Genomic DNA, 56091 nt, shown 5'->3' on the forward strand with positions numbered 1-56091 from the left:
CATGCTGGTCTCCCGCATCACCGGCCACGGCCGCCCCGCCCACGAGATCTGGCTGCCGCCACTCGACGAGGCCCCGACTTTGGACCAGCTGATCCCGCGCTCGATCATCACGGGCGAGTACTCCGCCGCCGCTACCCTGCGCGCACCGATCGGCATCGTCGACCGGCCGTACGACCAGCGCCGCGACCCGATGATGCTGGACCTCTCGGGTTCGCGCGGCCATGTGGCGATCGTCGGTGGCCCGCAGTCGGGCAAGTCGACGGCACTGCGCTCCCTGGTGATGGCCATGTCGATGACCCACACCGCCGAGCAGGTGCAGTTCTACTGCCTCGACTTCGGTGGTGGCACCCTGTCCAGCCTGGAAGGTCTGCCGCACGTCGGCTCGGTCGCCAACCGGTTGGACCCGGACAAGGTCCGGCGCACGGTCGCCGAGATGAGCACCCTGGTCCGTCAGCGCGAACAGCGCTTCCACCAGCTGGGCATCGAGTCCATGGTGGAGTACCGCCGCCTGCGTGCGATGGACCCCAACAGCAGCCCCGCCGCGGCAGGCGCCCACGCCGACCCCTACGGCGACGCCTTCCTCGTCATCGACGGCTTCGGCACGATCCGCCAGGACTACGAGGCACTCGAGCAGCAGATCACCAACCTTGCCCTGCAAGGACTCTCCTACGGCGTCCACGTCGTCATCGCACTGTCCCGGTGGATGGAAGCGCGCCCAGCCCTGAAGGACCAGATCGCCACGCGCATCGAACTCCGCCTCGGTGACCCGATGGACTCCGACATCGGCCGCAAGTTCGCCTCACTTGTGCCACAGGGCCGTCCGGGTCGCGGTATCACGCCGGATGCTCTGCACATGCTGATGGCACTGCCACGTGTCGACGGCAGCTCCGATCCGCTCGACCTGAGTGTCGGTGTCGCCAACGCGGTCGAACTGATCGCGCAGCGCACTCCTGGTCGCCCCGCGCCCGGCACCCGGACGCTGCCGGACCAGCTGGACCGTGCAGATCTGCTGCGCGCGATGCGCAACTGGCCTGCCGAGCTCGACCGGTCGCGGCCGAACATGCAGGTGCCTATCGGCGTCAACGAGTCGGAGCTGGCACCGGTCATGCTCAACCTGGCCGATACGCCGCACTTCCTGGTCTTCGGTGACAGTGAGTGCGGCAAGACGGCACTGCTCAGGGGAATCGTGCAGGGCATCGTCGAGTCGAATACCCCGGCGCAGGCCAAGGTCATCCTCGGCGACTACCGGCGAACTCTGTTGGGCACCATCGAAACCAATCACCTCGCCGGCTACGCGCCCTCGTCGGAGGTGCTCACACCGTTCATCCAGCAGGTTGTCGGGATCCTGAAGTCCCGGATGCCAGGGGCCAATATCACCCAGCAGGAGCTGCGTGCTCGTTCCTGGTGGACGGGCCCGGAGCTGTATCTGATCATCGACGACTACGACTTGGTGGTCACCACGTCGGGCAACCCGCTCTCGCCGCTGGTCGAGTTCATCCCGCACGCCAAGGACATCGGCTTCCACCTGATCATCGCGCGCCGTTCCGGCGGTGCGTCCCGGGCGCTCTACGAGCCTGTCGTATCTCGGATGCGCGATGTCGGGTGCATCGGTCTCGTGATGAGCGGTAGCCGGGACGAAGGTCAGCTGTTCGGCACCGTGCGCGCCAGCGCGATGCCGCCCGGCCGAGGCACCTTGGTCACGAGGAACGCGATCGATCTGGTGCAGTTGGCATGGTCGCCGGCTTTGTGACCGACATCGACGTCGTGGTCAGCGATGCGCGCATCTTGGCGCGCACCGCTGCCCGGCACGTGGATGTCGTCCCCACGGTGATGCCCGTCCCGGACGGGATCGTGGTCGGCGCGCCGGTCGGACCGACGCAGCCGTCGGTGTCGGCGCTGGCGCTGGCCGACTCGGCGTGGATCGGGTTCGAACCGAACCCGATGCCGACAGCCGCGGCCATGAACGCAGTAGCCGACGAGGTGATCGCCGGCTTGGCTCCGTCCGCATCGGGCGCGACAATCGGTGTCGCACACCCCAGTTCGTGGTCGGCTGTGCGACGGTCGGCCCTCGGGCATTCTTTCGGCAGGTACTCCGGCTCGGTACTCCTCGAGTCGATCGCCGTCCGTGTCGCCAGACTGCGGCAGTCCCTCGCGACCTCGGAACTCGTGGTTGTCGTGGAGATCGAGCCGCTGGATGTCACCGTCAGTGCGGTCGATCGATCCCGAGACCAGATCGTGGTCGCGGCCTGCGAGCACGAACCGACCCTGGGCGCAGGCGAATGGAACGACGTCGCGGTCGAACGCCTGACGGAGATGATCAAACAGGTAGTCGACGGCTCCCGGCCGACATCGGTGCTCATCGTCGGACCGCATGACGAGCCATTGCTGGAGCGCCTGCGTGACTTCGCCGCACAGACGTGGACCACACAGCCCACGCCGCTGGTGCACCCGCTGGCACTGACGGCACTGCTGCTGCCGCAATCCAGTCTCACCGACCAGCGGACGCGCCCGATCCCGGCCGAGAACGCCGAGTGGGTCGGCACCCTGCGCGAGCGCGCCGCCGCCACAGCACCGTCACCCCGTGTCGCAACGGCCAAAATCGTTGCGGCAGTGGCGGTACTGCTAACGGTGATCACGGCCGGTGTCGTCGCAGTGGCGACCACGAGGGGCAGCGGTGCGGATGCGGCCACAGCGGCAGGTTCCACCGCGCCCGCCGACCCGAGCGCACCCGCGACCCGGACGCCCGCGGCATCGACTCCGGCGCAACCATCGACAACCCCGCCTGCCGATGCGCCACGCCGCCACACGATGGGCCGCGTCGCCTTCGACATTCCAGCGGGCTGGCGGACCATCGCCGGCGAGAACCCGGAGCGAGCTGCGCTCGTTCCGCAGACAGCCACCCCCGGCCGAATTACTGTGACGTACAACACTGTTGCAGACCAGGCTGGATATGATGAAGTGCTAAGGGACATCACTGCGCGGATCGCTCGCGCCGAACCAGGCCGGTTCGGTACACCCGAACGCGACGTGGTGTTCGCTGGGCGCCGGGGGATCGGCTACCAAGAGCTTCCTGGCGACGGTTCCGTCGTCAGGTGGTACGTCCTGCTCGACCATGGCGTCCAGACCAACGTCGGTTGCCAGCACGGATCGGGAGGATGGGGGACTGTCAGTACTGCGTGCGAGGAAGTGATGCGATCAGTGTCGATCTCGCAGTAGGTTTCGGAAATTTTCTCCGAAGATGATGGAACCGAACGCACCGATGGTGCGTCCAACCAAGTGAAGGGCTCAGATCGCCAGCAGGGGGGTCTGGTCCACCGTTGACCACGAAGGAGCCAGAAGATGGGTTTTAACGCAACTCCTGAAGAGATCCGGGTTTTCGCCGACAGGATGAAGACGAAGCACGACGATATTCAGGGGATGATTACCCGCGCGGAGGGTCATACCAACGACGTGAACAGCCCGGCGTTCCAGGGTGCTGCGGGCAAGGCGTTCCAGTCGTCGATGCAGGAGTACCTGCAGAACGCCAAGAACCTCAACGAAGCTCTGTACACCGCATCCGACACGGTGGCGTCGATCGCCGGGAAGATCACCGACGCGGAAGTCGACAACGCCGCTCAGATCGTCAAGAGCAGCGATCCGCAACTGAACATGTCCTGATCGTCGAATTCAACTTCGCAAGAATCGAAAGGTTTCGCAATGGCTGACATTGGTGCAATTAGGTACGACTTCGCCGCGATCAACGACGCGGGCTCGGGGCTCCAGACTCAAGCGCAGAGCATCACCACCGCGCTGCAGGATTACGAGAACGAGTTCCAGCGCTTCATCGAGGAGAACTGGTCGGAAGGCGAGGGCTCGACGGCCTTCACGATTATGCAGACGAAGTGGCAGCAGCAGTCGATGGCGCTGAACGCAAGTCTTCAGAAGATTGGTGCGACCACGCTGTCCGGTGCCGATAACATGAAGGCCACCGACGTCGCACTCGCCAGGATGCTCGAGGGCTGATCGTCAGGTTCTTCGAGAGGCGGGTTCGGACGGAAGTTCGAACCCGCCTTCTCTATGTGGGATTCGTGTCAGCCCGCGAGCAGCTTGTATTGAGCCGCCGTCCGTTGATAAGCATCTTGTAGATTAGCGCCGGTAATCCTTGCGACGTATCTATCGACCACAATTCGGCACTGTGGCGTCAAATTGCTGTATGTCTGATCCGCTGTGTCGACTTCATAGCAGACTGCCGTGGGTAGATTTGGAGGCGGATCTGCTGGCTTTAGTCCGGTGAGATCTTGCGCTCCATTGCTGAACGCGGCTGAAAGTCGTTCAGCGGCCTTGTGATCGCGGGCGCGGTAGACTAAGGTGTTGCCGTTCGCTACGTAGTCCACTCCCGCGTCATCGAAGGCGCTCTTGGTCGCTGCGGGAAGTTTGGTGCGCGAAACGACCGCGCGCGCTGGATAAACTACCGAGTCGCCATCGTTTCCTTCCCTGGGGAGTGTTCTGCTCAGCATTCCGTCGACATCGATTGGGAGTGCAGCAATATCATACAATGGAGTTCGCCGATAGCTTGACAACAACTCGATCTGCTTGTCGAAATATTTCTTCGGGACGCTCGAATATGCTAAATAGTCGGCTGGCCGACTCACTGGATCGCTGATTTGCATGTAGATCAAGATGTCGCCCTGCACGAGCCAGGTGCGCAACTTTGCGCCTCCAAGTGGATCCTGAGGCGTGATCTTTGTCAGAGCCTCTGGGTAGCCCGTGATCGAGTAAGGGTCGCCGGGTGTGCGAGTGACAAGGGTTTGCGCCGCCCCCCTGGCGTGATCGGACGTTTCGAATCGGAGAGTATACGTCTCCAGGTAGCTCCCTAGGCTGGGCCAAGGACGCCGTTGTCCAAATGAGCGCCATCCGGCAACTAGTCCTGGTATTTCGCTGGTGAAACTCTTCTCCTTGATTCCGGTGTACTCGAAGAATGGCGGTTCTTCTGGGGTAACGTGCTGCCTGTATCCGAAGATCGATCCGTATGTGTATCGATTGTCGTACTCAAGTGGTATCGGCGTATGGTTGGCGATGTTCAACGATTCCTGAATTGAGCCCGATCGAGAGGTTCGAGTGGCATCAATTGGTCGCGTAGGGTAGTTGCCAGAATCCAGCTTGCTGACGTCGATCGATGGCGTTGAGCCTTCGATATCACCGCAGCCGCCGGTCAGGAGAGCCGCGACTGCTACCAATGTCACGGCGAAGGTTCTTCGCAATTTCGTCACCCGCATTTCTTTAGAATGGCGTACTGGGCGGCGGTTCGTTCCTGCAATGAATGATCGACTTGGGCCGTAGTGTTGGTTGAGGATTCCGTCACGACAGCGACATACCTATCGAAAACTACCGCGCACATGAGGTCATAGTTCCTGCTGGGATCCCTGGGATCCAGGCGCAAGCATTGCGCATCTGCAATACCCGGCGGTGGCGCGAGGGTAACGTCATCCTTTCCCTGTCGGGCCAGGAAGGTTTGCAATAGGAAGGCTGACGCGAGATCCTTCGTCCGATATACCGTACTCGCACGACGGCCGATCAGGTCGACGCCGGTTTCCTCGAATTTTCTACGGGCCTCGACCGGGTTGCGTTCGAAATGCAACATTCCAGAGCTCTGGAAGATTCCGTAGTCTTCTTCTGAGCTGGAGGAATCGCGCGGGTCATGGTCCATAGTGCGCCGCACTATATTCTCGGGATCGAGAGGCTGGTCGAGCACGTCGTCCAAGGGGACAGGGCTCTGCTTATCGATAGACCGAGTTTGCATTTCGAGGGCCTTCTTGGCCGATGCTGTGAGTTGATCGATGCCTTGCGCAGCGTTCTTGACGCTGACCATGACGAGATAAGTACCGTGTGGTCGCCAAGAGTCGATCGATTTGTTGTCGATCGAGGACGATCTCGCAGTGGGGTGCCCGGGAATATCTATGCGGTGCCGTGGCGTGGACGCCATCGCAATCCGGTCGAGCTCGGAAGCTACTTCGGAGCTCTTGCTTTCGGAGATGAATCTGAGGATTGCGATTTCAATCGTTTTGGGGCTGCGCACGCTGCCGTTTGATTGGCCGGCGGCGACGCCCGTTACAAATTCGGGGCTGTCTTTGAAGATCTTCGTCTGTTCGTCATTCAATCCGCCAACGTTGGGAACTGAATCTTGGTCGCCGAAAATATGAGTCTTGCTCGGGACTATCAAATCTGAATCGATGTCCATTGGGTGGATGAGGAAGTTCAGAAGCCGTCGACCTTCTATCAGTCTAATTCTCTCTGGCCCTCTGATGTCTGGCTTCAGTTCATAGGAAACGGGTTCGGTCTGGAACGGTCCAGTGCGGAGTAGGGCAGCGTCGACTTCCGTGGCGCCGGGTACCGCCGTTCCGCGGAGATCTGATCCACATCCAGCGCTAACGGTAAGTAATCCGATGGCCAATGCGGCGCGCAGTTTTGCACTTATCCATGACGATTGGCCGGGCATCGGTTAACACCACTTTCTACTTTAGCGCCTTCGAAATGGCGGGAACCATCTTCTCGGTGAGAATTCCTTGTGATTGATCGCTCCAGACCTGGAAGGCCTGGACTGTCGACGGATCGTCGATAACGACGACCTTGGAACTTCCGCTGGTCAGCGAGTACGGCAGTCCGCGAAATCCGCCATTGCCGGCTTGACTGTCTGTGCGGAGCACGATCACGACGTCGGTGTTGCTCTTGACGCTGTAGTCCCCGACCGACAAAGCGCGAGGTGACTTCTCGCTGCCGACAGCTTTGAACTCGGAGTTGTAGTCGAAGTCCAAGTCGCGCAGGAACTTCCACTGGTCACTCGGGTTGAGGACCACGGAGAGGGTGGAATTGCCGAAGTTGTAGGCGGTGATGGTTTTTCCGCTGAACTCAGGGTGGTCGGCACGAACCTGTGCCATCGGGTCGCCCCCGGTGGTTCCACCGTCGGGCCTGGTCAGCACGAAGACGCCAGTGCCAACCAATGCCGCGACAACCAGCGCAATCAGGCTGGTCAGCAGCACTTTTCGGCCGCGCTTGGGGCGGTAGGGCTTGGGGTTGCGGGCGGTGAGGATGTCGCTTTCGGAGACGCCTCCGGGCTGGGGCGGGTAGCCGACGATGGCGCGGCCGGGGTCGGTTCCCCATTGGGGGGAGACGACGTCGGTGGCGGCGGTGATGGGGCTGGCGATCGGAGTGCTGGGGGAGGTGTGGAAGCCCTGGGCCGCGGGGGCTTGCATGGGGGCGCCGAAGAGGGCGTTGTGGGCGTCCTGGATGAACTCGCGGCAGGTGTTGTAGCGGTGGCTCGGGTCCTTGGCCATCACCTTGGCGATCACGTGATCGATCGCGGGCGGGAGGTCGGGGCGCACCGCCGTGACCCGGGGTGGGGGTTCGTGGAGATGGCCCATCATGACCATGGCCGGCACCGTGGCGGGGTACGGGTTCTGGCCGGTGAGCAGCTTGTACAGCGAGCAGCCGAGGCTGTAGATGTCGGCGCGGTGGTCGAGCTTGCTGCCCATCAACTGCTCGGGCGGCGCGTAGGCGACGGTGGCCATGAAATTGCCGGTGGCGGTGAGGTCTTGGCCATCGTCGGCGGACTTGGCGACGCCGAAGTCGGTCAGCAGGACGCGTTCCTCGTCGTCGTCCTCGGCTGCGGCGATCATGAAGTTGGCCGGCTTGATGTCGCGGTGGAGCAGGCCCCGGCGGTGTGCGTAGTCGAGGCCCTTGCCGACCTCACCGATGATGCGCAGGGCGCGCCGCGGTGGCATGGCCGCTGGGCCCTTGGCCACCTCGGCGGAGGCATCCGTGCCGTCGACGTACTGCATCGCGATCCACAGCTGACCGTCCTCATCGCCGCGGTTGTACACCGCGACGATATTGGGATGGTCCAGGCCGGCAGCGAGATTGGCTTCCCGCTCGAACCGCCCACGGAACTCGGGATCGGTGGACAGGTCACCGCTGAGCACCTTGAGCGCGTCCCGGCGTGGCAGGCTGGGGTTCTGTGCGAGGTAGACGGTGCCCATACCACCGGCGCCGAGAATCTTGATCACTCGGTAGCCACCAACAATTGCGCCGGGCCGCAAGGCCATTCGCGTCTCCTCATCCTTCGCGCGCCCCGCAGTGCACGTCCCAACAGGGCAATCTAGCAGGTGCTGGCGCACCCCACAGTGCTCGCGATCGTCAGTTGAACCCGACGAGCAGCTTGTACTGGGCGGCGGCTCGTTGGTACACGTCCTGCAAGTTCGTGCCGGACACACCGAACACATATCGGCCGATCACGCCGTGACACGTGGGTGGCGCATCGGAGGCGTATTTCACTTCGGGTTTCGCAGTGAAGCAGTGGACGACCGGCAGGTTCGGCGGGCCGTCGACCTTCATGTAGTCCACGTCGCCGAGCGTTTCGTTGTCGAGCGCTGCGCGGAATCTGTTCGCGGCAGCCTCGTCGCGGGTGCGATACACCGATCCGCTGTCGAACGACACATAATCGATCCCGGCATCGGCGTAAGCGGCATTGATCACCGCGGGAAACTCTTCGAGATGCAGGACAGCCTGAGTCGGGTAGACCGCGGAGCTACTGGTTCCCTTGCTCGGGCGCTTCGACGCCTCGGTCGGCAGAGTGCGGCTCAGCAAATTCTCGGTGTCGAGCGGCAGTTTCTCGATATCGCGCAGCGGCGTGGGCGTATACGACCGGAGCATCTCGATCTGCTTGTCGAAGAAGCGTTGTGTGACAACCGCATCGGCGGTGGGATCGTAGGGCAAACCGATCCAGTCGGCGACCTGGACGAACAGCAGCATGTCTCCGTGGACCAACCAGGCCCGCAGGTTCTGGACCGGCAGCGGTTCCTTCTTGGCGTCCAGTTTCACCAGCGCATCGGAATAGCTGGGAATTTGGTGGGCCGTTCCGGGAGTTCGGTTCGAGAGTTCGGTAGCAGCGAACTTCGCCTGGTCGGCGGTTTCGAACCGGAGCGTGATAGTCGAGACGTCCCGCCCCGCGTTGAGTTCCTGTCGGCGCTGTGCCGAGCTTTCCCATCCCGCGACGACGCCCGGAATCGTGGCATTGAAGTCTTTGGTTTCGATGCCAGCGCCACCGAAGTACGGTGAATCGGCTTGGGTGATGTGCCGACCGCCGGAGTACCCGTTCGCGAAGATGAATCGCGAATCCACTTGGAAAGCAACAGGAGTCGCTGCGCCGATGCGGATCGCCTCGCGCAAGGCGCCCGAGGTCGGCACCCGCGAGGACGACAGGTCGACCGCTGTCGTCGGGTAGTTTCCGGATTCCAGCTTCGCGACATCGACAGCCGGTGCGGGCGCCGCGGCCTCGGAACCGCCACCGCAGGCGCTCAAAGCGATTCCCAGCGTTACCACTGCGCTGCTGACGCGGAGTTTTCGCATGATCGTTTACTCGCTCTTCTTCAGGATCGCGTACTGCGCGGCGGTTCGTTCCTGCAATATCGGGTCGACCTGCAGCGACGCACGCGACACGGTCGCCAGCGACATGACGACGGCAACGTAGCGGTCGTACACCAGGACACAGATCCCGTTGTAGCCACGGTTCGGGTCCGATTCCTCCAGGCGCAGGCATTGGGCGTCGGCGATACCAGGCGGCGGGGCGAGTTCGGAGTCGCTCTTGCCGCGCTTGGCGAGGACGTTCTGCAGCTTGAACGCGGACTCGACATCGCGAGTCCGGTACACCGTGCTGAAGCGCCGGCCGATCAGGTCGACACCGGCCTCCTCGAAGGCTGTGCGGGCTTCGGCGGGATTTCGTTCGAAGTGCAGGATCCCCGACGGCTCGAAGGTGCCGAAGTCTTCTTCGTGGTAGCTCATGCCGTATGGGTCGCCCGACGGGGACTTGCCTGTCGCTCGGCGCATGATCCCGTCGGGGTCGAGCGGCAGATCGAGCAGATCGTCGGGGGCGATGATCCGGTACTTGTCGAGCGGTGGAATCTGCAGGTCGAGCGTCTTCCTGATCTTGGTGGCCAAGCCGGCGGAGTCGGGTGTCTCCTGCGACATGCTGACCGCGATCATAAAGGGGCCGTGCGACTGGAAGGCGCTGACCGCAGTGCCGTCCTTGCTCGACCCGTTGGCCTCGGGGTATCCCGGAATCGTTACCGGCTGCCGTTCGCCTGACGTGCTCACCTGATACATCGCAGCGGCCGCGTTCTTGCTGTCCTGCGCGGTCGCGAAGTGCAGCACGCTCAGGTGCAAGCCCTTGGTGTCTCGCACGCTGCCGTTCGTCCGCGATGCGGTGACACCGGCGATGAAGTTGTTGTCGCTCACCGCGGCCTTGAATGTCTCAGGGAGGCCGTCGTCTTTCGACATGTCCGTACCATCGGCGAACACCCTGGTGGTGACCCGCATCGTCAGTTCGGGGTCGACGTCGATCGTTGGGATGAGGACGTTGAGCAGGCGGCGCCCCTCGATCAATCTCACCGTTTTCGCCGTGTCGGAGTACTTCAACTCGAACGTGGTCGGCTCGGTGACGGTCGCGCCGGTTGTGAGCGCTGCCAGGTCGACCGGTGTCATCCCGGGCTTCGCCTGGCCGGAAATAGGTGCCGCACAACCGGACCCGACGATCAGAATCGTGAGCAGCCCAGCCAGCCGCAGGGTGTTCTTCATGTCGGGCATCCTCATCGGCGGGTGAGCAGAACGTATTGCGCGGCAACCTGCTGGTGGAGATCCTGCAAGTTCTTGTCGCGAATCTGCACGGCGTAACGGTCGACCTGGAGGTAGCAGATGTGATCGGCGGTCTTCACCTCGCCCTGTGACTCGTAGGTGATGGCTCGGCAGGCGACCGCATCGCCCAGCTCCTCGGGAGCGGGCGCCTCGATGGCGTCCTCGTCCGGCGCTTTCCACTCGGTGAACAGGTTCTTCGCACCCGCCGCAGTGGTGGACCGGAAGACGACGGTGTCGCCGAAAGAGATCAAGTCGATGCCGTGCTCGGTGAAGGTGCTCAGCAACTCGGCATCGGGCTCGAGGAACAAGCTCAGCGCGCCGCGCCCGGTGAAGTATCCGTCAGGCTGGGCCCGGGACGGTGCCGACGCATCCGAAGGCAGAGTTCGGCCGAGTAGCCCGGTCGGGTCGAGGGGTACTCGTTCGAGCTGGTCCGACGGGGTCGGCACGAATTTGTCCAGCAGCGGAATCTGCACCTCGAGTGCTCGCTCGACCTGTGCCTGCAGCGAGGGCAGGTCCGGTGCGCGGGTCTCGTCGTCGAGCTTCATGAAGATCACGTAGCGGTCGTGGACCGTCCAGGAGCCGATGGAGGAGACCGACGGCCGCCAGTGCGCGTAGGTCTTCGGGTACTTGGTGATCGACACCTTCTCGTTGTCGCTGTTGTAGGTGAAGTCGTCGTGCTCGAGGATCGGAGCGACCGTCTCGGCGGTCTTGGCATCGGGGAAGATCAGGACCGAGAGGTTGAGGCTGCGTCGGGGGTTGCCTCCGGTCGGCTCGGTCGCCCAGGAGTTCAGCCAGCCGGCGACCAGATCTTCGGCGACCTCGTCGAAGGTGTCGTTGATGATGAGCTTGCCCAGACCCTTGCGATTCAGCACGATCTGAGTGGGGTGGACCAACGTTTCCTTGCGATTGTCGTAGACATAGGCAGGGTCGATCTCGAACGGCATCGCCACATAGTCCGCGAGACGCTGGGCCTCCCAGGCCCGCCCCTGGTTCAGGCTCTTGGCGTTGCCGACCGTGCGCGGTTGGGTCTGGTAGTTGCCGAAATCGAGACCGGCAGTGTCCGGTTCGCTCCGAGAGGCACTGCCCGAGACCTGCGATCCACACCCTGCGACGAATACGGCGACTGCCGTCAGTACCGCTAAGCGCGTGATCGATGCATGACGGTTGAGCCTCACGCTCTCCCCCTCCAACTGACTAACTGATCCGATCGTGGGCCGACTCGGTCCGAGTCACAGCCCACCCCGTCCCCGGTGATCTGGTTCGCGGGCATAGTAGCGCACCCTTCGCCAGCGCAACCATGTCAGACGACCGGGGGAATCCCACCCTGGTGCCGCGGCACACTCCGATTCTTACTTGATGCGGCTCTGCAGGATTGGGACCAGCCGGGACAGCAGGGTTTGTTCGGAGCTCGATGTCCAGGTGCGGATCGCGGTGACGGTGATCGGGTCGTCGATGGGGATCACGGTCGCGCGGGATCCGGTGATCTGGAAGGGGAGGCCGAGGAGGCCGCCGCCGCCGGCTTTCGCGTCGCTGCGGACGGCGAGAATGTAGGTGTCTTCGGCGGCGTTGATACGGTCGGCTGACGTGGTGACCGGGCGTGGGGATGGTTCTTCGCCGGTCTTGATGTAGTTGAAGTTGTAGATGAGGCCCAGGTCTTCGAGGAACTTCGTCGGGAGGGTGCCGCCGAGGTAGGTGGCGATCTTGTTGTCGGCGTCCACGTCGACCATCAGGACCGTTTTGCCCGCGAAGGCGGGGTTGGCTGCTCGGGCCTGCTCGATCGGGGTTCCGGTCGCCTGGGTGGCGGTGGTCGGGGCCGGAGCTGAGGCGGGAGAGCCACCTCCGGATGCCCAGATTCCGACCCCGGCGGCGACGGCAACGACGGCGGCCACTGCGCCGAGCGAGAGCACGAGCTTGCTTGTCGAACTCTTCTGCGCGCTACCGGAGTTCGCCGGGCCCTGGGCGGTGAACGCTTCTGTGTGGGCCGAACTCGACCACTGCGTCGGTGTCTGGATCGGATAGGTCGGTGACGTGTAGTTGCCGGTGGGGTTGGATCCGGGGACGAGCGCGGCGGCGACGGCGTCGGTGAATTCCCGGCAGGTGGCGAAACGCTCGTTCGGATTCTTCGCCATGGCGCGGGCGATGACGTAGTCGATGGCGGGCGGCAAACCGGGGCGCATGCTGGTCGGGCGCGGTGGTGGCTCGTGCAGGTGACCCATCATCACCATGGCCGGTTGCGTTGCGGGGTAAGGGTTCTGGTTGGTCAGGAGCTTGTAGAACGCGCAGGCCAGGCTGTAGATGTCGGCGCGGTGGTCGAGGTGGCCGCCGGAGAGCTGCTCCGGGGGCGCGTAGGCGATGGTCGCGAGGAAGCTGCCGGTCTGGGTGAGCTCGGAGGCGTCGTCGGTGGACTTCGCGACGCCGAAGTCCGTGAGCAGCACCCGCTCGTCGTCGCCGTAGGTTTCCGACAGCAGGAAGTTCGCCGGTTTGACGTCGCGATGCAGCAGGCCGCGGTGATGGGCGAAGTCGAGGCCTTTACCGACCTCGGTGGTGATGCGCAGCGCGCGCAGCGGGGTCATCGCGTACGGGTCGCGCGCGAGTTCGGCTGCGGCGTCGGTGCCTTCGACGAACTGCATCGCGATCCAGAGCTGGCCGTGCTCTTCGCCGCGGTTGTAGACCGAGACGATATTGGGGTGGTCCAGGCCTGCCGCGAGGTTGGCTTCCCGCTCGAACCTGGCACGGAACTCGGGGTCACGGCTGAGCTCGGCGCTGAGGATCTTGAGCGCGTCGGTGCGGGGCAGGCTCGGGTGATCGGCCAAATAGACCGAGCCCATGCCCCCTGCGCCGATCTTGCGGACGATTCGGTAGCCACCGACGATGGTGCCCGGGCTCATCGCCATCTCTCACGATCTCCTGACTCGTTGCTGCACTGCCCTGCTCCGGCGGGAACATACTGGCCGCCGCCAGTCATCACGTCAACGGCTGTTCGCGAACATGGCGTACTGCGCCGCCGCGCGTTGCTGGGCGTCGAGAAGCTGTTCGCTGCTGACGATTCCGACGTACCGGTGATAGGCGACGATGCAGCTGAACCGCTTCTTCGCGGCGAATCTCTTGTTCTCCACACAGGCGGAATCGGCGAGGTTGGGCGGGGGCGCCACGTCCGTTTCGGTCCGCCAGGGGAAGAGCTTGTCGGTGACCGCTCGGCGCGCCGTCGCGGCGTCGGGGGTGCGGATGCCGATCGAGCCCCAGGACACGGCGACCTGCTGGGGGTTCATCTTGGTGAGCTGCTGGTCGATGTACTGGCGGTCGTCGGGGAGGGGACCGCCGGAATGGTGCACGGCGCCTCGTTTGCCGCCGACGAAGAAGTATGTGGAATCGGGCTTCGTCAGCTCGTCCGGGTTGAGGGTGCGCATCAGCACGTGCTCGGGGTCCCAGGGCAGGGCCATGATCTGCTCGTCGGTCAGCGGGGTGGTTTCGGCCAGTGCCTCGATCTGCTTGGTGTAGGCGCTCTCGGCGAGGGTGGTGAGCGCGGCCAGGTCGGGGGTCGCCACCGACAGCAGGAAGGCGATCACATAGGGGCCGTGCGGGAGCACGGTGCGCAGGAAGGGCGAATCGGGCCGCCACTGTGAATGAGCCGCAGGATATTTCGGTAGCGTCACCGGCTGGTTGCGGCCCTCTTTGGCGGCGAAGTCGGTGTCGTGGAATTCCCTGGCCGCCGCGGTAGCGCGTTCGGCGTCGGGGAACTGGAAGACCATCGTCGTGGCGGTGAGCCGGTTGTCGTCCTTCTTGGACGGCCAGTCGCTGCCGCTGACGTTGGGGGTGATGTCCTTCGACGCGCCGCTGGAATGGAAGCCGTAGAGCATCTTGTGCTTCTGTGCGATGGCCTGCATCGCGGTGCTGTCGCCGAGTTCGTCGGGCAAGAAACGGGCGTGGTTGGAATTGGCGCGGTTGCCGTAGATCATCTGCGGGTCGATGTCATAGGCGTGGATTGTGTGGTCGGCGAGCCGCATCGACGCCACCTTGTCCATGTCGTAGAACGCGGGCACTGGATCGTCGTCGTGGGCATTGACCGGCTCGGTGGGGTAGGAGCCCACGTCGAGGGTCCGGACATCGATCTCGCCGGGCACGCCGGTGCCGGACACGGTGGAACCGCAGGCCGTCAGGACTGTTGCCACGATGGTCGCGAGCACGATGGCCGCGGGGCGCTTGGACATGGTCATCGGGCGTTCACCAGCAATGCGTATTGGGCGGCGATGCGCTGTTGGACGTCGAGGAGCTGGTTGGACCAGACGTACGCGGCGTAGCGGTCATGCGACACCGCGCAGTAGAAGCGGACCGCCAGCCGTTCCCTGCCGATGTACTCCTTGCATCGGGCACTCGGCAGGTTCTTCGGCGACTCGACGGCGGTGAACTTGCGGGTCAGGCCGCCGAGTTCGTCGCGGACAGCCTGGGCACCCGCGATATCGCGAGCGCGGTACACCTCGGAACCGTCGTTGGCATACAGGTCGACGCCGTTGTCGTCGATCATCTTTCCCCTGCTCACCGGGTTGGAGGAGAAGTGGCGGGCGGTGCGGCCCGCGTACACACCGGGCGGGTTGGTCCACGAATCCTCGCGGGGGCGGGGCGCGGTGCGGCCGAGCATGCCGTCGCGGTCCCGCTGCAGCGTCATGAGCTGGTCGGCGGGCGTAGGAGTGAACTTCGCGACCGAGGGCAAGATGGTGTCGAGGCTCTTGCTGACCAGGTCGACCAGCGCCTGCTTGTCGACCTTTTCCAGCCAGATCTTCAGATAGTCGAAGAACCAGGTGTAGACGACGAGATGACCGATGGCGAACCAGGAACCGATCGACTGCTGGTCGGGCTGCCAATGCGCCTTCGCCGCAGGGTAACCGGGGATTTCGATCGGCTGATTGTTCGGCGCGTAACCGAAGTCGAGCTGTTCCAGTGCGGTCGCGGCGGTGGCGGCCTTCTGCGCGTCGGGGAAGATCATGACGGCATTGACCATGTCGATGCCCATGTTCAGGGGCTCGGTCTCCGCGGAGCTCACGAATCCACCGATGAAATCGGGTGCGATCTCGGCGAACCGGTCGACTGCCATGATCTTGCCCAGTGACGCCTCGGGATCGATGAACACCGAGGCGATGAACGGATTGCTGTGGACGAAGCGCGGATCGATATCGGCGGGAGACGGCACGAAATCACCGAGCCGCTCGGCTTCGACGAACTGCGCCTGATCCATGTTCGCGACCACCCCGACCTGACGCGGTTGTGTGGGGTAGCCACCCACATCGAGGGTCGCGAGATCCACCGGAACATCGGTGGCCGCCGACGCACCCTCACCGGAACCGCACGCGACGACGGTCGTCAGCAGTGCGGCCGCAAGCACGGCACAGGCTGGTCTGGTGGCTCGCAACGCGATCATCCCTCCCCGAAACGATGGTCGGCGGAATACTACGTCACCTGATCCGGGAAGGGAGGGGCCGATCTTTTACAAACTGTTGGCCAGCAGCGCGTACTGGGCGGAGATCTTCTGGCGGACATCGGGCTCCTGATCGGAGCTCACGATGCCCAAGTAGCGCTTGTACGGCACATAGCAGCGGTATTTGAATTCCTCTTCGGCGTCGCCCTGGTTGTTGAGTTGCAGGCACTTGGCGCCGGGGATATCGGCAGGGGCGGGGAGGGTGTCGTAGTGGCCCGCGGTGTCGATGAGGCCGTTCATCAGGGCCTGAGCGGCGGCGAAATCGCGGACGCGGGTGATGGAGCCACCGTCGACGAGGGCGATGTTCTCGGCGCCGGTGGAGTCGACGAGGCGCTGACGGGCGGTCTGGTCGTCGGCGTTGTTCACCAGGTGGGCCGGGCTGTAGACGGCGAACGAATGCTGGTCGGGGTCAAGGCCCGCGCGGTCCTTCACGACGGCCCTGGCGAGCAGGCGTTCGGGGTCGATCGGGAGGTCTTCGAGCTTGTCGATGGGGGTGGGGGTGAATGTGCCGAGCTGGGTCAGCGCGGCGGCGAGGGTTTTGTCGACCCAGGAGGTGAGGTCGGTGGCGTCGGCGCGCGGTCGCTGGATGAACAGCGAGATCACGAACTCCTTGTGCGCCAGGAACGCACCGATCGTCGGCACGTTCGGACGCCAATGCACGTAGGCCTCCGGGTATTTCGTGGAGGCGAGCTTGCGGTTGTCGGGGGAGACCGCCAGGTCGACGTCCTCGAGTTCCCTGGCGGCGAGCGTGGCCGAAGCGGCATCGGGGAACCGGAAGACCGCGGTGGTGACGGCGGTCGCGTCGGACGCGGGGCGCTTCTGACCTTCCGGATCGGGTTTGTCGGAGCCGAGCGCGGCATAGCCGGTCACGAATTTGCGGTTCTCCAGAACGGGTTTGGAGACGTTGGCGACGAAGTCGAGCGCCCGCTCCACATCGGGGACGACGGTGCCGCCGCGGCCGTACGACAGCGACGAGTCGATCCGCACGGCGGGAACCACCGCCGCCGACATCCGGGTTCCCTCGACGAGCGCGCCCTTGCTGCCCGCGGTGTCGTCGTAGCTGTGCCGGTCGGTGGCGTAGGTGCCTGTTTCCAGCCCGCGCACATCGGGTTCGGCGGCGACCGGTGTGCCGCTGACCGCACAACCGGTGAGCGCGGCGGCCATCGTGGCGCAACAGAGTGCGGACGCGATCCGGATCTTGGTCGAATAGATCATCAGTTGCCCCTTGATGTTCCTCCCGCAGTACCTGTGAAGTTACCGGAGGAACGCCGCCCAGGGGGCCCTAAGTGGGCGGGTTTGCCATAGTCTGGAGTGCATGGCGACGACCCTGCTGCGCGGTTCCGGTGGAGGCCGATACCTGTGAGGGATCGGCAGGTCGAAGTCGTGCTCGGAAGTCATGCGGTCGCGCGCGTCGCGGGCGCGGTGATCGTGGTGGCTCATCGCGGGCACGGCAGACTCACTCCCGACGACACCGCGGCGGTCGCGCTGGAATCGCTGGCCGAGCTGGTGCGCGCCGCCGCCGAGGACGAACCGGCCGGTCCCGGTGCGGTGGTCGCGCGGGAGGCGACCCGCTGGCTCATGAAGTACGCCGAACAGATCTCGCCGGGCACGCCGATCGATTTCGGGGTGCTCTCGGCCGCGGCCAACGGCGGGGTGGCGATCTTCCTGCACGGCGCTGTCACCGCGGTACTCGCCGGCGACGGCACCACCGAGTACTACCGGGGCAGCGACGCCGCGTTCACCGTCGACCGGGTGGCCTCCGAGCCGGCCAGGGCGGTCGCGCTTTTCGTCGACGATGCCAAGGGCCGCATCCCCGATCTGCCGCCGGAACGCGGCGTGGGGTGGCTGGTCGAGGGGATCGCGCAGGCCGGTGGCGCTGTCGTGTGGTCCAACGGAGTGCGGTCGCGGGTCCGCACGGCCGAGCCCGCGGGCGAGACGCGCAGGCCGCCGCCGCCCACCGCCCGGATCGATCGGGAACCGCGTCCCACGCAGGCGGATTCGCGTCCGGCCGAACCGCCCGGCACCGGCATGCAGCCCGCGACGTCGATGATGGACGCGGCGACCAGCGCGACCGGACCGGCGCATTCGGCGGTCGACCCGTATTCGGTTGCGCCGCCCGCCGATCCACACAATGCCGAGACCCGGCTCGCGGGCACCAACCCGGCGCCCGAACCCGACCCTGACCTGCAGCGACGACTGGAGGCGACCGCGCGGTCGACGGTGCTCACGGTCAAGGTGATGGGATTCAAGTGCGCGCGTGCGCATCCCAGCGATCCGCGCGCGGCGTTCTGCACCGTGTGCGGCATGCCGGTCGACCAGACCCAGGCGCTCGCCGAAGTAATACGCCCGCCGCTCGGCATGCTTGTCCTCGACGACGGCATGACCTACCTGCTGGCCGCCGACGCGGTGATCGGTCGCGACCCGGAGAATTCCGAGGCGGCCCAGCGCGGCCTCATCCCGCTGCGTGTGGACGACACCTCCGGCGGTATGTCCCGGGCGCATGCCGAGGTGCACCTGGTGAATTGGGACGTCCAGCTCATCGACCGCGGGTCGACCAACGGCACCCGCTCCCGCCTGCCGGGTTACCGCGACTGGGTCCGGCTCACGCCGAACCAGCCGATGGTGCTGATCCCGGGCACCGAGGTGATGATCGGCAACCGGGTGCTGCGGTACGAGCCCGCCGCACCACCGCCGTTCGGTTGATCGGCGGGACCGGCGTATTCGTGCAATTCACCGGTCGCCGATCAGATATCTGACTGAACGAGGTCGAATCGCACGATTTCGCCGGGCCTAGCTATACCGCGACAAGCACGTCGTCTCGCCGTTGAGAACCCCAGCCCGGAACGCATCGACCCGCGAGAACCCGCTCGGGACGGTCTTCCCCTCGGCATCGCTGGCGGCCAGACCGTCGGTGAGCAGGCCGGACACCGCTTCGTCGAGGTCGCCGGCGGAGAGCTGGATGTCGCCCTGGCCGACCGGACGGCCGGGCTGGGCGAGCTTGCCGGTGACCACACCGGACAGACAGGCCGCGCGCAGGCCGGTCTTCGCTCCGGTCAGCTGCTGGCCTTGGCTGCGCTGGACAGCGAGGGTGTAGCGCGAGATGAACACGATGTAGCCGTTGTAGTCGCCGCTGACCTTCACCGGGAGCGGGCCGTCGTCCTCGGTGTCGACCGAGCCGCGTTCGGCGAGGCCGGGCACGTCGGTGGCGATGACGTTCTTGGCGGGGCAGTAGGTGACAGGTTCGGTGACCGCGCCGTCCTTGCAGTCGATCCGGGCGCCGGAGTAGTCGTAGGACGGAGCGTCGCGGACCGGCAGGATGGCCTGCAGTGCCTTGCTCAGTTCGACCAGGTTGGCCTGGGAGACCGGGAACTCGCCGCGGCCCTGATCGCCGGAGAAGCTCTGCGGCAGGTTGCCCCGGCGCTGGTCGATCTCCTCGTCGTCGATGCCCTTGCAGCCGCGCGGGCCGTCGGTGAAGCCGATCTGCACGGCGGTGACCCGCTCGAACGCCGATCCGTGCACGCTCTCGGGATCGTCGGGGTCGGAGTCGCGGATCGAAACAGTCGCGGCCAGAACGGAATTCAGGCCGTCGGAAGTATTGATCGTGAAGTGCTTCGACTTGCCCTCGGCGACGTGCCGCATGAACGCGCCCGCGAAGCAGTCGGCCTGCTGTTCCTTGACCAGCACCGGCGTCTTCTTGGTGACGAGCTTGGCCATGGTCTGGATGGCGTGCCCGTACTCGTGGGCCAGCACCATGACCACCGACATCTTCCCGAAGGTCTCGGTCATGGTGGGCAGCAGCATGGCACGGTCCCACCCGATGGAGTTGTCGCTGCGGCAGTAGGCGGCGTTGACCAGGTGGTAGGTGGTCTCCTTGCAGAACTCGATCGCCTGGTTGCGGGAGGCGCGGGCGTTCCAGGAGATCAGCTTCTCCACCGGCTCGAACGTCTCGCCGCGGAACTCGGCGCCGAACACGGACTGCCAGTAGACCTGGATGTCGTCGATCGCGTTGAGCGCCAGCGCGTCGACGTCACCACCGTCGCCGTTGGACGCGGTGAGCGTCGAATCGGCGACCCCCGGTCGCGGCCCGTTCGGCCCGCCGGTCGTCGGCAATCCCGCCACCTGGAACGGGTCGTCGTAGATCGAGACGCCGTGGCCATCGATCGCCCGCGTGCAACCCACGCTCAGCAATGCGCATAGCACGGCGATGATCGCAACGAGCGCTTGGCCTTTCATCGAATCCCCCTGGTCGGCCGGATACAGGTCGCCGGATCGGGACAGCAAGCCGTCTCGGGGGCACCGCCGATGTCCGGGCGATGGCATAGTATCCGCTCCATGTCTTCACCGGGGGCGCAGACCATCACCGTGCGCCATGATGGAACCGAACGAGTCTTCGAAGCGAGTCAGCAGATCACCATGGGCCGCGCGCCCGAGGTGACCCTGTTCGTGGACAGTCCGCTGGTCTCGCGCGTGCACGCCACTCTGCGCTTTCAGAACGGAGCCTGGGTACTCGCCGACAACGGCAGTACCAACGGCGTTTTCGTCGACGCGCGCAAGCTGAGTCAGCCCGTGTCGATCGACCGGCCGACCCAGGTGCGCCTCGGCGACGCGATCAGTGGCCCGCTGCTGCATCTGGTGCCCGCCGCGCCCGCCTCGCGTCACGCCGCCACCATGGTGGCGGCGCCGTCGCAGCCGCAGCAGCAACATCGCCCGCCGCAGCGTCCGCAGCAGCCCTTCCCGCCGCAGTCCAGACCGGCCCCGCACCAGCAGCCGCAGTTCACGCCCACCTCGCAGTTGCCGTCGCAGCCGATGGCACCGCAGGACAACATCAACATGACCCGCCGCGCCGACTCCTCGATGCTGCCGCCGGTGCGCAAGGCGGCCTCGACCGAGCCGGTCGCCCGTGGCGATCGCATCCCGCCCGGCGGCCTGAGCATCGGCCGTACCTCCGACAACCAGATCGTGGTGAACGATCCGCTGGCCTCGCGCCAGCACGCGCGCCTGGTGTCCTCGGCCGAGGGGCTGGTCATCGAGGACCTGGGGTCGGCCAACGGCACGTTCGTCAACGGTCATCGTCAGCAGCGCACCGTGCTGCGCGAGCGCGACATCGTCACGATCGGCAATATCGACTTCGTCGTCACCCAGGGCGCGCTGGCGCATCGGCAGAAGCCGGTCGCCGAGCTCGGCCTGACGGTGCACGGGGTCGGCTTCACGGTCGAGGGCAACAAGCAACTGCTCGTCGATGTCAACATGCAGGCCGGTCGTGGCACGCTCACCGCGCTGATCGGCCCGTCGGGTGCGGGCAAGTCGACGCTGTCGAAGCTGATCGCGGGCAGCACCCAGCCCTCCGGCGGTGTGGTCACCTTCGAGGGCCGCAACCTGCACGCCGAGTACGAGGCGCTGCGCTCCCGCATCGGCATGGTCCCGCAGGACGACGTGCTGCACCGCCAGCTCACCGTCCGCCAGGCGCTCGGCTTCGCCGCCGAACTGCGGCTGCCGCCCGATACCACCAAGGCCGACCGGCAGCAGGTGATCGACGGTGTGCTGAAGGAGCTTTCGCTCACCCAGCACGCCGACACCCGCGTCGACCGGCTCTCCGGTGGTCAGCGCAAGCGCGCGTCGGTGGCGATGGAGCTGCTCACCGGTCCGTCGTTGCTGATCCTGGACGAGCCGACCTCTGGCCTCGACCCGGCGCTGGACCGGCAGGTCATGCAGATGCTGCGCGAGCTGGCCGACGCCGGTCGCGTGGTCATCGTGGTGACCCACTCGGTGGCCTGCCTGGACATGTGCGACCAGGTGGTGCTGCTCGCGCCGGGTGGCAAGACCGCTTTCGCCGGTCATCCCGGTGGCGTCGGCGCCGCGCTCGGCACGTCGGACTGGGCGGAGATCTTCGCCAAGGTCGCGGCCAACCCGGACCAGGCCTTCGCGGCCTACCGGTCCAGGCAGGCCTACGTGCCGCCACCGCCGCCACCCCAGCCGCTGCAGCGCGGCAACGCGGGCGCGCCGCCGCAATCGAGCGGGGTGCGTCAGTTCAGCACTCTCGCGCGCAGGCAGTTGCGGCTGATCTTCGCCGACCGCGGTTACCTGGCGTTCCTCGTGGTGCTGCCGTTCATCCTCGGCGCGTTGTCACTGGTGGTGCCGGGTAGTGACGGTTTCACCGAGGGCCCGCTGATCGCCCAGCCCGACGGTTCGTTCGCGCGGTCCAGCGGTGGTGAGGCACAGCAGCTGCTCGTGGTGCTCATCCTCGGCGCGTGCTTCATGGGCGCCACGCTCACCGTGCGTGACCTGGTCGGCGAGCGGTCGATCTTCCACCGTGAGCGCGCGGTCGGCCTGCTGCCGTCGGCGTATCTGATGGCCAAGATCGTGGTGTTCAGCGTGACCGCGTTCCTGCAGTCGGCGGTGCTGGTCGGCATCACGCTGATCGGCAAGAAGGCGCCGCCGGAGGGCGCGCTGATCCCGAACGGCAGCGTCGAGCTGTACCTGGTCATCGCGATGACCGCGGTCTGCTGCGTGGTGTTCGGTCTGCTGATGTCGAGCCTGGCCAAGTCCAACGAGCAGGTCATGCCGATGCTCGTGGTGATGATCATGGTGCAGCTGGTGATGGCGGGCGGTCTGATCCCGGTGACCGACCGGGCCGGCCTCGAGCAGGTGTCGTATCTGTTCCCGTCGCGCTGGGGTTATGCCGCGGGCGCGTCGACGGTGGACCTGCGCGAGCTGGTCATCGGCGCCCAGGAGGACGCGCTGTGGGAACACAAGCCGGGCATCTGGATCCTCGACATCGTGCTGCTCATCGTGATCACCTCGATCCTGGCGGCGATCACCTGGAGCCGCTTGCGCCTGAAGAAGTCGCAGGCATGAGCGATCGCGAGGTCAGGGCCATATCGGCGGGCATGATGCGCGTGTCGCTCGCCGACCGGGCACACTTGAGCCTGTGACCGTTCGAGTTGGGGCCCTGCATCTGGGGTGGGATGTGGTGTCCGTTGCCGCGGGCGGCGGTGAGACTCCGATCCGCCCGGTTCAGGTGGAGGGCACCTACACCCCACCCGCCTACCTCCTCGCCGACGCGGCGGGCAGGTTGCACACCGCAGGCGTCGACCGGCAGCGGCCGGACCTCGGCATGGCGATCGCCGACGTGCGCGACATCCTCGGGCACCCGCAGATCGTGATCGCCGGCGCCACCTGGCCCGCGGAGCTGGTGTTCCGGGCCAGGCTGTACAACCCGCTGGCCGCGGTCGGCAAGTACCTGCGCGGCAAGCCGCAGCTGGTCGCGCTGCCCTACCCGGACACCTGGCCGGAGGAGAAGGTCGAGACCTACGCCGCGCTCGTCGAGCAGCTCGACGTGGTCGTCGAGCCGCTGCCGGAGAGCGTCGCGCTGTCGGGTTACGTGCGCGCGCTCGGCCTGGTCTCGCCGCCGAGCGAGCGGCATCGCAACGGCATCGGCGCCACCGGCGTGTACTCCGACGGCCGCACCCTGCTGGTCGTCGCGGTGCACGGCGACGACGAACAGCCCACCGAATCGGTGGAGGTCGCCGTCGGCGCCGAGGCGCTGCGCGACGCCCGTTCGGCCGACAATGTGGTGATCGAGGCGATGGCGGCGGCCCGCTCGATCGGCGCCGACACCTCGACGGTGCTGCTGGCGGGCAATGTCTGCTTCAACGACGCGCTGCGGCTGGCCTTCCAGAACCACCTCGGCCAGCGCCTGCACGTGGCCGATCATCCGATGCACGCGCTCGTGCTCGGCGCGGCGCACCTGCTGGTCACCGAGCCGGAACTCGACGAAGACGACTATCCGGAGTCCCAGCACCCGGGCCAGGGCTATGCCGCGCAGGTCGGCTGGGGTGCCCCGCCCGCGGCCCCGACCACCGGTCAGCCCCCGAGTCCGGCCGGTTTCGTCGCCGGTCCGCCCGCGCAGTCCGGCGGGCGGCACGCGCTCGACGAACCCGACGACGACGAGCGCAGGGGCAGGCTGCTCGGCAAGATGAAGAAGGGCTTCTTCGGAGCGCCGGCCGTGGTCGGCGCGGTCGCGCTCGCCGCGACCGCCTGGCACGTGGGCGCCACCGGTCCCGCGGCCGCGGCCGACGGCGAGTTCGTGAGCTGCGCGTTCACCCCGTACGCGAACACGGTCCCGCCCGAGGGCATCGCGAGCGCGCGCGGTGGCGGGCTGATCGAGGACCAAGCCTGCGTCACCCCCGGCATCGACACGCTGCGCTACCTCATCCCGGGGCCCGCGGGCGCGACTGATCCAGGCCCGCCGGTGGTGATCTAGCTCAGCGCCCGATTGTGGTGGCGTCATGCGTAGCTGGTATCGTTGCTCGCTGGCGTGTGGAACGTCGAACCGTTCGCGGATCGGCGTCTCCTCGATGTCCCGGGTCTCCACCGGCCGCCGGGACGCTCTCGACCACACCCGTGGCCGGCAACACCGACGACAGACAGGGAACGACTGTGCCTACGTACAGCCCCAAGGCAGGTGACGTCACCCGCAAGTGGTACGTCATCGATGCCACTGACGTAGTCCTCGGCCGTCTCGCCGTGCAGGCCGCTGGCCTGCTGCGCGGCAAGGGCAAGCCGACCTACGCACCGCACGTCGATGGTGGCGACTTCGTCATCATCATCAACGCGGACAAGGTTGCCATCTCCGGCAACAAGAAGCAGGACAAGCTGATCCACCACCACAGCGGACACCCGGGCGGCCTCAAGTCGCGCACTGTCGGCGAGGTGTTGGCGACCCGTCCCGATCGTCTCGTGGAGAAGGCCGTCAAGGGCATGATCCCGAAGAACAAGCTGGGTAACGCGATCGCGGGCAAGCTGAAGGTCTACGCAGGCCCGAACCACCCCCACGCCGCGCAGCAGCCGGTTCCGTTCGAGATCAAGCAGGTGGCCCAGTGACCGCTCCTGAAGAGTTCAACGAAGAGTTCGACGCGGTCGACGAGACCGTGGTCGAGGTTGTCGAAGACGGCGAAGGCTACGAAGCCGAGTACGCCGAAGAAGCCACCTACGCCCCGATCGTGATCGATCGCCCGGTGCAGACCGTCGGCCGCCGTAAGGAAGCCGTCGTTCGCGTGCGCCTGGTTCCCGGCTCGGGCAACTTCGAGCTCAACGGCCGCACCATCGAGGATTACTTCCCGAACAAGGTGCACCAGCAGCTCGTGAAGTCCCCGCTGGTCACCGTCGAGCGTGTCGAGAGCTTCGACATCTACGCTCGCCTGGTCGGTGGCGGCCCCTCGGGTCAGGCAGGCGCCCTGCGCCTGGCCATCGCCCGTGCGCTGATCGAGGTCACCCCGGAGGATCGTCCCGCGCTCAAGCGTGCCGGCTTCCTGACCCGTGACCCGCGTGCCACCGAGCGTAAGAAGTACGGTCTGAAGAAGGCCCGTAAGGCGCCTCAGTACTCGAAGCGCTGATTTACGCACTGCCGGCCACCGTCTTTCGCATTCGCTAGGTATGCTCCCCGCGAGAGCGGGGATGAGCCCGGTCGGCGGAGCACGTGTGCGAGAGCAGGCTTCCAGCACGGCTGGTTGCCTGCTCTCGTGCTGTATTCGGGGACCTACTACAAGTAGAGGGTTTTATGGGACGGCTGTTCGGCACCGACGGTGTTCGAGGACTCGCCAACGAGTCGTTGAGCCCGGAACTGGCGATGCGCGTCGCGGGCGCGGCCGCGCAGGTGCTCTCGCGCGGCAAGAAGCGCGCTGTTGCGGTCCTCGGCCGTGATCCGCGGGCCAGCGGCGAGATGCTCGAGGCCGCGGTGACCGCGGGCCTGACCTCGGCGGGTGTCGATGTCCTCTCGGTTGGCGTGCTGCCGACCCCGGCCGTGGCGTACCTGACCGGCCTCTACGACGCGTGCTTCGGCGTGATGATCTCCGCCTCGCACAATCCCATGCCCGACAATGGGATCAAGATCTTCGCGGCGGGCGGGCACAAGCTCGACGACGCCGTGGAACAGCGGATCGAAGCCCTGATCGCCGAAGGCGTCACCGTGCGCCCGACCGGCGCGGGCATCGGCCGCGTGCGCGGCGACTACACCGTCGAGGGCACCCACGAACGCTATGTCGAGCATCTGCTCGAATCCACCGGCCAGGACCTGTCCGGGCTGACCGTCGTCGTCGACTGCGCGCACGGCGCGGCCGCCGAGGTGGCTCCGCAGGTGTATCGGGAGGCGGGCGCGACGGTGATCGCGATCAACGCCGAGCCCAACGGCCTCAATATCAACGACGGCTGCGGGTCGACCCACCTCGAGGCCGTGCGCGCCGCGGTCCTCGAGCACGGCGCCGACCTCGGCATCGCCCTCGACGGCGACGCGGACCGCTGCCTCGCGGTGGACGCCGCGGGCGAGATCGTCGACGGTGACGCGATCATGGCCGTGCTGGCGCTGGCGATGCGCGATGCGGGTGAGCTCGTCGGCAACACCCTGGTCGCGACCGTGATGAGCAACCTCGGCCTGCACATCGCCATGCGCGCCGCCGAGATCACCGTGCTCACCGCCGCCGTCGGCGACCGCTATGTGCTCGAGGAACTGCGCCGCGGCGGCTACAGCCTGGGCGGCGAGCAGTCGGGTCACGTGGTGTTCCCGCGCTACGGCACCACCGGTGACGGTGTGCTCACCGGGCTGCGGCTGATGGCGCGGATGGCCCAGACCGGGCGCCCGCTCGGCGAGCTGGCCGCGGTGATGAGCACCGTGCCGCAGGTGCTGGTGAACGTGCCGGTCAGCGACAAGGCGGCCGTCGCCGCCGACCCCGAGGTGCGCGAAGCGGTCGCCGAGGCCGAGCGGGTGCTGGGTGAGTCCGGCCGGGTGCTGTTGCGGCCCAGCGGAACCGAGCAGCTGGTGCGGGTGATGGTCGAGGCCACCGATCCGGCGCAGGCGCGCCAGCTCGCCGACGATCTGGCCAAGCAGGTCGCGGCGGTCTAGTTCTCTCTGGCGGGGCGCGCCGGGTCCATCTACTATCGGCTTACGCCGTATTTGACCTGTGTGCTGGTGGCGAGTGTGCTGCTTGGCGCACCGGACAGTTTGGCGCGCAACACGATTCGAAGGGGGCGATTCATGGTGCCGCCGCTGCCTGCCCGGAACTACCGCGACGAGGACCGCTACCCGGTCGACTACGATCCGTATCACCGCTGTGGTGGGGCGTGTGGCAGGCCGGGGTGTCGTGAGGTGCCGCAAGGGTATTCGCACACCGTCCCGATCCGGGACGAGGGTTACGGCCAGCCGGTCGAGCACTACGAGCCGGTCCCCGAACCGTCGCGCGGGTATTCGTTCCCCGTGCCACGGGTGCCGCGCTCGCGGTCGCTGATCGTTGTCGTCGCGATTCTTGTCGTCACCGGTGCCGCCGGGCTGATCGGCGCCGCGCTCGGTTCTGACATCGACCTGTTCGGTGCCGCGGAAACGGCTGTGGTGCAGTCGTTCTGAGCTAGAACTGGCCGACGACGAAACCGCTGAACAACACCAGGAACCCGAGGATCTCGCCCGCCATCAGCCCGTACATCGACAGCCGCAGCGCGGCGGGAATCTCGCCGGCGAACTGATTGGTGGTGTCGCGCCGCATCCCGTGCAGCACATAGCTGGCGATCGCGCCGACGAAGAACGCGAGTATCACCAGGTCCGCCGTCAAGTTGACGATCGTCGGCCAGGCGCTGAGCTCGGTGAACACCGCGAGCAGGATTCCGGCGAAGGAGTACAGCAGGGCGGCGCGGTGCGCGATGTCGACGTAGATGTGCGCCGCGCCCTCGGCCGAGGTGCGGATGCCGTGGTACTTCCACACCCCGAGCAGCAGTGCGCTCAGGAAGATCAGGCCGGTGACGAGCAGCGTGACGCGGGTATCGATGCCAAGTGCGAGGTCCATGGTGCGTCCTAATCCTCGGTGAGCAATCCACCGGCCATGTGCCAACGGCGGGTCGCACGAACAGAATCCAGCATCCGGCGATCATGCGTCACCAGAATCAGCGTGCCGGTGAAGGATTCGACGGCCTGCTCGAGCTGTTCGATGGCGGGCAGGTCGAGGTGGTTGGTCGGCTCGTCCAGGACCAGCAGGTTCACCCCGCGTGCCTGCAGCAGGGCCAGCGCGGCGCGGGTGCGTTCGCCGGGGGAGAGAGTGTCGCAGGCGCGGGTCACGTGCGGGCCGCGCAGGCCGAATTTCGCCAGCAGCGTGCGGACGTCGGCGTCGGGCCAGTCGGGCATCGCCGCGCTGAAGGTGTCGGTCAGCCGTTCCGATCCGCGGAACAGCCCGCGTGCCTGGTCGACCTCGCCGATCTCGACGCCGGAACCCAGTGCGGCGGAACCGGAATCGGGGACGATCTTGCCGAGCAGCAGGCCGAGCAGAGTGGATTTTCCGGAGCCGTTGGCACCGGTGAGCACGATCCGGTCGGCCCAGTCGATCTGCGTGGTGATCGGGCCGAGGGTGAACTCGCCGCGGCGCACGACGGCATTGGCCGCGGTCGCCACCACCGCACCGCTGCGGGGCGCGGCCGCGATCTCCATCCGCAGCTCCCATTCCTTGCGCGGCTCTTCGACCACGTCCAGGCGTTCGATCCGGCGCTGTGTCTGACGAGCCTTGGCCGCCTGCTTCTCGGTCGACTCGGCCCGGGTCTTACGGCCCATCTTGTCCGAGTCGTTCTTGCCCTTACGCCGCGCATTGCGCACGCCGTGCTCGAGCCAGTTGCGCTGCATCTGGGCCCGCGCCTCCAAACCCGCCTTGGTGTCGGCGAATTCGTCATAGGCCTCACGGGCGTGCTTGCGGGCGATCTCGCGTTCGGCCAGATACGCCTCGTACCCGCCGTCGTAGAGCCCGACCTGCTGCTGCGCCAGATCCAGTTCCAGCACCCGATTCACGGTGCGCGCCAGGAACTCCCGATCGTGGCTGATCACCATCAGCGGCACCCGGATGCCTTTGACGAAGCGCTCCAGCCGATCCAGGCCGTCCAGGTCGAGATCGTTGGTCGGCTCGTCCAGCAGCAGAATGTCGAAGCGCGACAACAACACCGAGGCCAGACCAGCCCTCGCCGCCTGTCCGCCGGACAGACCCGTCATCGGGGTGTCCAGTCCGCTCGCCAGTCCGTCGGTGAGGCCGAGATCGGCGGCCACCTCCTCGGCGCGCTGATCCAGATCGGCGCCACCGAGGGCGAGCCAGTGCTCGAGCGCGGGCGAGTAGTCATCTTCCCCGCCTTCGCCGAGCCGCTCCGCCGCCGCATCCATCACCTGCTGGGCAACGGCGACGCCGGTCCGGCGAGAGAGGAATTCGAGCACGGTCTCGCCGTCGATCCGCTCCGGCTCCTGCGCGAGGTAGCCGACCGTCGCGTCCGGCGGGCTCAAGGTGATGGCGCCGTCGCCTGCCGTGCGTTCGGCCAGCATTCGCAGCAACGTCGACTTGCCTGCGCCGTTCACTCCCACCAGCCCGATCACGTCGCCGGGGGCGAGGGTGAAGTCGAGGTCGGCGAAGAGGGTCCGCTCGGCGTGGCCGGCGGACAGACCGGTGGCTTGCAATGTCGTGCTCACCTCTCAAGTCTGCCCGCCTAGGGGTAGGACCCTGAGATCGGGCCCGGCAGAAATCAGGGTGCGGATGGGTCTGCCGACCGATGCGGGGGAGGGGTCGTGCTCGGCACAGTGGAGTTATCACCAGCTCGACAGGAAGGCCTCACACAATGACCGCCCCCGCCCGCCGCTTCACCCGTTCGACCAGCGACAAATGGATCGCCGGCGTCTGCGGTGGCATCGCCGAGTACTTCGGCTGGAACGCCAACATCGTCCGCCTGGTCTTCGTCGTCTCCTGCCTCCTGCCCGGCCCCCAGTTCCTGCTCTACCTGGTTCTGTGGCTGATCATGCCGAAGAAGTAACGCCCGACCGCTCCGGCACCCGCTCGCGGATGACAAGATGGTGGAAGTCTCACCGCGCCGTCATCCGCGAGTTTTCCGTTGAGGAGGAGTCCCATGGTCACCTCGGGCGACATCCCTGGCCTCGGCCTACCCGACATCGACGCCCATTCATCCCTCGGCAGCCTCGGCCCCGTCGAACTCCACTCTCCGTCCCAGGACCTCGACGGTGACGGAGTCGTCGACTCTCTCACCGATGCCACACCCCACGACACCAGCGTCTGGTCGGACTTCGACCACGACGGGATCGCCGATCATGTGACGGTGGTCGAGGCCGATGGGGACTATGCGGCGTGGGAGTACCACCGGTTCCCCGATGGGACGTCGGAGTGGCGGCGGACCGACCAGGGGAATCTGGGGGAGTAATTCTGCTCCGCGGGGGGAACCTGCGGCCGGGTTCCCGCGTCCAAGTAGGTAGGGCGTCGTCCGGGCGCGCTGCAAGCAGCGGAGGTGGGGGATGGGCACGCAAGTTTCCGGCGGAGTTGTCGTCAACCAGAGCGAGATGACCACGTCGGTCAACAGCTTGAAAACCAGTGTGTCCGAGCTACGTACCGCGGCGAAGAACGTCGAGGACAACAGTTGGGGTGCGGGCCGCAACGGCGCGGAATCCGAAGCGGGCCGCGCCTACGTGGACTACGGGGTGCGGATCGCGCAGGGCATCGAGCGAACAGTCACCTGGCTGAAGGTGTGGACGACCTCGACCGAGGCCACCGCAGAGACGATCGGCAACGCGACCGTCGAGTTCACCGAAGTCGACAAGAACACTGCACGAGCCCTGGACCGGACCGGTGCGAAATGAGCACTGAAATCCGACGGGGGGCCAGGCGATGACGCAGTCCGTAGACGACATTCTCAACGACGGTTCGAAAGGTCTGCTCTATTTCGAGCAACTGCTGCCGCTGTACGAGGAAGCCTTCGGCAATGATGCGGGCTGGCCGACGCTGAAGATCCAGGCAGCGTACGACCAGGAGCGAGGGATGAACCTCGTGAAGCTGGTGACCTCCGCTGACGCGCTGCAGAAGATGATCACCGTGGTCGACACGCAGCGCGGCAATCAGCAGTCGGCGGCGAACGCGTTGGGATCCACCTGGCAGGGCGCGGCGGCCGACGCCGGAATCGGACGGCTCCGCGAGATCGTCGGTCTCGCGGAGGGTGACCGCGGCAAGGTTCAGGCGTTGGCGACCGCGATGTCCGGTGCGGCGACCGCATTGCGGAAGATCGTCGAAGACAAGGCGGCCACCGTCAAGAAGCTTGCCGACGGGAATCGTGTCGAGGTCGGCAGTCAGCGGACGCTCATCACCATCGGTGAGATGACGGTGGTCGACATTCAGCAGATCATTCGCAGCAGCAAGTCGGGCGACGTCCTGAGCTCGCTGCTGCAGCGGCTGACCGAAGTGCCCGACATCGAAGATCGCGCGAAAGACCTCGAGCGGAATTCGGACGCGTGGAAGCAGGCCGTCAAGGAGATCTGCGTCGACTGGCTGGATACGGTCTTCAAGAAGGATTACAACGACAAGCTCGGCGTATTCAATGCTCAGTGCACCACCACCCTGATCGCTGTGCAGGGGCAGTACAACGCCGTTCAAGTGGCTGCCGATGCGGTCGAGGAGCGTGCGTATCCCTCGGTGGCCGGGGTTACCACGGCCGCGCCCGGCGACAATACAGCCAACGGTGATCCGTCGAAGACGAACGGCAATCAGCCCGGAACCAATCAGGCTGCTACGAACGACGGCCAGACCGCGACCGCTGGAACACAGAACGGTGACACGTCCACCGGATCGCCGGTGCAGACGAAGGCACAGACCACCGACGACTCCTCGTCCGATGATGATGATAACGACGACGAAGATGACGATTCCGACGCCAGCAGCGCACTGAGCGCCATCGCATCGACACTGAGTGAGCTCGGAAGCACTGTTTCCAGCGCGCTCACCGGTGATCTCGGGGATTCGCTGACTTCTGCGATCGAATCGGCGGGAACGGCGATCAGCGACGGCATCGAGCAGATGACGGAACAGGCGAGCAGCCTGCTCTCCGGTGAGCACGAGGCATCGTTCCAGCTCGGCGACACCAAGGTGAGCATCGGGGCCGGCGAGAACGGGCTGTCGTTGACGACGACCGGTGCTGATGGCACGACAACGCAGTACCGATTGACGTTGGACGAGAACGGAATTCCGGTCGTCGCACAGGATTCGAGTACCGCCGAGGATGGAGATGCCTCGCCCGGCACCGACGGCGACGGTGCATCGGGTTCGGGCGCACCGGAATCCGGGGGCGGGAATGGTGAAGCCGGTCCCAGTGGAGTGGAAGCAGGCGGCGGAATCACTCCGACCACACCGGAAACTCCTGACCTGAACGATGCTCCAGTGACCAGCGAAATCGATAGCGGTGAGCCCTCTTCCGGTCCCGGGGGAGGTGGTGTGCCTGCAGTTCCGCGGCCGACCCGGCAGGAAACAGACGGCGAACACATCCCGACTGTCGAGGATCACCCGGCGAGCAACCCGGGCGATTCCGGCGCCCTCCTCGCCGAGGCAGGCCCGCTGTGATGACGCTCATCCTTGGCGGATCCCACTCGACAACGGGGGACTGATCGTCCGTGGACTACGCGGCAGAGATCGAGCAGATCGCGGCGGAGGCGCATCGTCGTTCGGCCATGCTGATGGACGAGATCGATGAGATCAACAGGCAGACCACGCTCCGTGCCGAACAGTTCGCTGTCGAGGCCGGCCAGCGCCTGCGCGAGCTGGTGCAGCAGGAAAAGGCAGAAGACGAAGCGGGAACTGTTGAGCCGCAACCGGATCAGGGTAGGGAAGATCCTGCACATGAGGTCGCACCCGTGACGGCGATGCAGGCACCGCCGTCCGGGCCCGTAGCCTTCATGCCGGATCCGAATATGACTCCTGAGCAACAGCGGCAGGCCGAGATCAGGGCGGCCGTCGCCCGGGCGAGGGCGGCGCGGGAGGCCAGGTCGTCGGTGGCACCATCGGACGGAGACTACGACTCCGAATCCGAGTACTACCGCCGGTCGACCTGGCTGGACTGATTGCCCGACTCGGAAAGTACTCGACTGTCAGGTTGGCGTGGCATCACGCTGTCGTTCGGGTATCGCGGCGGCGTACTTGGACAACGGCTGGGATTGTGTCGCGGCCCGATCCGGGATTCCAGACATTGCGTGCGAGGTCCGCAATCGTCGGCTGGCCGCCGTCGCTTGAACGGATCTTGACCAACCCGAAGACAAGGTCGCCGAGGCTCGCATGAATCCATGCCGGTAGCAGTACTGCGTTGACCACGATGACGGCTATGACCGGCAGCGCCAATGCCGCCGCCACGATAACGCCTGAGTCTTCGCGAAGAGCGATCAGCGCCAGGACTGAGCCGAGAAAGGTAGCCAACGACAGGCAGAAGTCCACCGAGCCGGCGACGAAAGCGCGCATCGAGCGAGGCGAGGGGTACCTCGGATCCTCAGGCGCGCCATGGTATCTCGCGATGTGCGGCGGCATGACGATCCCGGTGACGTGTTTGCTCGCACCAGTGTCCATCGAGCCATTGTGGCATGTGCGGTTCCCAGCTGGGTGACGGTCGATCGCCGCGCGCCATGGCTGCGGTGTTCTGTGGGAGCTGTGCAGGCTGCGAGAATCTCGCGAGGTTGCCGATGATAGCGTGATCGCGCCTGCCGTACGTCGGCGTCGAGTTCTAGGGTATGAGGGGGAATTCCATGGTGGAGAACAGACTTGACGAGTCGATCGTCAATGCACGGCGATTCGCCGAACAGCTCGAGAGCACAGCGAAGAAATACGATGCGCTGCAACGTTCCATGGCCGAACTTTCTGTCACCGCGAGATCGAACGACGACAGTGTTGCAGTGACGGTCGACAGCAACGGTGTCCCCACTGCGATCGACTTGGCGGCAACCACGCGGGGGAAGGACCCGGCAGTGGTGTCGGCGGCGATCATGGCGTGTCTGCAGAGTGCTCAGGCGAAGCTGCGCGACCAGGTGACGCATCTGGTGCACGATGTGGTCGGGAACGATGCGCCGGCGGTGGACATGGTCAGTCGGTTCGCGCAGCGATTCCCCGACCCCGATCCTGGCGATAGCTCAGCGGCACATCACCTCCCATTTCCGGATCCGCACACGCCGTCCGGTATTTCTCGGCCGTCGGCTGCGGAACCTGCCTATGCCCCACCTCCCGTGGCGGATTCCGCGCAACCGTGGAGTCGTCGGCCGAATCGTGAACAAGTGGTCACCCCGGATGAACCCGACGAGGACGAGCAGTACTACAGCCGGAAGTCGTGGTTGATCTGATCATGGGTAGCCCTGCTGATTTTTCGATTGATCCCGATGAGGTCCGCGCTCACGCGGCCAAGATGACCAACCTGATGTCGAAGATGACCGAGGCGCTGCAAGCTGCGACCTATCTCGGCTCGGCGGATGATGGATTCGGCGCGATCCCGCGACCTTTCATCGGAATGATATTCGACGACAATCAGGACACGACGATCGCTGCGATCCGGAAATTGGCGGAATCGGTTTCAGTCCTTCCCGGCAAACTTCAAACTGTGGCATCGACTGTCGAAGATGTGGACGGAAAGTTCAACAAGAGTTTGGCCGATCTCACGGCTGAGATCGGCAATACGAATGGTGGTCAGTGACGATGTCTGGTTTCGACGACCCGAAGGCGCCTGGCAATGCGATGCTTGCCGATGGGGTGGATTCTAACCAGGCGTACTATCAAGAGAATGTTTCGCTCCTTTCGAACGTCGGCCTCAATGGTGATCAGAAAACGGGCACTCCGGGAGTCTTGAAGGGCACCATCGCGGGCGACGCTTGGGATGTCTACGGAAACTTCGCATCGGGCCAAGCCGATGCGGCCATGCTGGGAATGCTCGGGCTGGCGGGTAGCGTCGCGGAGATCGCCTATAAGGTGATGGATCCATTCGCGTTCATCGGGAGTCAGGTTGCGAAGTGGATACTCGACCATGTCGAGTTCATGCGAAAAGGGCTGGATGAACTGGCCGGCAATCCGGACATAGTAGAGGCGTACGGAAAGTCCTGGGCGAAGATTTCCACCGAGTTGACCGCCGTCAGTGCTGATTGGAAATCCAGTGTAGAGCGGGATATCGAGGATTGGCAGGGTGCGTCCGGTCAGCAGTACCGTGTCAGCGCATCGAGCCTCATCGATCAGATCGATGCCGCCAGCGGCATGGCGGCATCGATGGGCAAAGCCATGGAGTCGGCATCGAAGGCTGTCGATGTTGTACGGACTCTGGTCCGCGACTTGCTCGCCAATCTGGTAGGAGCGGCGATCGGCTGGACGATCGAACTGATCGCAACGAGCGGCGCCGCCGCCGCGCATGTCATCCCTGCCGCGCTGCGTCGTATCGCGCGGGACAGCCTGTCCTATGCGGATATGCTCAGCGACTTGAAGAAGATCTTTCTCGACTACAAGACTCTGATGGAGCCGATCGGCAAGGTCGGTGCGATCCTGACCGGTGGTTCTGGCTTCAACGAAGAACAACCACAGCCCGCGTAGCGTTCGCCCTCGCTGCACGGCACCGTTCTCGGCGCCGTGCAGCAGAACTCAGAGTGGGCCTGCTTCGGCCAATTCAGCGCCGGAGTCGCCTGCACTCGGTGGCTGGCCGGCGTCGGGGACGGACGACCAGTGTTCGGTGTCGGGCTCGGGTTGCGGCGTCGGTGTCGGGGCGGCGTTGTAGGTGCCCGGGTTTTGTTCAGCCGCCTGGCCGTTGGCGTTGAGCGGCGCAGTGGGATTCGGTGTTGCGCTGGCCGGTTCCCCCTCTGAGGGTGTCGCTGGCTCTCCGGTGGCGGTCGCATCAGTCGAGGCATTGTCGGTGACTACCGGGATGCCGTTCTCGTTCAGCGTCAGGCCGTATTCGTGGGCTGTGCCCGTGGAATCCGTCGTGGTGAGCTTGAGCTGACCATCTTCGCCGGTTGCCAAGCTGAGCGTGGTTCCGGCGATATTGAATTCGGTGGAGCCGGTTCCGTTGAACAGACTGCTCAACTGCTCGATGCCGCTGGTGATCGACGTTCCCAGCGAACTGAGTCCGGTGCCGATCGATTCGGCGATGGACTCGGCCGAGGATGATGATCCCGACGTCAGGCTCGACAGTTCGCTGACTACCGAGCTCAAGGTCGACAGCCCGCTCGAGACCGTGGACAGCAGGCTGCTCAGATCCGTGGAGGAGTCGTCATTGTCGTCATCGTCATCATCATCGGTGGCTGTCGGGTTGGCGGTTCCCGCGGTGGGTGTTTTCGTGTCGTCGGTGGTAGTGCCGGGGGTGTCCCCGGTATCCGTTGTGGTACCCGCGGGGTTGGTCGCGGGCGATGTAGCCGGTGTGGTGGGATTTGGTTGATCGGTGGTGGGCTGCGATTCGGGAGCCGGGGGCGTGGACAGGTGTTCGACATTGTTCAGGGCATCGGTGACGACCTTCAGATACGCCTTGACTGCCGCGTCTGTTTCTGTGCACAGATTCGTATAGGCTCTGAAGTATCCCTCGGCGCTCTCACGAAAGTGCTGGCGCCACTGTCGGCAGAGCGCTTGGGCTTGATCGTCAAAATATGAGGGGTCCATCCCGGCCTGGTAGTCCGTGAGAACACCTTTGGTTCTCACGACCCCGAACACGCCATTGTCCGCGAGGATCTCGATGCGGTGGCGAGCCTGATCGCCGATGCCACGTCGGGCCGCGAAGTTGATTATGAGAGAAACGTCGTCATTGCCGCTTGCCGCATCGTCATCATCGCGGAGATTGATGCCACGACCGCCGCTGTCTCCATTTGTCATGCTGACACCGTTGATCTTGGTGACGCCAGACAGCTTTCCGAAGGCATTTGCCTTTCGCTGGAGGCAACTCTTGATTCCGTCGACGGCCCCGTTGAGCACTCCGGGCAACTGGCCGATCTCGGTCGATGCCTCGTCGGACCAAGTGTTGAGATTGCTCAGCTTGGTTTTCGCCGCGGTGCCGCTGGCGCCTTGCCACGCACCTTCGAGAGCGCGGACAACCTGCTCCTGATCGGTCTGCGCAGTCTCGATCTTCGGCATTGCGGCCGACATTCTCTGAGCGGCGCCGACGAGGTTGTTCAGCTTCATGCCACTTTGCTTGAAGTATGCTTTGCCTATCGCTTCTTTGGATTCAAGCGAAATTCCGGTCGGGCAGGAATCACCCGAGAATTCATATCGTGCCTGTACGAGGTGGAACCAAAACAGGATATCCACATCGTACTGGGTCGAGTAAGCGAGCGTGGGACTTACTCCACTGCCGCCCAACATCAGGATCTGGCTTGCATCGTAGCCGGGGTTGTATGCACCGGAGTCGGCGGAAATCGACTCGTTTATCTTGACATCACCCGCGTCATGATTGCCGTAGCCTGCCCATACGGCAGACTTGTCCCGCCCGGCGCCGTTGACGGTAACCCAGGATCCCGCGTTGCCGTCGCCCAGGCCGAGGTCGGAATTATCTGCCATGACCTATTTCCCCCCTACGGTCAGATCGCCCTTGCCGTCGACCGACACCTTGCTGATGGCACTGGAGAACTCGGTGTCCGTGTACTGCAAGTTGTTGGCGCTGTTGGTCAGCGCATCGCCGAACGCGGTGCAGGCACCCGACCAGTTCTTCACCGCGGTTACCGTGTGCTCGAAGCCCGTGACGATCGCCGCCGCCTCGGCAGCGTATTCGGTTCCCAAGTCGTTCTTGTCGAACATGTTTCCCCAGGCGCCGGCGACGGACGACAGCTCCTGTGCCGTGCTCTGCAGCTTTCCACCCTGCGCGCGCACAGTACTCGAATCGATATTCAGCAAGTCACTCATCGGAGACCCCCTTCACTGCGACCTACACCAGCCATGAATCGCGACCGAACCCTTGGGATCGAGCCTCATCGACATCGGTCCAGTCCGTCGGCTGCACATACACTTCCCGCTCGCGGGCCGGTGCTGCTGCCTGCTGTGTCCGCATTCGGTATTCGTACATCAGCCGGTCCCGTTCCTCACGCGCCTCGCGCGCTGCCTGTTCCTCTGGTGTCTCGGGTCCGAACCCCATCGCCGCGACGCGCTCACCGATCTGCTGGATCGCCTCGTCGGCTTCGCGCTGAACCTGTTCGATTCGGTCTTCGACCTGCCGTGCGGCAGCGATGTGTTCGTTGGTGATGCTGTCGATTCTGGCGAGCCAGTTCATCGTCAAGCACCTCCCCATGGTGTCGGCACGGCCTGTTCCTCTTGTTCGTGTAGCCGGGTGAGGGCTCGTTCGATCCAGTTCGTGAAGAGCGTGGTCAGGTCGTTGGCGCCTGCCGGACTCATCCGCACGTGTTCGCGGTTGCGTTGCATGAGATAGCGTCCGTCGTCGGTGAAGTCGAACCAGCGCGCGCTGGACCAGGGCTCCGGGCGATCGGTGATCGGGCCGGTCCGCAACTGTGCCCAGGCGGTACCTTCGCGGGGCCGGTGGACGAACTTGTCGAACCGTTGCCCCGGTGTGACGGACCAATTGTTCGAGTTTGTGTTCTTCGGTTCCAGGTCATCGAGGTGGAACGTTTCGGTGGCGCTTCGTCCGGCCACATACTCGGGCACGATCCATGAGAGTCGGCCAGGTAGTTGCTCCGGTCGTAGCAGTCGGCAGCGAATCCGCTCTTCCACTCCCTCCCGCGTCGCCGTTTGCGTCAGCATCACCGCGTGGTGCGGCGTCCGAGCACCGATGACGCGGTACTCCTTCGTGACCCCTTTGCCGAGGGCACTCGACTCACCGAGGATCTCTATCCGCAGCTGTGAGGTGGTGAGGGTATGGAAGGCGAGCTCGATCAGCTCGTGTTCGTCCGCGTCGTATCTGCCACGGACCGCCGAGCGATGCTGATTCACCTCCGCTACCGAGGCCAACCGGCTGGTGTATCCCAGCGGAAAGGGGAACCGGTCGCGACCAGGGCTGTACCAGAGCGACGCGAAATCGTCCGGCTCCCAGAGCCATTCCGTCATTCGTCCGCGCCGATCACGCCACCGGGCAGTGCTTTGGGAGCTTCACCCAGGAGTTCCTCGGTGTTCGTCATGTTCCTCAACCACTCCGGAATCTCATGGGTGGATTCGTCGTCTTTTCCGCCGCCACGCGCACCCGGGGCGCCCATGCCACCCATGCCGGCCATGCCACGGCCGCCGTTGGCGGCGGCACCACCGAGGCCTGCGGCCGCGACACCAGCCGCGATGGGGGTACCAGGCATGGCTTTCCCCGGAGCGGGAGTGGACGGTGATCCGCTACCCGGTGACCCGCCGCCTCCGGGTGATCCGCCGCCGGGTGATCCTGAACCAGGTGAACCCGTTCCTGCTGGATTGGTTCCGGCCGGATTGGTCGACGGGGATTCGGGTGTAGCCGAACTGGGCTGTGTCGCATCCTCGGTGTCGGGGTTGCCGTTGCTCGAATCGTCGGTCGAGGTGTCCTCGGTCTCGTCGTCGGTGGTAGTCGTTGGATCTGCGGTGGTCGCCGGTTGATCGGTGGTCGGGGTGGTGGGAGATGGTGTGGCTGTGGTCGGTGTGGTCGGAGTTCCGCCGCCGCCGGTTCCATTGCCCGGATCGCTACTCGGGTCGTAGGAGTACAGCGGGTTGATGGGGCTTACCGGGGTGGGGAATACCGGGATCTTGCCGTCTGTTTCCTTGAATTTATTGATGTAATGGGTCGTCATAGCCTCGCGGGCGTTGGCTTTCTCCTGATCGATTTGATCTTTCGACCGCGGACCATCGGTTACCCAGTCGGCGATCTTTCCAGGCAGATCCCAAGTGCTGCGTCCATTTTGTGGTTCGTGAACGTTCTGTTTGGTCATGACGACGCCATTTGCGGCCCTCGTCACCTCAGAGGAGAGGGCAGACAACGCAGGCGATAATTCCAGCGCGCGGGTGGTGTAGTTCGTGATCGCTGTCCGTGAGGCTTCGGCAGCGTTGCCCTCCCACGCTGCGGAACTGGAATGTTTGATGCGGGCGGCGAAATACTCGACAGCGTTGTTCCAGCCGATCGACAGTTCGTTGTATTCCTGGGCGGACTCTTGCGCGGTGGTCGGGTCGAGCGGGTTGAACGAGCGGAAGATATCCCAATGCTCGAACTGGTCGGCGTGTTCGCGCAGCGCGTCGGTGATCTTGGTCGGCTCGGTCGTGTGTGTCATGACTGCCCTACCGCGATAGAGGTTGTGCCGGGTTCGATCTTGCCGGGCGGGTTCGTACTGATCGGGCTGGCGGGCAGGTTCGCCATCATGCGGTCGTATTCCGCCGCAAAGGTGGCATCAGTTTCGCGGTATTTCTGGGCTATCGTGCGATGCAGGATCTGGATGTCGTCGACGATTTTGTAGTGTTGGTCGAGGATGTCGAATACGTTGTTGTCGGAGTCCTTGGCGGGGTCGACGATCATAGCCTTACCTCGGAACCGGCCGACCAAGACTTGCGCCGAGTTCAGGCGATCGGTCTTTTCGCCCAGTCCCCAATTCTCGCGTTCGGATATCTGCTGTGCTGCGGCTTGTAAATCTTGGATTTTGGCCTTGAATGCTTCACAATCGCGTTCGATGTAGGCGAACTCATCGGCGTTCACCACTATGTTGTCGCTGAAACCGACCGTCAGATTCCCGTTCTTGGCCTGTTCGATCAGGCTTGCCAGTGGTGTCGAGTCAGTCATGATTTCGCTCCCTCCCCAAAACGTGATGCATTCCTGTGCTCATCGTTAGCTGCCAGCTGCAATTGTTGGTGCCAGCATATCGGCTAATGATGTTGCGATGTCACAAGCGTTCCGGTCCTTCGACTTTCGGCGCGATGGAGGGTTCGTTATGCCGATTTCCATCCCGCCGCCCTTCATTTCGACGTTGATCGTGCAATTCTCCGCCGGATTACGTGCGGGCTGCCAGTAGGTGATCGCCGCGCGCCCCGCGATCGTCGACTGCTCCCCGAGGGTCCACTGAGAACTCGGACTCTCGCGGATGCTCTGCACGGTGATGGTGGTCACCGTGATGCCAGCTGCGAATCCGTCACTTTGAGTCCACCTGCAGCCCAGCCACTTCCGGGAACTTCCGGGGGTGTTCCAGTTATTGTCCTCACTCCCCTTCTTCAGCTGTTCTGCATCGATCACCGACTGCGGCAGGTTGCACCCATCAAACCCGGTGGGCAACGGCACGTCGGTCGACGTCGGAGCTGGCGTGGCCTCATCACTCGCCTTCTCCGCCCCGCAGCCCCCCACCAGCAGCACCCCGGCGACGGCCAGCCCCGTGACCATCATTGATCCACGACTCATGTTCACAGGTCCCTCCAACCGACACCGGTTCCCCGCGGGACTCCCCGCCCGATGGGCCACGACATTACCGGACCGTCCCAGCAGCAGGGAGGCTGCTCATTCAACGTCGAATCAGAACCGTTCACATAGTGATTGGACGCAGCACCAGCCCCGTCGGTTCCCGGTTCTGAGCATCCGGGCTGTCGATCGGGTCAGCCCCTGATCAGTTTGGCGACCGTGCCGATGGACAGCTTGGGGGTTTCCTCTTCGACCGGGGCGTGCGGGTCGACCACCGTGGTGTGGGGGATGGCCGCTTCGGGGTCGGCGAAGGGGGCGTAGGTCTTGTCGGCGAGGAGGGTGTTGAGGAGGTAGCCGGTGAGGAGGGCTCGGGTGGTTTTCTCGGTTTTGTGTTCGTAGCGGCCTGCGCCGAGGGCGGCGAAGAGGCGGCGGCCTTCGACTATGCCGTTGTGGGAGGCGCCGTCGATGGTGCGCAGGATCGAGGGGCCGGACCAGGCGGTGGCGAGGGCGCGGGCGTTGGAGCTGACGGAGTCGAGGTCGAGGGCGCCTGCCAGGATCAGGCCGGGCGTGTCGAGTTCGGGGGCGATGTTCTCCGCGGTGGGGGAGGTGGGGGCGGGGAACAGGGCGGCGACGGCGGCGACGCGGCGCTGAGCTGCGGCGATGACGGCGGCGCCGGCGCCCATGCCGTGGCCTGCCAGGGCGAGGCGGTCGGGGTGCACGCTGATGGTGCCGTCGCCGAGACGGACCTTGCTCACGATGTCGAGCGTGGTGAGCAGGTCGGTGCCCAGGTCAAGATGTGACGGGATCGGGCCGCGTTCGGTGTCGGGCGCGGCGACGACGAAGCCCCACGACGCGACGTGCTCGAGCAGGCTCTTGTAGTTCTCTGCGCTGGTCAGCCAGCCGTGCGCGAACGCGACGGCGGGCAGGTTCAGCCCGGACTCGGGCGTGTAGACCACACCAGGCTGGCCCGCGATGCCCAGATTTCCGCGCAACACCCGGTGGGGGCCGCGCGCGGACAGGGTGCTCAGGAGCGATTTCACGGAGACCGACACGGCGAGAAGGTTAGCCGATCAGTAGGGTGGGGGACCATGTGCGGAATCGTGGGCTACGTCGGTTACCGGGACGCGCTCGGCGTTGTCGTCGACGCGTTGCGACGCATGGAGTATCGCGGATACGACTCGGCGGGGGTCGCGATCCTCGACGGAAATGGGTCGATCGCGGTCGAACGCAAGGCGGGCAAGCTGGCCAATCTGGAAGCCGAGCTGGACGCCGCTGGTGCGGCGCGGTTCGCGGGCACCAGCGGCATGGGCCACACCCGGTGGGCAACCCATGGCGCTCCGACCGATCGCAACGCGCACCCGCATCGCGATGTGTCCGGCAAGCTGGCCGTCGTCCACAACGGGATCATCGAGAACTTCGCGCCGCTGCGCCGCGAGCTCGAGAACGCCGGGGTCGAGCTGCTCAGTGACACCGACACCGAGGTCGCGGTGCATCTGGTCGCGCGCGCGTATGCGGAAGGCCCCACCGCGGGTGACTTCACCGCGAGCGCGCTGGCCGTGCTGCAGCGTCTCGAGGGTGCGTTCACGCTGGTCTTCACCCATGCCGATCATCCCGGCACGATCGTCGCGGCCCGGCAGTCGACGCCGCTGGTCGTCGGCGTCGGGCAGGGCGAGATGTTCATCGCCTCCGATGTCACCGCGTTCATCGAGCACACCCGCGAGGCGGTCGAGCTCGGGCAGAACCAGGCCGTGGTGATCACCGCCGACAGCTACACCGTCACCGACTTCGCCGGGAACACCGAGGGCGTGGTCACCCGGCCGTTCACTATCGACTGGGATCTCGCCGCCGCCGAGAAGGGCGGCCACGACTACTTCATGCTCAAGGAGATCGAGGAGCAGCCGACCGCGGTCGCCGACACCCTGATGGGGCATTTCGTCGTCGACGAGAACGGCGGCCGGATCGTTCTGGACGAGCAGCGCCTCGCCGATCAGGAGCTGCGCGAGTTCGACAAGGTGTTCGTCGTCGCGTGTGGCAGCTCGTATCACGCGGGGCTGCTCGCCAAGTACGCCATCGAGCACTGGACCCGGGTGCCGGTGGAGGTCGAGCTCGCCAGCGAGTTCCGCTACCGAGACCCGGTGCTGGACCGGTCGACGCTGGTGGTGGCGATCTCGCAGTCCGGCGAGACCGCCGACACGCTCGAAGCGGTGCGCCACGCCAAGGAGCAGAAGGCGCGCGTACTCGCGATCTGCAACACCAACGGCGCGCAGATTCCGCGCGAGTCGGACGCGGTCATCTACACCAGGACCGGGCCCGAGATCGGTGTCGCCTCGACCAAGGCGTTCCTCGCGCAGGTGGCGGCCAACTATCTGGTCGGCCTGGCGCTGGCGCAGGCACGCGGGGTCAAGTACCCCGACGAGGTGGCCCGTGAGTTCGCCGAGCTCGAGGCCATGCCCAAGCAGATCGCGCGGGTGCTGGAGACCGGTTCGCAGGTGCGGGCCATCGCGCGCGAGCTGGCCCATGTGCCGACCGTGCTTTTCCTCGGTCGCCACGTCGGCTACCCGGTGGCGCTGGAAGGCGCGCTCAAGCTCAAGGAGCTCGCGTACATGCACGCCGAGGGCTTCGCCGCGGGTGAGCTCAAGCACGGGCCGATCGCGCTGATCGAAGACGGACTGCCGGTGATCGTGGTGATGCCGTCGCCGAAGGGCCGTCCGGTGCTGCACTCGAAGCTGCTGAGCAATATCCGCGAGATCCAGGCGCGTGGCGCGCGGACCATCGTGATCGCCGAAGAGGGCGACGACACGGTGCGCCCGTTCGCCGATGACCTGATCGAGATCCCGGCCGCGCCGACGCTGTACCAGCCGCTGCTGTCGACCATTCCGCTGCAGATCTTCGCCGCCGAGGTGGCGCAGGCTCGCGGCTACGACGTGGACAAGCCGCGCAACCTGGCCAAGTCGGTCACCGTCGAATAGGACGTGAGCGGCCGGCCTTCGGGGCCGGCCGCCGCGATCACTCGACCGTGATGGAGCCGCGCATGTCCGGGTGCAGGCTGCACAGGTAGCGGTAGGTGCCGGGCTGGGTGAAGGTGTAGGACCATTCGCCCTTGTCGATGATGGGGCTGTTGATGCCCATCGCCTTGTCGCCGATGCCCTGGACATTGTGCGGGGCCTTGTCGGAGAACTTCCAGGTGACGGTCTCGCCGACCTTGATGGTGACGTCGGCGGGGGAGTACTTCATGCCGCTGACGTCGATCGTCAGGTCGGTCGGCTTGTGCGCGGTCTGCGTGGTCGTGGTGGTGACCGGGCGCGGCTTGCGGGTGGTGGTGGAGGCGGCGTTCCCGCCGTCGCCGGAACAACCGGCGGACAGCAGGGTGGCGGCCACGGCGAATCCGGCGACAACCCGGGCGGATGCGGCGCGGTGACGAACCATCGACATGGGTGTGGAGCGTAGTCTGCGAACGATCGCGGACCGGCCGTGGCCCGCGCCGGGACCGGGAGGCGACGATGTCGGATCGGCGCGGCTACTTCACCGCCGACGAGGTACGGGCGGCCGAGGCGGAGCTGTTCACGCGTGTGCCTGCGGGGATGCCGATGCGGCGGGCCGCGTATGGGCTGGCGATGGTGGTCGCCGACGAATTGCGTTCGGGGACCGGCGGTGTGGTCGGCCGGGCGGTGGGGTTGCTGGTCGGGTCCGGTGACAACGGTGGGGACGCGCTGTGGGCGGGATCGATGCTGGCGCGGCGGGGGGTGGCGGTGACCGCGGTGCTGCTGAATCCGGAACGCGCGCATCGGGAAGGGCTCGCGGCGCTGCGGGCGGCCGGTGGGCGTGTGGTGGATCGGCTCGGTGCGGTGGATCTGGTGATCGATGGGATCGTGGGGATCTCCGGTCGGGGACCGCTGCGGCCTGCTGCCGCGGAGATGGTTGCGGCGGTGGATGTTCCGATCGTCGCCGCCGATCTGCCCAGTGGGGTGGACCCGGATACGGGAGCGATCGACTGGCCCGCGGTGCGTGCGGCGGTGACGGTGGCGTTCGGGGCGTACAAGCCGGTGCATGCGCTCGCGGCGTCGCATTGCGGGCGAATCGTGCTGGTGCCGATCGGTTTACGACTGCCCGAACCGGGGCTCGCTCAGCTCGATTCGGCGGCGATCGGGGCCGGCTGGCCGGTTCCGCTGGCGACAGATGATAAATACAGCCAGGGCGTGGTCGGCGTGTGTGCTGGTAGTGCGACGTATCCGGGTGCCGGGGTGCTGAGTACCGGTGCGGCGGTGGCGGCGACGTCGGGGCTGGTGCGCTACGTCGGGGACGACACCGCGGTGCTGGAGAGATTCCCCGAGGTGATCGCCAGCCATACGGTCTCGGGGGCCGGTCGGGTGCAGGCGTGGGCATTCGGTCCCGGCGCCGGCACGGACATCGCCGCCATGGACCGGCTCGCGCAAGTGCTGGCCACCGATCTGCCGGTGCTCGTCGACGCCGACGGGCTCACGCTGCTCGCCGCCGAACCCGCGCTGGTTCGCGGTCGTACCGCGCCGACCGTGCTGACACCGCACGCCGGTGAGTTCGCCCGGCTGACCGGTGTGGAGCTCGGGCCGGATCGGGTGGGTGCGGTTCGTGCGCTCGCCGACGAGTGGCAGGTGACCGTGTTGCTCAAGGGGCGAGCGACGATCATCGCCTCGCCAGGGGAGACGACGCTGGTCAATGATGCGGGTGGGTCGTGGGCGGCGACCGCGGGGTCAGGGGATGTCCTGTCCGGGATTCTCGGTGCGTTGCTCGCGGCAGGTCGGTCGCCGGGCTGGTCGGCCGCCGCGGCCGCGCGCGTGCATGCGCTCGCGGCCAACCTCGCCGCGTATGACGAGCAGCCGGCTGCCGCGCCGATCTCGGCCTCGCCGCTGCTGCATCACATACGGCCGGCGATTCGGGTATTGCGAGAACTCGCCGGCGTCTGAGCACGAGATGTCCCAGGTGAGGATTCCCAGGGCGGGCGCCGCCCCCGGTTCTGTGAATTCCGCGGGTCCTGGCAGGATCGGGGCTGTGAATGCGCAAGTGGAAACTGTCATCGACCTGGATGCCATTGCCCACAACGTGCGTGTGCTGCGTGAGTTCGCGCAGGGCGCCGCGGTGATGGTGGTGGTCAAGGCTGACGGTTACAACCACGGTGCAGTCGAGGTGGCGCGGACGGCGCTGGGGGCGGGGGCCGCCGAGTTGGGGGTTACCACCGTCGCCGAGGCGCTGGCGTTGCGTGCCGCGGGGATCACCGCGCCGATCCTGTGCTGGCTGAACACCATCGATGCCGATTACGCTGCCGCGATCGCCGGCGATATCGAGATCGGGGTGTCCTCGCTCACGCAGTTGCGGGTCGTCGAGCAGGCTGCCAGGGCGACCGGCCGCACCGCGACGGTCTCGCTCAAGGTCGACACCGGGCTCAATCGCAACGGGGTGTCGGTCGCCGAGTATCCGCAGGTCCTGAAGGCTCTGCGCGCCCTTGTCGACGAGCAGGTCGTCCGGTTCCGCGCGATATTCTCCCATCTCGCGCACGCCGACGAGCCGGAGCATCCCATGCTCGACCGCCAGCGGGAGCGCTTCCTCGAGGCGATCGCTCAGGCCAAGGAGCAGGGGCTCGAACCCGAGCAGGTGCATCTGGCGAACTCCGCGGCGACGCTGACCAGGCCCGACCTGCATTTCGACCTCGTTCGCCCCGGGATCGCCGTCTACGGACTGTCCCCGATCCCGGAACTCGGCGACTTCGGCCTGCGCCCGGCGATGACGCTGCAAGCCGAGGTCACGCTGGTGAAGCGGGTGGCCGCCGGGGAGGGCGTGTCGTACGGGCATCGCTGGACCGCGCCGCGCGATACGACGGTGGCGCTGGTGCCCGCCGGGTACGCCGACGGTGTATTCCGCTCGCTGAGTGGACGTTTCGAGGTGTGGCTCGGCGGTTCCCGGCACCGTAATGTCGGACGGGTTTGCATGGACCAGTTCATGGTCGACCTCGGCGACAACGCGGGCGGCGTGCGGGCGGGCGATCGGGCGGTGCTGTTCGGCGGCGGCGCGGGCCACCCGCACGCGCTCGACTGGGCCAGGCTGCTCGACACGATCGACTACGAGATCGTGTGCTCACCGCGCGGCAGAGCCGTCCGCCGGTATGTGGGGACCGGCCGATGAGCCGCGGAACCGTGATCCTGCGCGGCGGGCTGGCGACCGCGGGCCTGCTCGGCGCGCTCGCCGTAGCGCACACCCTGCGCCGGATCGGCGCGCGCGTGCTGTGGCCCGCCGAACGTGACGAGTACCGCGACGAGAACTTCGCCCTGATTGATGAGGACGAACCGGGTGTCGTGATCGCCGACGACGGTGTGCCGCTGGCCACCCGCACCTACGGCGACGACTCCGCCGAGCTGACGATCGTGTTCGTGCACGGCTTCTGCAACAGCATGGAGTCGTTCCACTTCCAGCGCCGTGATCTGGCCCGCCAGTGGGGCGACCGGGTCCGGATGGTCTTCTTCGACCAGCGTGGTCACGGCCGCTCCGGCACCCCGAGCACCCAGAGCTGCACCGTGGCACAGCTCGGCCACGATGTCGCCGCCGTGGTGCGCGAGTGCGCGCCCGCCGGGCCGGTGGTGCTGGTCGGGCATTCGCTCGGCGGGATGGCCGTGCTCGCCGCGGCGGCGCAGTTCCCCGAACTGGTCGCGTCGCGGGTGATCGCGGTCGGGCTGTTCAGTACCGCGGCCGCCGAGGTGACCGCGACCGGGTTGCCGCAGCTGCTGCGCCATCCCGCGATCGACGGATTCCGGATGGCGGTGCGGACCGCGCCCGCGCTGGTCCAGGTGAGCCGGACCGCGAGCAAGCAGCTGGTCGCGCCGATCCTGCACGTCAGCTCGTTCCACGGCCAGGTGAGCCCGACGCTGTCGCGGTTCACCACCATGATGATCGACCGCACCCCGGTCGGCACCATCGAGAAATTCCTGAAAGCGATTGAGCTGCACGACGAGTCGGCCGCGCTGCCGGTGCTGGCCGACATACCGGTGCTCGTCCTGTCCGGCGCGCACGACATGGTGATCCCGTTCCGCAACTCACACGTGCTTGCCGAGGCGCTCCCCAGCAGCGAGCTGGTGCGGCTGAACGAGGCCGCGCACATGCCACACCTGCAGTTCCCCGATGTGACGCTGGACGCACTCGACCGGTTGCTGGCAAGCGCGGGCTTCGGCGACGCACGTGGCGGGGAGGCCGTCGGTGGCTGACCCACAGCAGCGCGTCCTGACCACGGTCGAGGACACCGAGGCGTTCGGCCGGGAACTGGCCGCGACACTGCGCGCGGGCGACCTGGTGGTTCTCGACGGTCCGCTCGGCGCCGGGAAAACTGCCCTGACCAGGGGAATCGCGGCCGGTCTCGGAGTATTGGGCCGGGTCAGCTCGCCGACGTTCATCATCGCGCGGGCGCACAAGGCCGGGCAGCGCCCGGACGGCACGCCCGGGGTGGCGCTGGTGCATGTCGACGCGTATCGGCTCGCCGGCGACCTGGACGAGCTCGACGCGCTCGACCTCGACACCGACCTGCATCACGCGGTGGTGGTGGTCGAGTGGGGTAAAGGTGTCGTCGAACACCTCTCGGAGCGGCATCTGCGGGTGCAACTCGCCCGGGAACCGGAATCCGATGTGCGCACGGCGATCTGGGAGTGGATCGATTAGCCCGCCCACCGGCGAGCACAGCTGCGCGCCGGGCGCCGATACCACCCGGTATTGTTGAGACAATCATGCTCGTACTAGCAGTCGACACCGCGACACCCGCCGTTACAGCGGGATTGGTGCATCTGTCACCTGCCGCCGACGCGGACTCCCGGCCCGCCGTGGCGACGCTCGCTGCCCGAGTGAAGGTCGACGCGCGCGCCCACGCCGAAGTGCTCACCCCGCAGATCCTGGAATGCCTCGCCGAAGCCGGGGTGCGTCGTGACGAGCTCGACGCGCTCGTCGTCGGTGTCGGGCCCGGCCCGTTCACCGGGCTGCGGGTCGGGATGGCCACCGCCGCCGCCTTCGGCGACGCGCTCGGACTGCCGGTGCACGGCGTGTGCAGTCTCGACGCCATCGCCGCCGAAGCCGCGGGCGAGCAGCGCGAGACGGGGGAACTGCTGGTGGTGACCGACGCGCGCAGGCGCGAGGTGTACTGGGCCCGCTACCTGAACGGGGCGCGGGTCGCCGGTCCCGAGGTGTGCAAGCCCACCGAGGTGCCGCTCGGCGACGCCGTCGCGGTCGCGGGCTCGGCCGCGCACGTCGACTACTTCGATCTCCCGGTGCTGCCCAGCGAGTCGCCCTCGCCCGCGGGGCTGGTGTCGGTCGCCGCGCTCGAGCTGCTGGCCGGAACCGCGCCGGAGGCGCTGGTTCCGCTGTATCTACGCAGGCCCGACGCCGTGGAGAACAGCTTCCGCACCCTCGACCGGACCGGGGCGTGAGTGCCGTGTACCGGATCGAACCGATGACCCCTGCCGATATCGACCGCTGCGTCGAGCTCGAGCATCTGCTGTTTCCCGAGGACGACCCGTGGCAGGCGGTGTCGTTCCGCTCCGAGCTGGCAGGCGCGCACAACCGCTACATCACCGCTCGCGACGCGAACGGCGTCATGGTCGGTTACGCGGGCATCGCGCTGCTCGGTGACGCCGCCCATCCCGAGGCCGAGGTGCACACCATCGGCGTCGACCCGGACTGCCATCGCGGCGGCATCGGCACGCTGCTGCTGGAGGCGCTGCTGGCCACGGCCGGCGAACGCGGCGGCCCGGTGTTCCTCGAGGTGCGCACCGACAACGCGCCGGCCATCGCGCTCTACGCCAAGCACGGTTTCCACATCATCGGGCTGCGCAAGAACTACTACCACCCCAGCGGCGCCGACGCGTACACCATGCGGCGGCCCGAACTCACCGCCGCGGCCGACGAATGGGCCGCGCGCGGCAGGCAGGACGAGGTGCTGTCGTGATCGTCATGGGCATCGAAAGCTCGTGCGACGAAACCGGAGTCGGCATCGTCCGGCGCAACCCGGACGGATCGCTCGACCTGCTCGCCGACGAGGTGGCCTCCAGCGTCGACCAGCACGCCCGCTTCGGCGGCGTTGTCCCCGAGATCGCCTCGCGCGCGCATCTCGAGGCGATCGTGCCCGCCATGCGCCGGGCACTGGCCGCTGCCGGGATCAGCAAGCCCGACGCGCTCGCCGTCACCATCGGACCCGGCCTCGCCGGTGCGCTGCTGGTCGGTGTCGCCGCGGCCAAGGCGTACGCGGCGGCCTGGGATGTGCCGTTCTACGCGCTCAACCACCTCGGCGGGCACGTCGCGGTGGACACGCTCGAGCACGGCCCGCTGCCGCCTGCGGTGGCGCTGCTGGTCTCGGGCGGGCACACCCACCTGCTCCAGGTCACCGATCTGGGCGAGCCGATCACCGAGCTCGGCAGCACCGTCGACGACGCCGCGGGCGAGGCGTTCGACAAGGTCGCCCGGCTGCTCGGCCTCGGCTACCCGGGCGGACCATACCTGGACGCGGCCGCCGCCGGTGGCGATCCGCGCGCCATCGCGTTCCCGCGCGGCATGACCGGGCCGCGTGATGCCCGCTACGACTTCTCCTTCTCCGGCCTCAAGACCGCGGTCGCCCGCTACGTCGAAGCGGCACAGCGCCAGGGCATCACGTCCGAGCAGCTGCCGATCCCGGATATCGCCGCGTCCTTCCAGGAAGCGGTCGCCGACGTGCTCACCATGAAGGCCGTGCGCGCCGCGCAGGACGTCGGGGTGGACACGATCGTGCTCGGCGGCGGCGCCACCGCGAACTCCCGCATCCGCTCGCTCGCCGAAGAGCGTTGCACGGCGGCGGGATTGACACTGCGGGTGCCCAAGCCGCGGCTGTGCACCGACAACGGGGTGATGATCGCGGCGCTGGGCGCCCATGTGATCGCGGCGGGTGCGCAACCCGCCGAGCTGACCGTCGCCACCGATCCGGGTCTGCCGGTGTCGGTGAGTGCCCTGCGCGGCTGATCGTTCCAGCCGCTACGCAGGCGGCCGCGGCCTGAGGCGGCGGTCTGTATGCGCGGCCGATGTGCCTGCGCCTGCTATCTGATGCGGATGGCGCGGCGGCCTACTTGCTCGATGTATCCGGCGCGGCGAGCGTGCTGTCCGGCAGCTAGTCGATCAGCTGGAGCGGTGCTTCGCTCGGCGTGCTCGCGGCGGGCGGCACGGGCACGGGCAGGACACCGTGGGCGGGTGCCTGGGTGGGGGAGGTGTTCGGCGTCGACGGACGCTGCTGCTGGTTGCCGGAGGATCCACTGTTCATCGGGCCGAGTGGCGATTCCGGATATGGGATCTGCGGCAGATTCGGGTCGGGACGCAGCGTCGGGGCCGTCGAGCTGGGCCCGGAGGGGCTGGGCGCCGGGGCCGAGCTGGGCGGCGCTGGCGTGGTGGGCGCGATCGGGCTCGGCGCCGGGGTTTCGGTGGTGGGCGGCGCGGTGGTGACACCGGTGCGGTCGCCGCTTTCGCGGTTCTGCGGTGCCGGCGGTAATTGCGGTGCCACGGGTAATGGCTGCCGCACGGAGCTGCTGGTGCCCGCCGGGGTGACATCGGGGGCGTCGGGTGTGATGGCCTGCACGCCGTAGCCGATCACCAGGCCGACGACGACGACCGCGCCCGCCAGCGTCCCGACCACCTTGGTGAACGTGCCGCTCGGCGCGTCACCGAGTGCGGCGGGTAACAGTGCCGACGGCGCGGCGGCATCGGCGACCAGTGCCGCGCCCTTGGCGATCACGGCCTCCGGATCGGCCACGGTGAGTACCGGCACGTCTAATCGCGCGTGCAGCGTGTCGACGACGGCGGGGATGTTGGCGCAGCCGCCGATCACCGCCACCGCCTCGGGATACTTCGGCGCCCGGCTGAACACCGACGCGGAGAACAGCGCGATATTGCGCAGCAGCCCGCCGATCAGCTCCTCGAAATCGGAGCGGGTGAGCTTGAGCGGCTGACCGGCCACGTGATCGATGGTGACCGCCGGCGCGATCGACAGGTGCTCCTTGGCCGCCCTGCCCCGATTGGTCAGGGTGCTGCGATTGGGCCTGGTGCCGCGGCGGGCGTAGTGCAGGTCGACGAGATGGTGGTAGATCAGCTCGTCGATGGCGTTGCCGCTCAGCGTCGGCGTGCGCTCGGTGTGCAGGATCGTGCCGTCGGCGTAGTCGACGACGGTGACGGTGAGTCCGGTCGCGCCGAGGTCGACCACCGCGATGGTGGCGTAGCGATCGAGCAGGCCGGTATCGCGTAAGTAGATCATCGCCGCGGTGCCCTCCGGCACTAATCGAAGATCACGATGCCGCGTGGTCGCCGCGCGAATTGCCTGGGCCTGCTCCTTGTTCCGGTACGCGACGGCGACGCTGGTCGGTGGCCGCGTACGGGCCGACTCGGCCCTGCGATGCGCGCCCGCGTACCGACCGAATGGTTCGCCGTCCATGCCCGCGCTCTGGGAGACGGGCAGCTGGGTGGTCATCAACTCGATCGAGGACGACACGAGATCACCGAGGTCGGAGTGCGCCGCGTCGGCGGAAACGACCCGGTAGTCGAAGCTTTGCTCACCGGACGGTCCGGTGGCGACCAGTGCTGAGCACACCACCTCGTTACCGGCAGAGATGCCGAGGGATGTTCGCATGTTCACCTCCCTTCGAGCGGATGGTTCTGTGACGCCGACCATCTCGATGGAACGCTATACATATCCTTTCACAGCCTGTTATGCGAACGTTACAGATCTTGACAGGCGATGTGAAGATCACTGGCGAGTGTGGGCGTGTCGAAAACGCGACATTGGCACAACCCGGCCTTGAGCGCTGGCACTCTCACGTATAGAGTGCTAGTCGGCACTGTGTAGCTGTACTTGTGCCAGTCGACTACTGGGCTTCGGGTCCCGGCACCCGCGACGACGGGGCTGACGCGCAGGGTCGCATGTAGACCGAAACCCGGTCCGGGACAACAGTTCCGGACGACCGAATTTCCCCTGAAAGTGGAGGGCTCAACGTGGCGAGCGTGAACATCAAGCCGCTCGAGGACAAGATCCTCGTCCAGGCCAACGAGGCCGAGACGACGACGGCCTCCGGCCTGGTCATCCCGGACACGGCCAAGGAGAAGCCGCAGGAGGGCACCGTCATCGCCGTCGGCGAGGGCCGGATCACCGAGAAGGGTGACCGCATCCCCGTCGACGTCAAGGAAGGCGACGTCGTCATCTACAGCAAGTACGGCGGCACCGAGATCAAGTACCAGGGTGGGGAGTACCTCATCCTGTCGGCGCGCGACATCCTGGCCGTCGTCACCAAGTAGGCCAACGCCGCATTCGCGTTCCGCCCCGGCGTCGTCAAACCGACCCGGGGCGGATTGCGTTCTCACACAGGAGCTGAATCCTCTATGGCAAAGCAGATCGAGTTCGACGAGAAGGCTCGCCGGGCTCTGGAACGCGGTGTCGACAAGCTCGCCGACGCCGTCAAGGTGACCCTCGGTCCCCGTGGCCGCCACGTCGTGCTGGCGAAGGCCTTCGGTGGCCCGACCGTGACCAACGACGGTGTCACCATCGCGCGTGACATCGACCTCGAAGATCCCTTCGAGAACCTCGGCGCCCAGCTCGTCAAGAGCGTCGCCACCAAGACCAACGACGTCGCGGGCGACGGTACGACCACCGCGACCGTGCTGGCCCAGGCCTTCGTGCGCGCCGGCCTGAAGAACGTCGCCGCCGGCGCCAACCCGATCTCCCTCGGCCAGGGCATCGCGCTGGCCGCCGACAAGGTGTCGGAGGTGCTGCTCGCCGCGTCGACCCCGGTCTCCGGCGAGAAGGCCATCGCCCAGGTCGCCACCGTCTCCTCGCGGGACGAGGAGATCGGCGAGATGGTCGGCAAGGCGCTGACCACCGTCGGCAAGGACGGCGTCGTCACCGTCGAGGAGTCCTCGACCACGCAGACCGAACTCGTCATCACCGAGGGCGTGCAGTTCGACAAGGGCTACCTCTCGCCCTACTTCGTGACCGACCCCGAGACCCAGCAGGCCGTGCTGGAGGACACCTACGTCCTGCTGCACCGCGACAAGATCAGCTCGCTGCCCGACCTGCTGCCGCTGCTCGAGAAGATCGCCGAGTCCGGCAAGGCCGTGCTGATCATCGCCGAGGACATCGAGGGCGAGGCGCTGTCGACGCTGGTGGTCAACTCCATCCGCAAGACGATCAAGGCCGTCGCGGTGAAGGCGCCGTTCTTCGGTGACCGCCGCAAGGCGTTCCTCGACGACCTGGCCGTCGTCACCGGCGGCACCGTGATCAACCCCGATCTCGGTGTCACCCTGCGCGAGGCCACGATCGAGCAGCTCGGTCAGGCGCGTCGCGTCGTCGTCACCAAGGACGAGACCGTGCTCATCGACGGTGCGGGCACCGCGGACGACATCGCCGCCCGCAGCGCGCAGCTGCGTCGCGAGATCGAGGCGACCGACTCCGACTGGGACCGCGAGAAGCTCGAGGAGCGCCTCGCCAAGCTGGCCGGTGGCGTCGCGGTGATCCGCGTCGGCGCGGCCACCGAGACCGCGCTCAAGGAGCGCAAGTACCGCGTCGACGACGCGGTCGCGGCGGCCAAGGCCGCGGTCGAGGAGGGCATCGTCCCCGGCGGCGGCACCGCGCTGGTGCAGGCCGCGACCGCGCTGGTCGAGCTGCGCGACTCGCTGACCGGTGATCAGGCCGTCGGCGTCGAGGTGGTCCGCAAGGGCCTCGAGGCGCCGCTGTTCTGGATCGCCACCAACGCCGGTATCGACGGCGCTGTCGTGGTCAGCAAGGTCGCCGACGGCAAGGAAGGCTTCAACGCCGCCACCCTCACCTACGGTGACCTGCTCACCGACGGTGTCGTCGACCCGGTCAAGGTGACCCGCTCCGCCGTGGTGAACGCCGCCTCGGTCGCGCGGATGATCCTGACCACCGAGAGCGCCATCGTGGAGAAGCCGGCCGAAGAGGCCGACAACCACGGGCATCACGGTCACGCGCACTGACGCACAACTGACGAAGGCCCCTGGACCGCAAGCGGTTCGGGGGCCTTTTGTTGTCTGCTAGCTCGCTACCGGAGGTTCTTCGGCGAGAATCGCCGCCAGCAGGCGCGTGCGCAGGGACGGGGGCGGTGGGGCGGGTGTGCTTGACCCGAGAACGGCGAGAGCTTCGCGGGTGCCGCGGAGCTCTCGCGAGAACTCGGTACAGAGCGTGGGATTTTCGGTATCGATGATGGTGTGGATCGTGTGATGGTCTTCGTCGTCGATCAATCCGAGCGCGACGGTGTGCGCGAGATCGATCTGGGCTTCGTTCATCTCACGTCACCCCCAAACTTTTCTTCAGTCGTGTCAATCCGTCCCGAATCCGGGACTTAACGGTCGGTAGTCCTATGCCGAGATGCTGAGCTACCTCAGCGTAGGTCCGCCCGCCGTAGTAGGCGAGCGAGATCGCCTCGCGTTGGGTCTCGGTCAGTGTCGAGAGCCCGCGCTGGACGGCCTGTTGTTCGAGTCTGCGTTCCACCTCCTCGGTGACCTCGTCGAATTCGTTGCCGAGAACCCTTATCCCGTAGGCGACTTCGCGCTGGGTGTGGGCTTGCTCGGCACGAACCCGGTCGACCGCCCGCCGGTGCGCCAACGTCATCAGCCAGGTCACCGCCGACCCCTTGGTGGGGTCGAAACTCGTTGCGGTGCGCCAGATCTGGAGATAGACCTCTTGCGTGGTCTCCTCCGCGTATCCCGGGTCGTGCAGGACCCGCAGGATCAGGCCGAAGACGCGCGCAGACGTCCGGTCGTACAGTTCGGCAAAGGCATGCTGGTCGGACAGGCCGCATCGTTCCAACAGTGCAGCTAGCTCGACTCCT

General features: G+C 66.2%; 55 protein-coding genes (2 of these 55 only partly in view). 29 read left to right on the plus strand and 26 right to left on the minus strand.

Annotated elements, in window-relative coordinates:
* The 4 genes from eccCa to ACWF9G_RS01030 all read left to right on the plus strand — a co-directional run.
* A protein-coding gene (eccCa, locus tag ACWF9G_RS01015) for a type VII secretion protein EccCa (protein ID WP_452512694.1) crosses the window boundary here: on the plus strand, nucleotides 1–1750 show its 3' portion. It extends 2285 nt beyond the left edge of the window; 1750 of the gene's 4035 nt are visible here — the last part of the coding sequence; the start codon falls outside the window, past its left edge; its stop codon occupies nucleotides 1748–1750.
* Nucleotides 1747–3216, plus strand: coding sequence for a type VII secretion-associated protein (locus ACWF9G_RS01020; protein WP_452512696.1), 1470 nt, complete (start codon nucleotides 1747–1749; stop codon nucleotides 3214–3216). Before eccCa ends, ACWF9G_RS01020 begins: the two co-directional genes overlap by 4 nt.
* Before the next feature lie 123 nt (nucleotides 3217–3339).
* Nucleotides 3340–3657 (plus strand): WXG100 family type VII secretion target, encoded by a 318-nt coding sequence (locus tag ACWF9G_RS01025; protein WP_452512698.1) that lies wholly within the window; start codon nucleotides 3340–3342, stop codon nucleotides 3655–3657.
* Between the two features lie 39 nt (nucleotides 3658–3696).
* Entirely contained in the window at nucleotides 3697–4002 is a 306-nt protein-coding gene (locus ACWF9G_RS01030) for a WXG100 family type VII secretion target (RefSeq protein WP_452512700.1), read from the plus strand.
* Between the two features lie 68 nt (nucleotides 4003–4070).
* Here ACWF9G_RS01030 and ACWF9G_RS01035 read toward each other — a convergent pair whose 3' ends face one another.
* The 10 genes from ACWF9G_RS01035 to ACWF9G_RS01080 all read right to left on the minus strand — a co-directional run bounded on the left by ACWF9G_RS01035 (nucleotide 4071) and on the right by ACWF9G_RS01080 (nucleotide 17347).
* A complete protein-coding gene (locus tag ACWF9G_RS01035; RefSeq protein WP_452512702.1) occupies nucleotides 4071–5249 on the minus strand; it encodes a DUF7373 family lipoprotein in 1179 nt (392 codons plus the stop codon).
* Complete coding sequence (locus tag ACWF9G_RS01040; RefSeq protein WP_452512704.1) at nucleotides 5246–6475, minus strand: DUF7373 family lipoprotein; 1230 nt, start codon at nucleotides 6473–6475, stop codon at nucleotides 5246–5248. Before ACWF9G_RS01040 ends, ACWF9G_RS01035 begins: the two co-directional genes overlap by 4 nt.
* 16 nt (nucleotides 6476–6491) lie before the next feature.
* Nucleotides 6492–8078 (minus strand): serine/threonine protein kinase, encoded by a 1587-nt coding sequence (locus tag ACWF9G_RS01045; protein WP_452512706.1) that lies wholly within the window; start codon nucleotides 8076–8078, stop codon nucleotides 6492–6494.
* A 91-nt stretch (nucleotides 8079–8169) separates the two neighbouring features.
* On the minus strand, nucleotides 8170–9219 hold the full coding sequence (locus tag ACWF9G_RS01050; protein WP_452512708.1) for a DUF7373 family lipoprotein: 1050 nt from the start codon (nucleotides 9217–9219) through the stop codon (nucleotides 8170–8172).
* A 168-nt stretch (nucleotides 9220–9387) separates the two neighbouring features.
* Nucleotides 9388–10605, minus strand: a complete 1218-nt coding sequence (locus ACWF9G_RS01055) for a DUF7373 family lipoprotein (protein ID WP_452512710.1) — start codon at nucleotides 10603–10605, stop codon at nucleotides 9388–9390.
* 11 nt (nucleotides 10606–10616) lie between these two features.
* A complete protein-coding gene (locus ACWF9G_RS01060) occupies nucleotides 10617–11837 on the minus strand; it encodes a DUF7373 family lipoprotein (RefSeq protein WP_452512712.1) in 1221 nt (406 codons plus the stop codon).
* Between the two features lie 174 nt (nucleotides 11838–12011).
* The gene (locus tag ACWF9G_RS01065) at nucleotides 12012–13556 is read right to left on the minus strand and encodes a serine/threonine-protein kinase (RefSeq protein WP_452512714.1); all 1545 of its coding nucleotides are present in this window, start codon (nucleotides 13554–13556) and stop codon (nucleotides 12012–12014) included.
* A 75-nt stretch (nucleotides 13557–13631) separates the two neighbouring features.
* Nucleotides 13632–14876 (minus strand): DUF7373 family lipoprotein, encoded by a 1245-nt coding sequence (locus tag ACWF9G_RS01070; protein WP_452512716.1) that lies wholly within the window; start codon nucleotides 14874–14876, stop codon nucleotides 13632–13634.
* Nucleotides 14873–16075 (minus strand): DUF7373 family lipoprotein, encoded by a 1203-nt coding sequence (locus ACWF9G_RS01075; RefSeq protein WP_452512718.1) that lies wholly within the window; start codon nucleotides 16073–16075, stop codon nucleotides 14873–14875. The genes ACWF9G_RS01070 and ACWF9G_RS01075 overlap by 4 nt, the downstream gene beginning before the upstream one ends.
* 66 nt (nucleotides 16076–16141) lie before the next feature.
* Nucleotides 16142–17347 carry a DUF7373 family lipoprotein gene (locus ACWF9G_RS01080; protein WP_452512719.1) on the minus strand — a complete coding sequence of 402 codons (1206 nt, stop codon included), beginning with the start codon at nucleotides 17345–17347 and terminating at the stop codon, nucleotides 16142–16144.
* A 144-nt stretch (nucleotides 17348–17491) separates the two neighbouring features.
* Here ACWF9G_RS01080 and ACWF9G_RS01085 point away from each other — a divergent pair, with 144 nt between their 5' ends.
* Complete coding sequence (locus ACWF9G_RS01085; RefSeq protein ID WP_452512721.1) at nucleotides 17492–18835, plus strand: FHA domain-containing protein; 1344 nt, start codon at nucleotides 17492–17494, stop codon at nucleotides 18833–18835.
* Nucleotides 18836–18922: 87 nt separating this feature from the next.
* Here the strand turns inward: ACWF9G_RS01085 and ACWF9G_RS01090 are convergent, their stop codons facing one another.
* Complete coding sequence (locus ACWF9G_RS01090; RefSeq protein ID WP_452512723.1) at nucleotides 18923–20365, minus strand: metallopeptidase; 1443 nt, start codon at nucleotides 20363–20365, stop codon at nucleotides 18923–18925.
* Nucleotides 20366–20464: 99 nt separating this feature from the next.
* Here ACWF9G_RS01090 and ACWF9G_RS01095 point away from each other — a divergent pair, with 99 nt between their 5' ends.
* From ACWF9G_RS01095 to ACWF9G_RS01120, 6 genes are all read left to right on the plus strand, one after another.
* A complete protein-coding gene (locus tag ACWF9G_RS01095; RefSeq protein ID WP_452512725.1) occupies nucleotides 20465–22987 on the plus strand; it encodes an FHA domain-containing protein in 2523 nt (840 codons plus the stop codon).
* A gap of 73 nt (nucleotides 22988–23060) precedes the next feature.
* Nucleotides 23061–24395 (plus strand): hypothetical protein, encoded by a 1335-nt coding sequence (locus ACWF9G_RS01100; protein WP_452512727.1) that lies wholly within the window; start codon nucleotides 23061–23063, stop codon nucleotides 24393–24395.
* A gap of 176 nt (nucleotides 24396–24571) precedes the next feature.
* Nucleotides 24572–25015, plus strand: coding sequence for a 50S ribosomal protein L13 (gene rplM, locus ACWF9G_RS01105; protein ID WP_022567307.1), 444 nt, complete (start codon nucleotides 24572–24574; stop codon nucleotides 25013–25015).
* A complete protein-coding gene (rpsI, locus tag ACWF9G_RS01110; RefSeq protein WP_229739989.1) occupies nucleotides 25012–25527 on the plus strand; it encodes a 30S ribosomal protein S9 in 516 nt (171 codons plus the stop codon). Before rplM ends, rpsI begins: the two co-directional genes overlap by 4 nt.
* A 164-nt stretch (nucleotides 25528–25691) precedes the next feature.
* On the plus strand, nucleotides 25692–27029 hold the full coding sequence (glmM, locus tag ACWF9G_RS01115; RefSeq protein ID WP_379303610.1) for a phosphoglucosamine mutase: 1338 nt from the start codon (nucleotides 25692–25694) through the stop codon (nucleotides 27027–27029).
* Between the two features lie 132 nt (nucleotides 27030–27161).
* Nucleotides 27162–27527: a hypothetical protein gene (locus ACWF9G_RS01120; RefSeq protein ID WP_452512729.1), complete on the plus strand. Its 366-nt coding sequence runs from the start codon at nucleotides 27162–27164 to the stop codon at nucleotides 27525–27527.
* 1 nt (nucleotide 27528) lies between these two features.
* Here the strand turns inward: ACWF9G_RS01120 and ACWF9G_RS01125 are convergent, their stop codons facing one another.
* Together ACWF9G_RS01125 and ACWF9G_RS01130 are read right to left on the minus strand one after the other, a co-directional pair.
* Nucleotides 27529–27960, minus strand: coding sequence for a hypothetical protein (locus ACWF9G_RS01125; RefSeq protein ID WP_452512731.1), 432 nt, complete (start codon nucleotides 27958–27960; stop codon nucleotides 27529–27531).
* Nucleotides 27961–27968: 8 nt separating this feature from the next.
* Nucleotides 27969–29609: an ABC-F family ATP-binding cassette domain-containing protein gene (locus ACWF9G_RS01130; protein WP_452512733.1), complete on the minus strand. Its 1641-nt coding sequence runs from the start codon at nucleotides 29607–29609 to the stop codon at nucleotides 27969–27971.
* A 146-nt stretch (nucleotides 29610–29755) separates the two neighbouring features.
* Here ACWF9G_RS01130 and ACWF9G_RS01135 point away from each other — a divergent pair, with 146 nt between their 5' ends.
* From ACWF9G_RS01135 to ACWF9G_RS01155, 5 genes are all read left to right on the plus strand, one after another.
* Nucleotides 29756–29947, plus strand: coding sequence for a PspC domain-containing protein (locus ACWF9G_RS01135; RefSeq protein WP_019045152.1), 192 nt, complete (start codon nucleotides 29756–29758; stop codon nucleotides 29945–29947).
* Between the two features lie 93 nt (nucleotides 29948–30040).
* Nucleotides 30041–30349 carry a DUF6802 family protein gene (locus ACWF9G_RS01140; protein ID WP_379303602.1) on the plus strand — a complete coding sequence of 103 codons (309 nt, stop codon included), beginning with the start codon at nucleotides 30041–30043 and terminating at the stop codon, nucleotides 30347–30349.
* A 91-nt stretch (nucleotides 30350–30440) separates the two neighbouring features.
* Nucleotides 30441–30782, plus strand: coding sequence for a hypothetical protein (locus ACWF9G_RS01145; RefSeq protein ID WP_452512735.1), 342 nt, complete (start codon nucleotides 30441–30443; stop codon nucleotides 30780–30782).
* Between the two features lie 28 nt (nucleotides 30783–30810).
* The gene (locus ACWF9G_RS01150) at nucleotides 30811–32529 is read left to right on the plus strand and encodes a hypothetical protein (RefSeq protein WP_452512736.1); all 1719 of its coding nucleotides are present in this window, start codon (nucleotides 30811–30813) and stop codon (nucleotides 32527–32529) included.
* Between the two features lie 50 nt (nucleotides 32530–32579).
* Nucleotides 32580–33026: a hypothetical protein gene (locus ACWF9G_RS01155; RefSeq protein WP_452512738.1), complete on the plus strand. Its 447-nt coding sequence runs from the start codon at nucleotides 32580–32582 to the stop codon at nucleotides 33024–33026.
* Nucleotides 33027–33069: 43 nt separating this feature from the next.
* Here ACWF9G_RS01155 and ACWF9G_RS01160 read toward each other — a convergent pair whose 3' ends face one another.
* Entirely contained in the window at nucleotides 33070–33522 is a 453-nt protein-coding gene (locus ACWF9G_RS01160; protein ID WP_452512740.1) for a hypothetical protein, read from the minus strand.
* 176 nt (nucleotides 33523–33698) lie between these two features.
* Between ACWF9G_RS01160 and ACWF9G_RS01165 the strand changes: the two genes are divergently transcribed.
* Genes ACWF9G_RS01165 through ACWF9G_RS01175 form a run of 3 tightly spaced genes read left to right on the plus strand, consistent with a single transcriptional unit; the run spans nucleotide 33699 to nucleotide 35514 of the window.
* Entirely contained in the window at nucleotides 33699–34286 is a 588-nt protein-coding gene (locus ACWF9G_RS01165) for a YbaB/EbfC family nucleoid-associated protein (protein ID WP_452512741.1), read from the plus strand.
* A complete protein-coding gene (locus tag ACWF9G_RS01170; protein ID WP_452512743.1) occupies nucleotides 34274–34633 on the plus strand; it encodes a hypothetical protein in 360 nt (119 codons plus the stop codon). The genes ACWF9G_RS01165 and ACWF9G_RS01170 overlap by 13 nt, the downstream gene beginning before the upstream one ends.
* Before the next feature lie 2 nt (nucleotides 34634–34635).
* Nucleotides 34636–35514, plus strand: coding sequence for a hypothetical protein (locus ACWF9G_RS01175; protein ID WP_452512745.1), 879 nt, complete (start codon nucleotides 34636–34638; stop codon nucleotides 35512–35514).
* 48 nt (nucleotides 35515–35562) lie between these two features.
* Here ACWF9G_RS01175 and ACWF9G_RS01180 read toward each other — a convergent pair whose 3' ends face one another.
* The 8 genes from ACWF9G_RS01180 to ACWF9G_RS01215 form a co-directional block, all read right to left on the minus strand.
* Entirely contained in the window at nucleotides 35563–37461 is a 1899-nt protein-coding gene (locus ACWF9G_RS01180; protein WP_452512747.1) for a hypothetical protein, read from the minus strand.
* A 3-nt stretch (nucleotides 37462–37464) separates the two neighbouring features.
* On the minus strand, nucleotides 37465–37803 hold the full coding sequence (locus ACWF9G_RS01185; RefSeq protein ID WP_452512749.1) for a hypothetical protein: 339 nt from the start codon (nucleotides 37801–37803) through the stop codon (nucleotides 37465–37467).
* Between the two features lie 22 nt (nucleotides 37804–37825).
* Nucleotides 37826–38167, minus strand: coding sequence for a hypothetical protein (locus ACWF9G_RS01190; RefSeq protein WP_452512751.1), 342 nt, complete (start codon nucleotides 38165–38167; stop codon nucleotides 37826–37828).
* A gap of 2 nt (nucleotides 38168–38169) precedes the next feature.
* A complete protein-coding gene (locus ACWF9G_RS01195; protein ID WP_452512753.1) occupies nucleotides 38170–38955 on the minus strand; it encodes an ESX secretion-associated protein EspG in 786 nt (261 codons plus the stop codon).
* Nucleotides 38952–40127, minus strand: coding sequence for a WXG100 family type VII secretion target (locus tag ACWF9G_RS01200; protein ID WP_452512755.1), 1176 nt, complete (start codon nucleotides 40125–40127; stop codon nucleotides 38952–38954). Before ACWF9G_RS01200 ends, ACWF9G_RS01195 begins: the two co-directional genes overlap by 4 nt.
* Complete coding sequence (locus ACWF9G_RS01205; RefSeq protein ID WP_452512757.1) at nucleotides 40124–40630, minus strand: hypothetical protein; 507 nt, start codon at nucleotides 40628–40630, stop codon at nucleotides 40124–40126. Before ACWF9G_RS01205 ends, ACWF9G_RS01200 begins: the two co-directional genes overlap by 4 nt.
* Nucleotides 40631–40675: 45 nt before the next feature.
* Entirely contained in the window at nucleotides 40676–41239 is a 564-nt protein-coding gene (locus ACWF9G_RS01210) for a DUF3558 domain-containing protein (RefSeq protein ID WP_452512935.1), read from the minus strand.
* 191 nt (nucleotides 41240–41430) lie between these two features.
* Nucleotides 41431–42288, minus strand: a complete 858-nt coding sequence (locus ACWF9G_RS01215) for a poly(ethylene terephthalate) hydrolase family protein (RefSeq protein ID WP_452512759.1) — start codon at nucleotides 42286–42288, stop codon at nucleotides 41431–41433.
* 36 nt (nucleotides 42289–42324) lie between these two features.
* Here ACWF9G_RS01215 and glmS point away from each other — a divergent pair, with 36 nt between their 5' ends.
* Nucleotides 42325–44205 (plus strand): glutamine--fructose-6-phosphate transaminase (isomerizing), encoded by a 1881-nt coding sequence (glmS, locus tag ACWF9G_RS01220; protein WP_379303570.1) that lies wholly within the window; start codon nucleotides 42325–42327, stop codon nucleotides 44203–44205.
* Nucleotides 44206–44242: 37 nt separating this feature from the next.
* Here the strand turns inward: glmS and ACWF9G_RS01225 are convergent, their stop codons facing one another.
* Nucleotides 44243–44668 (minus strand): cupredoxin domain-containing protein, encoded by a 426-nt coding sequence (locus tag ACWF9G_RS01225; RefSeq protein WP_452512761.1) that lies wholly within the window; start codon nucleotides 44666–44668, stop codon nucleotides 44243–44245.
* A gap of 68 nt (nucleotides 44669–44736) precedes the next feature.
* Here ACWF9G_RS01225 and ACWF9G_RS01230 point away from each other — a divergent pair, with 68 nt between their 5' ends.
* From ACWF9G_RS01230 to tsaD, 7 genes are all read left to right on the plus strand, one after another.
* On the plus strand, nucleotides 44737–46176 hold the full coding sequence (locus ACWF9G_RS01230) for an NAD(P)H-hydrate dehydratase (RefSeq protein WP_452512763.1): 1440 nt from the start codon (nucleotides 44737–44739) through the stop codon (nucleotides 46174–46176).
* Nucleotides 46177–46183: 7 nt separating this feature from the next.
* Entirely contained in the window at nucleotides 46184–47389 is a 1206-nt protein-coding gene (gene alr, locus ACWF9G_RS01235) for an alanine racemase (RefSeq protein WP_452512765.1), read from the plus strand.
* A complete protein-coding gene (locus ACWF9G_RS01240) occupies nucleotides 47386–48462 on the plus strand; it encodes an alpha/beta fold hydrolase (protein WP_452512767.1) in 1077 nt (358 codons plus the stop codon). Before alr ends, ACWF9G_RS01240 begins: the two co-directional genes overlap by 4 nt.
* Nucleotides 48455–48910, plus strand: a complete 456-nt coding sequence (gene tsaE / locus ACWF9G_RS01245) for a tRNA (adenosine(37)-N6)-threonylcarbamoyltransferase complex ATPase subunit type 1 TsaE (RefSeq protein ID WP_379303558.1) — start codon at nucleotides 48455–48457, stop codon at nucleotides 48908–48910. The genes ACWF9G_RS01240 and tsaE overlap by 8 nt, the downstream gene beginning before the upstream one ends.
* A gap of 65 nt (nucleotides 48911–48975) precedes the next feature.
* Nucleotides 48976–49668: a tRNA (adenosine(37)-N6)-threonylcarbamoyltransferase complex dimerization subunit type 1 TsaB gene (tsaB, locus tag ACWF9G_RS01250; protein ID WP_379303556.1), complete on the plus strand. Its 693-nt coding sequence runs from the start codon at nucleotides 48976–48978 to the stop codon at nucleotides 49666–49668.
* Nucleotides 49669–49691: 23 nt separating this feature from the next.
* Nucleotides 49692–50186, plus strand: coding sequence for a ribosomal protein S18-alanine N-acetyltransferase (gene rimI, locus ACWF9G_RS01255; RefSeq protein WP_379083292.1), 495 nt, complete (start codon nucleotides 49692–49694; stop codon nucleotides 50184–50186).
* The gene (gene tsaD / locus ACWF9G_RS01260) at nucleotides 50183–51229 is read left to right on the plus strand and encodes a tRNA (adenosine(37)-N6)-threonylcarbamoyltransferase complex transferase subunit TsaD (protein ID WP_452512770.1); all 1047 of its coding nucleotides are present in this window, start codon (nucleotides 50183–50185) and stop codon (nucleotides 51227–51229) included. The genes rimI and tsaD overlap by 4 nt, the downstream gene beginning before the upstream one ends.
* Before the next feature lie 145 nt (nucleotides 51230–51374).
* Here tsaD and ACWF9G_RS01265 read toward each other — a convergent pair whose 3' ends face one another.
* Nucleotides 51375–52880: an Hsp70 family protein gene (locus tag ACWF9G_RS01265; protein ID WP_452512772.1), complete on the minus strand. Its 1506-nt coding sequence runs from the start codon at nucleotides 52878–52880 to the stop codon at nucleotides 51375–51377.
* Nucleotides 52881–53242: 362 nt separating this feature from the next.
* Here ACWF9G_RS01265 and groES point away from each other — a divergent pair, with 362 nt between their 5' ends.
* Together groES and groL are read left to right on the plus strand one after the other, a co-directional pair.
* The gene (groES, locus tag ACWF9G_RS01270) at nucleotides 53243–53542 is read left to right on the plus strand and encodes a co-chaperone GroES (protein WP_019045169.1); all 300 of its coding nucleotides are present in this window, start codon (nucleotides 53243–53245) and stop codon (nucleotides 53540–53542) included.
* A gap of 84 nt (nucleotides 53543–53626) precedes the next feature.
* On the plus strand, nucleotides 53627–55237 hold the full coding sequence (gene groL, locus ACWF9G_RS01275; RefSeq protein ID WP_379303550.1) for a chaperonin GroEL: 1611 nt from the start codon (nucleotides 53627–53629) through the stop codon (nucleotides 55235–55237).
* A gap of 57 nt (nucleotides 55238–55294) precedes the next feature.
* Here the strand turns inward: groL and ACWF9G_RS01280 are convergent, their stop codons facing one another.
* Entirely contained in the window at nucleotides 55295–55546 is a 252-nt protein-coding gene (locus tag ACWF9G_RS01280; RefSeq protein WP_379303548.1) for an RskA family anti-sigma factor, read from the minus strand.
* Nucleotide 55547: 1 nt separating this feature from the next.
* A protein-coding gene (locus ACWF9G_RS01285; RefSeq protein ID WP_379303546.1) for a sigma-70 family RNA polymerase sigma factor crosses the window boundary here: on the minus strand, nucleotides 55548–56091 show its 3' portion. Its footprint extends 74 nt past the window's final position; only the last 544 of its 618 coding nucleotides appear in the window; its start codon lies off the right edge, out of view — the gene reads right to left on this strand; its stop codon occupies nucleotides 55548–55550.

Source organism: Nocardia sp. NPDC055029 (assembly GCF_053608525.1).

Bases quoted from the DNA above. Each gene is read 5' to 3' on its own strand.
- ACWF9G_RS01025 (WP_452512698.1), top strand. From the start codon at position 3,340: ATGGGTTTTAACGCAACTCCTGAAGAGATCCGGGTTTTCGCCGACAGG.
- ACWF9G_RS01030 (WP_452512700.1), top strand. From the start codon at position 3,697: ATGGCTGACATTGGTGCAATTAGGTACGACTTCGCCGCGATCAACGAC.
- ACWF9G_RS01040 (WP_452512704.1), bottom strand. From the start codon at position 6,475: ATGCCCGGCCAATCGTCATGGATAAGTGCAAAACTGCGCGCCGCATTG.
- ACWF9G_RS01045 (WP_452512706.1), bottom strand. From the start codon at position 8,078: ATGGCCTTGCGGCCCGGCGCAATTGTTGGTGGCTACCGAGTGATCAAG.
- ACWF9G_RS01055 (WP_452512710.1), bottom strand. From the start codon at position 10,605: ATGAAGAACACCCTGCGGCTGGCTGGGCTGCTCACGATTCTGATCGTC.
- ACWF9G_RS01065 (WP_452512714.1), bottom strand. From the start codon at position 13,556: ATGGCGATGAGCCCGGGCACCATCGTCGGTGGCTACCGAATCGTCCGC.
- ACWF9G_RS01070 (WP_452512716.1), bottom strand. From the start codon at position 14,876: ATGACCATGTCCAAGCGCCCCGCGGCCATCGTGCTCGCGACCATCGTG.
- ACWF9G_RS01075 (WP_452512718.1), bottom strand. From the start codon at position 16,075: ATGATCGCGTTGCGAGCCACCAGACCAGCCTGTGCCGTGCTTGCGGCC.
- ACWF9G_RS01080 (WP_452512719.1), bottom strand. From the start codon at position 17,347: ATGATCTATTCGACCAAGATCCGGATCGCGTCCGCACTCTGTTGCGCC.
- ACWF9G_RS01090 (WP_452512723.1), bottom strand. From the start codon at position 20,365: ATGAAAGGCCAAGCGCTCGTTGCGATCATCGCCGTGCTATGCGCATTG.
- ACWF9G_RS01095 (WP_452512725.1), top strand. From the start codon at position 20,465: ATGTCTTCACCGGGGGCGCAGACCATCACCGTGCGCCATGATGGAACC.
- glmM (WP_379303610.1), top strand. From the start codon at position 25,692: ATGGGACGGCTGTTCGGCACCGACGGTGTTCGAGGACTCGCCAACGAG.
- ACWF9G_RS01120 (WP_452512729.1), top strand. From the start codon at position 27,162: ATGGTGCCGCCGCTGCCTGCCCGGAACTACCGCGACGAGGACCGCTAC.
- ACWF9G_RS01125 (WP_452512731.1), bottom strand. From the start codon at position 27,960: ATGGACCTCGCACTTGGCATCGATACCCGCGTCACGCTGCTCGTCACC.
- ACWF9G_RS01135 (WP_019045152.1), top strand. From the start codon at position 29,756: ATGACCGCCCCCGCCCGCCGCTTCACCCGTTCGACCAGCGACAAATGG.
- ACWF9G_RS01140 (WP_379303602.1), top strand. From the start codon at position 30,041: ATGGTCACCTCGGGCGACATCCCTGGCCTCGGCCTACCCGACATCGAC.
- ACWF9G_RS01145 (WP_452512735.1), top strand. From the start codon at position 30,441: ATGGGCACGCAAGTTTCCGGCGGAGTTGTCGTCAACCAGAGCGAGATG.
- ACWF9G_RS01150 (WP_452512736.1), top strand. From the start codon at position 30,811: ATGACGCAGTCCGTAGACGACATTCTCAACGACGGTTCGAAAGGTCTG.
- ACWF9G_RS01160 (WP_452512740.1), bottom strand. From the start codon at position 33,522: ATGGACACTGGTGCGAGCAAACACGTCACCGGGATCGTCATGCCGCCG.
- ACWF9G_RS01165 (WP_452512741.1), top strand. From the start codon at position 33,699: ATGGTGGAGAACAGACTTGACGAGTCGATCGTCAATGCACGGCGATTC.
- ACWF9G_RS01175 (WP_452512745.1), top strand. From the start codon at position 34,636: ATGTCTGGTTTCGACGACCCGAAGGCGCCTGGCAATGCGATGCTTGCC.
- ACWF9G_RS01180 (WP_452512747.1), bottom strand. From the start codon at position 37,461: ATGGCAGATAATTCCGACCTCGGCCTGGGCGACGGCAACGCGGGATCC.
- ACWF9G_RS01185 (WP_452512749.1), bottom strand. From the start codon at position 37,803: ATGAGTGACTTGCTGAATATCGATTCGAGTACTGTGCGCGCGCAGGGT.
- ACWF9G_RS01190 (WP_452512751.1), bottom strand. From the start codon at position 38,167: ATGAACTGGCTCGCCAGAATCGACAGCATCACCAACGAACACATCGCT.
- ACWF9G_RS01195 (WP_452512753.1), bottom strand. From the start codon at position 38,955: ATGACGGAATGGCTCTGGGAGCCGGACGATTTCGCGTCGCTCTGGTAC.
- ACWF9G_RS01200 (WP_452512755.1), bottom strand. From the start codon at position 40,127: ATGACACACACGACCGAGCCGACCAAGATCACCGACGCGCTGCGCGAA.
- ACWF9G_RS01205 (WP_452512757.1), bottom strand. From the start codon at position 40,630: ATGACTGACTCGACACCACTGGCAAGCCTGATCGAACAGGCCAAGAAC.
- ACWF9G_RS01210 (WP_452512935.1), bottom strand. From the start codon at position 41,239: ATGAGTCGTGGATCAATGATGGTCACGGGGCTGGCCGTCGCCGGGGTG.
- glmS (WP_379303570.1), top strand. From the start codon at position 42,325: ATGTGCGGAATCGTGGGCTACGTCGGTTACCGGGACGCGCTCGGCGTT.
- ACWF9G_RS01225 (WP_452512761.1), bottom strand. From the start codon at position 44,668: ATGTCGATGGTTCGTCACCGCGCCGCATCCGCCCGGGTTGTCGCCGGA.
- ACWF9G_RS01230 (WP_452512763.1), top strand. From the start codon at position 44,737: ATGTCGGATCGGCGCGGCTACTTCACCGCCGACGAGGTACGGGCGGCC.
- alr (WP_452512765.1), top strand. From the start codon at position 46,184: ATGTCCCAGGTGAGGATTCCCAGGGCGGGCGCCGCCCCCGGTTCTGTG.
- ACWF9G_RS01240 (WP_452512767.1), top strand. From the start codon at position 47,386: ATGAGCCGCGGAACCGTGATCCTGCGCGGCGGGCTGGCGACCGCGGGC.
- tsaB (WP_379303556.1), top strand. From the start codon at position 48,976: ATGCTCGTACTAGCAGTCGACACCGCGACACCCGCCGTTACAGCGGGA.
- rimI (WP_379083292.1), top strand. From the start codon at position 49,692: ATGACCCCTGCCGATATCGACCGCTGCGTCGAGCTCGAGCATCTGCTG.
- ACWF9G_RS01265 (WP_452512772.1), bottom strand. From the start codon at position 52,880: ATGCGAACATCCCTCGGCATCTCTGCCGGTAACGAGGTGGTGTGCTCA.
- groL (WP_379303550.1), top strand. From the start codon at position 53,627: ATGGCAAAGCAGATCGAGTTCGACGAGAAGGCTCGCCGGGCTCTGGAA.
- ACWF9G_RS01280 (WP_379303548.1), bottom strand. From the start codon at position 55,546: ATGAACGAAGCCCAGATCGATCTCGCGCACACCGTCGCGCTCGGATTG.